This window comes from Streptomyces sp. NPDC046831 (assembly GCF_040645305.1).
In the GTDB taxonomy this organism is placed as follows: Bacteria; Actinomycetota; Actinomycetes; order Streptomycetales; family Streptomycetaceae; genus Streptomyces.
This window is the reverse complement of record NZ_JBEYXZ010000030.1, coordinates 1-56,822: the sequence shown is the minus strand read 5'-3', so window position 1 is coordinate 56,822 and position 56,822 is coordinate 1. Positions and strand designations below refer to the sequence as shown.

Genomic DNA, 56,822 nt, shown 5'->3' with positions numbered 1-56,822 from the left:
TGCGGTTGCGGAGGTCCCGGCTACCGGCCGCGGTCGACTGCAGAAGTCCGGGAGCGCCGCCGGGCGTCCAAGCGGCTCGGGCTACCAGAACAGACGGCCCTCAAGCGCTACGACCCCTGGGAGAACCCAGCACGGTGAGGATGTGCACCGGAGTCCGGGACGGGGGCTGTACCAGACGGCCGCTAGGTCGTGCAGGGGGCGACTCGCTGATGGAGACAGCACGAAACGTGCCCGGACCAGGGGGACCGTGAGCAGGAGACGCTACGTCGCCCGAGGCGTGCCTGGTGGATACCGGGTCTGGGACAACCGAGGACGTCGATGGTGGGGGGATCTCTACGAGTTGTGTCCTGACGATCTCGTGGCCGAGCTCAACGGCCAGGCGGATCACGCACGGATCACTGCGCTGATGAAGCGCTACAGGGCGCAGAAGCGGTAGGTGGCCCGGAGCGTGGCTGGCGAATGCACGCACCACAGCCGCACCTGGGCTCACTGAGCCAGACCGCCCAGGTGTGCCCGCATCTTCTAAGCGCCGGCTCGGCTGCTGTACAGCAGCGACCGCCCCGCCCGTAGTTCGCATCGAGGGGTGCCCTCGACACCCCCGCTCGGGCCGTCTCTGGGCCGTCCGAGGACGCTCAACAGTGGCCAACAACGACCAGCGACCACCACCAGGCGCACGGGACCACTGCCCCTGAGCAGGGAAAACGCAGGTCACCAAGATCCCCGGCAAGACCCAGGGCAAGAAGAAGTAAGCCCGCACGAACAGGCCGCCTGTCCGCAGTTTTTCCGCCGGTAGGGGACCTGTCGCTGTGCCGGACTCCCCGGGGCGCGGCCTGTCTACGTGTTGCCCCTGTGCTCGGCATACCCCTGGCTGGTTGGCACGGGTGCGACCGGGCGGACCGCGGTGAAGTTCTGGAACGCGTCGCGGGTGGCGGAGAGCAACAGCAGCCACTCGTCGCAGCCCTGCCACGGATAGAGGTCGCCGCCGCCTCCGCGCACCACCCGCGGTCCGTCCCCGGTGCGGGGGCGTGCGCCCACCGGCGCGTCCGTGAAGTGCGGGATCCACACGTCGGCGCAGATCTCGTTCGCCGATCCCATCGCCGCCAGCCCGAAGGCGTTCTCGGCGGCGGCGGTGCGCTCCTCGTCGGCGAAGTCGTCGAGCACCTGGCCCTCGTCCGGCCTCCCGTCCCCGCGGAAGGTCAGGGTAGTCGTGCCCGCCCGGGCCGCGTACTCCCACTCCGCCTCGCTGGGCAGCCGGAAGGGCAACGGCTCCAGCAGGTCGTCCAAGTCGTCCTCGAGCCGGGCCGTGCTCGAAGCCGAGTCGGCGAAGCTGTCCTCGTACTCGGGCAGCCAGTGCCGTACTTGCGCCACCGTGAGCGGATGCCGGGCGATCAGGAACGGCTCGACTCGCACTTCTCGTACCGGCCGGGCCCGGACAGCGCCGGCGAAGAACGCTTCGAGGTCGTCATCGGCGCCGTCGGCTCGCTCGATGGCACGAACCGCGTCCAGTTCCGCGTCGGACAAGCCCATCCGGAACGTCCCACCGGGAACAGCCCGGAAGACCACTCCGGAAGGGGTGTGCCGCCAAGCCGGTCGTCCGGCCACGATCTCTTGCGCCCACATGGTGCCGGACGCTACCAGCCGGGCATCCCGGACGGGGAGGAGGCCCAGGAAAGGAGGTGATCAGCTTGATCACCTCCTGGACGCCGCAGCTCCGCACCACTACCGCACCAGATCGAGCGGCGAACAGCGGGGAATCACGGTGAAAGCCGCCCTGCCCGACGACGCTACGCCCAGGCCGCTCGCCCAGGTCAGCGCGCAAACCGGCCGCAAATGCCCGCAGCTTCCCAAGCTGAGAGCCTTGCGAGTCAGGTACCACGGGCCGGCCGTCGCGGCTTTCTCTGGTCGACGGCACGAGCCGGTAGCTGACTGCAGCCGGTGGGCGTGGCTGGAGCGCCCGCGCGCCTGATCGGTCGGCGCACTCACCATCGTGGCTGACTGTCGTCGGCTGAGGTTCGTGCCCCAACCGTGCCAAGTACAGAGATCAGCCACGGTCAGCGAAGGAGCCTGCGGCCGAGTTTCGCCTCACCAAGTCTCGAAACCGCAGGTCAGTGGCATAACGCGGTTGCTCTCGTCCGGATCTGTGTCGACGGCCACAGCGAGCGGGATACACGTAGGCTCATACTGAGTCATGACAAAGCGTGCTGCACCGAAGCGTCACTTGCCTACCAGCCCCTTCAAGGCCCCGGTCACACCGGCTCCCAAGCACTTCGCCACGGGCGACCAGGTTACACATGACGTGCACGGTCTCGGCCGGGTAATCAGCATCGAGGACGGATTCGCGGCGCTGGTGGATTTCGGCTCGGCGCAAATGCGAATCTTGAGCCCGTACGCCAAGATGACCAAGCTGTAGGACCACTGTGCCCGGTCACGGCACTCCAGGCCCCATTAGGGACCTGTAACGAAAGAGAGACCTCTCATCGATCCAACGTCGCTGTTCTCCGCTCCGGAAAAGCAACCCCGCTGCTCCACTGCAGCGTCGCCGCCTCCGACGACAAACCCCTTCCAGGCCCCAGACTTCAGGGAAGACGAAATCTTCCTACTCGACGATGCACAGGAGCCCGCCTCAGGCATGCGTGCGGCGCGCCTCAAGGTGGCTTAGCTCCACGAATGACGGTGACTTCGGCAGCTGGCCGCGGGCCGTCTCCCGTGCTGCGGAGGAGCGCGGCCGTCTCAGTTTCCGTCTCATTCAGCCCCGTTCACGGTCATTCAGACGAAACCCGGAGCCGTCCCCACGCCAGTGGCCATCCGCCCATGAACCCAGGTGAACGGCTCCGAACGATGCCCAAGACCCCACCACCACAGTTGGAAAGCGTGCGCCCCCGAGCAACCTCCTTGGGCCGCCGTGCACCGCTGCGCGGAGCAGTGCGCCTTCCACAGAGGACATGTGCCGTACGCAGTCCAGGTGTGGAGCGCTCACGGAGAAGGGCACTCGGTGCCGGCGGCTGACGATGGTTGGTGCGTCGCGATGCAACCTGCACCGTGGCGAGTGGTCGTCGTACACCATCGAGAAGCGCAAGGAAGCCGAACGCAAGGCGAAGACACGCAAGCGGCGCAAGTCATCCCAGCTGGCGTGAGGTGACATCCATGCCTGACATCAACGACAGCGGACAGCGGCGGCGCGGTGCGGTCTGACACGGTCACGGCCGCCCCGCGCAACACGGGTGGACAGGCGGTCAGACCGAACTCCTGAAGCGGGTGTAGCAGGTTCGAATCCTGCCGGGGGCACCAGCGCAAAGGCCCCGGACCGATCATGGTCCGGGGCCTTTGACATCCACTTCTGACCTCAACGGGTGCGGTCACTGTCCCCCGCACCCTCATCTGCTACCGCAGACTCGCCAAGGCGGACGATCTTCAGGATGCGTCGACGTAGGCGAGGTGGACCCCACAGACGGTGCAACGGAAGAGCATGGCAGTCGCCCCCTCGCCCAGGTGGTTCAAGAAGTGCTCAAGCTGGTTTTCGTCGTGCCAGCCCTCCATGCGCATGTCGGCCCGCAATCGGTCGAGGGCTTCCGGATGCGCCGCCAACTCGGTGTACCCGACTTCGCCCACGAAGGCCGCCGCGTCGTGGCAGTGGACGAGCCAGTGTGGATCCTGCCAGGAGTGGAAGCCAGGTGTGCGGCGGGTGACCTCATGCAAGACGTCCTCACTGACGCCGTCGAGCCCGTAGGAGTCGGTGAATTTACCTGCGAAGCGTTCAGCCGCGCTCCCGTCCGCGATACACCATGGGCAGAAAGGTCCGCGGACCTCGTGGGCGGTGTAGAAGGTTGCTGTGTATATCCAACCCGTGCTGCGGCTGCAGCAGGCGCACCTCTCGGCGGACGCACGGATGGACCCGCTGGCGAGGGGGTCTGGGTGATAGCGGAAAAAGGGCAGGCCGTCGTTCATCGCCGCTTCTTGATCTGTGCCTCGGTGGCCATGCCTTCCGATCTCATGAAGGGCAGTCTGTCCGCAACGAGGTATGGGATCACGCGGCGACGTCGGACTCCTGCTGGCCCAGTCCCAAGGCCCCAGACCGATCATGGTCCGGGACCCTCGATACGTATGTGACTTCAACTCCGGTGGTCACTCACGACCGGGACGCCTCCGCAGCAGCCGGTCCATGTGACTCATGGCCTCGCGCAGCACGCGGCCGTCGAGGTCAACGTCCGACCAGCGCAGCCCGACGATCTCGCCCTGGCGGAGGCCCATGGCGATGGCGAGCACCAAGGCCGCGTAGAGCGGGTCCTTGCGGGAGGGCGCCGTCGCCGCCCGCAGGTCCGTAGTGGCGTGCGCGGGATGCTCCCATCCCGTCCGCCATCGAGCCAGGCAGAGCCGAGCAGACGCGGTCCGTGAGCAATCCTCACAGTCGTTCGTACAGTGGCGCGCTCCACCTGGACGCCATGAACCACGCCCGCTCCACGGTGTGTGGGTCGACGGCGTACGGGATGGGAGCTGGGGAGAGTGCTGGGTGCAGGTGAGACGGAGGCTGTGGATCCTCGGCCGGCGTGCCGGTTCCGGTGGCCGTCAAGCCCCCCGACGCGTACCGCCGTCGGGCCCGACCGCAACAATGGCCACCACATTTCTGAAACACCACGGTAGGGAGCACGACTCATGGTCAAATCCGCCGCTCAGCAAGACTCCGGGCAGACATCAGCCCCCCAGACGGCACCTCTGGGGACTGAAGGGCTCGGACAACTGCGTGAGACCTTCCTGCCCAAGCGGGTCGGCCCTGTGCGGATCGCTGCCCTTCTGCTCATGGGGACCGTTTCCCTGATCCTTCCTCCCCTGGGCGCTTACTTCCTCTGGCTCGCTGCCCAGACGCCCAATCTCTCGCGCAAGCAGGCTGCCCGCCGACTGCACCTCTTCGAACATGGCCTGGCCGAGGTGGGGAAGAGCGGCGAAGTGTCCGTTTTCCGCTGGGACACGATGACGGTGCTTCAGGAGATCACCGAGCGGTACGCAAACGGCATGTATGTCGGCACCACCTACGTCTACACGCTCTATCGCGCGGACGGTACGACGCTCAAGGTGACCGGCTTCTACGACCAGCCTGAGCGCTGGGGCCCGGCGTTGCAGCAGGAGATCACCCGGGCACAGCTCCCCGGACTGCTCGCCGGGCTGGAGCAGGGCGGGACCCTGACCTACGGGGAGCTCTCGGTCAACCTGGGCGGTGTGGCCACCTCAAAGGACAGCCTGACGTGGCCGCAGATCGAGAAGGTCGAGCTCTCACAGGGAGTGTTGGTGTTGCGCAAGGTCGGCAAGAAACTGCCCTGGGCAAGGATGCCGGTCAAGAAGATCCCGAATCTCTTCCTCTTCCTCGCCCTCGTGGAGCAGCTCCGATACGGCGGGCCGCGCCAGGACGCCTGACCACCGGAGCACGGTCAAGGGCAACGTATGGAGGGGCAGTCGCAGATGTGGAGCCCTCCCCAGCTGGCGTACTGCTGCTACTGAAGTTATTGGTACTGCTCCGCGCAAGTTCGTGGAGGGGGTCAGGCTGGCATGCCGTCGAGGTAGAGGCCGGAGGCACAGTCCAGGCATTCTTCGGGGCTTCCGGAGGGGAGTCCGTTAGGTAGGAAGTTGTCCTGGTAGCTGTCTCGACTGGCGAGGTAGAGGGCGAAGCCCCATGTGTGCAACACACCGGCGAAGCGCAATCGGCACAGGGGCAGTCGCTCGCCTTCCTTCAACTCGCCGTCCACGTAGGCGAAGCCCGCCCGGAAACGGACGTGGACCCGGGTCAGCTGCGGCCATCGCTCGGCAGCGTGGGTGTTCAGCCGCTGGCGCAGGTGGCGCTGCATGGACTCAGGCGGGTTCTTCGGCACGGCCCCATCCTGCCGAACCCGGCCGCCTCCCGCCATGATCCCTGGCTGTGGGGACGGGATCAGAGCGGGATGCGGCAGTGGCTGTGGAAGTGGACCGGGAGACGCGCGAGAGGCTGCAACGGGTCGCCTCCTCAGCGAAAGCGCAGGTGAGGCAAGTCCTCCGGGCCCGGATCGTACTGGCCGCAGCCGACGGGGCGGGCAACGCGGCGATCGCCCGCCAACTGACGGTGTGCGTGAACACGGTCCGCAAGTGGCGCGGACGGTTCGCCGAACGCGGGCTGGAGGGTCTCGATGACGCAGCCCACTCGGGCCGGCCGCGCCGCTATGACGACGACCGGTGAACACCGACGCGGCCCGGGCGCAATGGATGGCGCAGGTGCTTGCGCAAGGGAGCGTGGGGGCAGCGCGGCGTCCTCCGGGGCCGGAATCCGGGTCAGTGGTCGTCGGTGATGGTGGTGGCGATGCCGTTGACCACGACGACCTCCGCGGACACACCGCCTGCCTTGGCGGCCGCCTCCAGTTCGTCCTCGGTGCACGCGGTGCCGCCCTGCCCGCCCTCGCCGCCGTTGGCGTCGCCGCAGATGTCGCCCCAACCCCAGATCTCGGTGTCGGTGGCGACGAAGAATTGCTGCTCGGTGCCCTTCAGGTCCGACACCGTGTACTTTCCCGGCGCCAGGTAGGTCACGGTGCCGAACCAGGTGCCGGAAACGCCCTTGCCCTTGTTGATGCCGTCGAGGGCCGAGTCCCGGCCGTTGTCGTCCCCGCCCTCGGCCGGGGCACCCTCATCCGGTGCCGGGCGCTCGGTGACCGTGGTGGCGACGCCGTCCTTCATCACCACGTCCGCGGCGACGGATCCGCTCTTCAGCGCCTTGTCCAGGTCGTCGGCCGTGCAGGGCGTGTCGGCGGCGGGGTTGTACTCGCCGCAGATGGTGCCCGCGCCGTAGATCCTGGTGTCCTCCGCGACGAAGAACTGCTGTTCCTTGCCGGCTGCCTTGACGATGTGCTTGCCGGGGGCGAGGTATTCCACCGTGCCGCCCTTGAAGGTCCCGCTGACCCCCTTGGGCTTCTTCGCCCCGGACTTCGCTGCCGCCTCCGCCGACGCCGGGGGCGTATCGGTCTGCGACGAGGAGCCGGCGCCCGTGGCGTCGTCCTGGCAGGCGGTCAGCAGCGTGGTGCCGGCGAGGAACGCGGCGGCGACGAGTAAGGACCTGGTGCGGAGGGTGGAAGCCATGGTGGCGTATCCCCATTTCATGGAGTCCGTGGAAGGGTTCATGGAAAGGGTCCGGCGGCGGATGCCCCGTGCCCTGTGGTGCTCGGTTGTCGTGACCACGATGCGGGAGGGGCGCGGGCCAGGGGAAGGAGAGTCGTCGGCCCGCGACGGCGCTGTCACCGTCTCCGGACACTGCAACGCTTGTTCACACAGACGGCCTGCGGGCCGCTGCCGTCGCGTTTGCGCTGCGCCCGCAGCGACGATCTCGTGTGCCTTGACCACCTCGGCCAGCGGCAGCACCTGGTCGACGTGGACGGTGAGCCGTCCGGCCGCGACGAAAGCCGCCAGTCGGGCCAGGTCGGGCGCGGACGGGTGACGAAGGTGACCGCGTGCCGGATGCCGAGTTCGGTGATCAGTTCCGGCGTGACGCCGGTGTCCTGGGGACAGGCGCTGACCAGCAGGCCGCCGGGGGCGACGGTGCGGGCGCAGCGTGCGCCGTCCTCGCCTCCGACCAGGTCGAACACCACGTCGACCGGACCGGCCTCGGTGAAGTCCCGGGAACGGTAGTCGACCGGCTCGTCCGCCCCCAGGCGGCGCAGTAGGTCGTGCTTGCCCGCGCTCGCTGTGGCGATCACCCGGTCAGTATCCCGACCCCCGGCAGAGGCAGCCAGGGGACGCCAACCCCTGGCTGCGGAAAGCGGCCAGCACCCGCCCCGATCACGCGCATGCCTCATGGGCAGCGAGGCAGGGGCCCTTCGGGGCCAGAGTCCGCGGGCCGCCCTCGCTCCACGTCTTTCGCCCGCGCTGCACCGAGCGGACGGTGACGCGCAGGCCACGGGCGAGAACGGCCGTGTTGTCACCTCTGGCGGATCGCTCGGCCGCCTCCATGCGTAACTGTCCCGAAACGCCCGGCGCCCGGCGCTCGGTCCACCGCCCTGCGCGTACCTCGTGCAGACGGCACACCGCAGTGCGACCGAGCAGGCTGGTCGGCCCACTGTGAAGATCACAGTGGCCGACCCGACGAACCGCCCGAGTGAGGTCCGGCCCATGGCGGCGCGTGCGCGTGCTGCAGCCGTCAGGCGTCGAAGCGGCGACGGGCGGAGGCACACGCCGGCGACTACCGCCGGCCGTCGCGCCGGTTGACGCGGGTGGATCGGGGGATCAGCCGGGTCAGCCGTCGCAGAACCGGTCGCGGTCGGCCCCGCGTCAGCCCCGCTGGAAGAACTCCACCTCCGCCACGGCCAGTTGACGGCCCGAGGTCAGTCCCACGGGCGAGCGTAGGACCAGGCGTACCGTCTTCACGTCGCTGATGGCGGTGTTGATCGTCTGCGAGCCGGGTTTGTCGCTGAGGGTGAGCTGCTTGTGCTGCTGCTCGCCGTCCTGCGTCCTCACCTCCAGGTCCATCTGGAGTGCGCGTGCCTCGCCGGTGTAGGCCTCCGGGTCCTTGGACGGGCCGTTGGTGATGATCAGGTCGACCAGGCGGAACGGCTTGCGGAAGGTGTACGTCACCGAGGCGCCGGGCCCGGGTGCGCCCCAGTAGCTGTTGCTCAGTCCGTCGGTGCTGTTCTTCGCCGGGTGCCGGGGGGACTCGGCGCTCGCCTTGATGTCCACCGGGGTGATGGGCTTGGCCTTGCCCAGTTTGTCCCGGGTGTCCTCGAACAGGGCGCGTCCGGCGGGCAGCAGCAGGAGAGCGCCGGCGCACAGCGCCACCACCACGGCCAGGATCACCAGGAGCCGCACCGCCCTGCCCGAACTCGCCCGCACCCGACGGCGGAACGGCCACACGGTCCGCCACCACGGCAGCGGTTCGGGCATTGCGGCGGGGTTCAGCGCGGTCGCGCAACGCCGGCAGAACCGACGGCCGGGCGGATTGGGGGTGCCGCAGGAGGGGCAGGGCGCGCCTGCCACTTCGTCGGAGGCCTCTGCGGGGCGTACGACCGGGCGGGGGGCCACCGGCTTTGCGGGGCGTACGGGCTGGATGGGGGCGGGAGTCGGCGTGCCGGGGGTAGGGGCGGCCGGGGGCCGGGGGCCCGGCGCGTTCCGGGGGGCCGGAGCGGGTGGAGTGGCCGGAGCCGGGTGGAGGGTGGGGGCCGCGGCCGCCGCGCCCTTGGCGGCGGCTTCGTCGGCGCGGGAGGCCTCGCCGGTGGTCGGGCGAGAGGCGGGAGCGGAGGGCCCGGCCCCGGCGTCGTCGGGGCCGGGCCGGGGTGTGGGGCTTGGGGTCCCGTCCTGGCCGGAGACGGTCCCGGAGCCCTCGCTGTCGCCGTCGCCGGATCGTGAGCCCGCGGCAGGCGCCGTGCTCGCCCCCCGCGCCGCGCCACGGCCCCGGCCCGTCAGCCGGGTGCGCAACGACGGGCCGCGGGCGGGCGCGGCGGACGCCGGCTCCTCAGCCGCGGGTGGCGAGGGCGCCGACGGGGCGGCGTCGCGCCGTGCGGCACCCGGTGCGGCCGGAGGTTCGGCAGGGGGGCTCGGGGCCGACGGTGCCGAGGACGCGTCGGGGGCCGACGGATCCGCGGACGTACCGAGGGCCGGCGGATCCGCGGGCGTGCCCGAAGACGACGCACTCGAAGCCGCCGTGTCCGAAGCCGCCGTACTGTCCGACCACCCCAAATACGCCCCGCAGTTGCCGCAGAAGTCGTCCGTGGAGCCGTTGGACGCCCCGCACGCGGGACAGGCGCGCATGGCGTCACCTCCCTTCGTCGATGGGCGGGCCGGGCAGAAGTTCCACCCGGCAGACGGCGTGCACCGGGCACATGGCCCTGACGACCTCGTGGACCCTCGCCGGGTCCACCCGGGCCTCGCGGTCCGGCCACACCCGGACCAGGACCTCGGCGGGGGGCTCCGGCGGCAGGTCGGCGCCGGGGGTGCTCGACCACACCGCGCCGCCGTCCCCGGTGACCTCGGTGTGCACGCCGAGTGCGAGCCGCAGAGCCTCGGCCAGGCCGCGCCGGGTACCGCGCCACCGGTGCAGCTCCACCGCGCGGGCGACCGCCTCGCGGCGCCGTTCCACCGGCCACTGCGGGTCGTCGGCGGCGCCCACCCAGGACGCCAGCCAGGCCAGGAAGTCGGCCGGGGTCACCCGGGGGTCGAGATAGGCGGGCAGATTGTCGAGGGTCGCGAACACCGGGGCGAGGACGGTGTCGAGTCCGCCGGTGAAGCGCTGCGCGAAGTCGTCCTCGGCGTACAGCGCGGGCAGTTGCTCACCGATCGGGTGACGGCTCGGCAGACCCGGTACGGCCGCGCGGCTCACCCCCGGGCCTCCGGCTCCACGGCCGTGACGACCACCTGGTGCTGGTACGAGAAGACCAGCGCGCCCGCCGCCACGTCGACGCGGTCCGTCGGTGCGCCGCGTCGCCCGGTGATCGGGTCGGCGGGGAACAGCAGGATCTCCTCGACCAGCGCGTTGCCGGTGGCGCGTTGGAGGACACCGAAGACGTCGCCGTACTGGACCGGTCGCCCGAAGGGCCAGCCGGTGCCGTCCGGGCCGCCGACCAGCGGGTTGAGGTGGCGGAACAGCGCGGCCAGGGCCGCGTCGCGGACGCGGTCGGTGTCGGCGGGGGCCGCCGCGAGCCTGGCGACCACGGTGACGCCCTGGTAGGCCGGCGGCTCGACGACCAGGCGGGTGCCGATCAGGCGGCGTTCGTCGAGGCTCGTGGTGATCGCCCGGAGAACCTGGTCGGACGGGATCAGCTGCTCGAAGCGGAGGCGGTCGTCGCCCTCGTCCGCCACCGCGTCCGGCACCACCAGCACCCGGACCGCGCCCGCGCCCTCCGCGGCGGGCAGGCAGCGGACCCGGCGTACCGAGGGTGCCGCCTGGCCGGCGATGATCTCGTAGTCCTCGGCGGTGACGGCGCGTTCCTGCATGCGCAGTGCGTCCGGCGCCCGCAGTCTGGCGTTGGCGATCGTCTCGCCGGCGACGCCCCCGCTCGCCGCCTCCCGGTTGACGACGCGTGCGACGTAGGGGACGGAGCTGCGCAGTACGGAAATCGCGCCGCGGGCGACGTTCCCCGCCGGGCCGCCGCCGGTGCGATAGCGGGCCACCCGGATCTGGGCGCCCTTGGGCGGCACGGCGCCGCACTGCCGCAGTGTGCCGTCCGGTTCGCGCAGCGTCGGCGGAAAGGTGAACTCGCCGGTGGTGGCGTCGACTCGGACATGACGGTCGGCCGGGCCCGAGCGGCCGAAGTGCTCGACCACGTCCCAGCGCTGCCAGCCCTCGGCCGAGGACACCTCGACCACGGGGGGCTCCCTGTCGAGGAGGACGGGCGGGCGGCCGAGCCGGAACGTCTGCCCGCCGACGCCCTCCGATGTGCCGAGCGGCACGTCGGTCTCGCTCTCGGCGTGCTCGACGGTCATGGTGCCGCCCACGGTGAACACCGCCGCCTCCCGCACCGTCGGGGACTCCGAGTAGAACGGCTGGCCGGGCTCCGCCTCGGTGACCCTGCAGCGCAGCCAGCCGGCCCGGGTGCCGCCGATCACCGACGCCGTGTGCCCGGCCGGAACGTACAGGATGACCTCGCCGGGCCGGTTCAGGCCGCCGGTGGAGTCCTCGCCGGTCTCGCACACCTGCCAGCCGCCGCCGTCCCACGCCTCCCACACCAGCGGGGGCTGGCGCGGGTCGACTCCGATGCCCTCCACGCGGCTGTCCAGGCGTACCGCGACCACGCACCGCGGCACCGCCGTCGGCAGGCCGAACAGGAGCGCGTCGCCGGGCTGGGGTGCGGCCTGGAAGGCGGGTATGTCGCGGCCCTCGGCGAGCTCCCCGGTCCGGTCGGTCTGCCCACCGGTGCGGGGCGCGGTCACCAGGCGGATCAATTCGCTGGGCAGGATGCGCAGTTCGTCGGTCGTCGTGAAGACCACGGCCTCGTCGGCCTCGCCGCCCGCGGTGGTCACCTCGGTGCCCGGGGTCAGTGTCACCGTGTCGGACTGCGGCGCCGACAGCCAGAAGTCGACATCGGCCACGGCCGCGGCGGGCGGGAACAGACGGATGCCGAGCAGGTCCAGGAAGGCGGTGTAGTTCTTGTCCGGGACCCGGTTCAGCCGGTACAGCAGCTGGTCCACGAGGTAGGCGAACGTCTCGATCAGGGTGACGCCCGGGTCGGAGACGTTGTGGTCGGTCCACTCGGGGGCGCGCTGCTGCACGTACCGCTTCGCCTCGTCGACGAGCTGCTGGAACCGCCGGTCGTCCAGGTTGGGGGAGGGCAGGGCCATCAGGCGGCGCCCCATTCCTCGGCCCCCTCCTCGGAGGGGATCGTGTAGAAGGGAAAGACCAGGTTGCGCCGGTCGTTGGTGGAACGCAGGGTGTAGTGCACGTCGATGTAGAGGGTCCCGGCCTCGACGGCGTCGAAGGCGACCACCACGTCGTCGACCGCGATGCGCGGCTCCCACCGCTCCAGGGCCTCGCGCACCTGCTGGGCGATACGTCCGGCGGTGGCACCGTCGCCGGGCGCGAACACGTAGTCGTGGATGCCGCAGCCGAACTCGGGGCGCATGGGGCGCTCGCCGGGCGCGGTGCCGAGGACCAGACGGATGGCCTCCTCGATCTCCCGCTCCCGTTCGACCATGCCGATCCCGCCGGTCGGTCCGACCCGCAGCGGGAACCCCCAGCCGCGGCCGATGAACCGGTCGCTCATCACACGCCCCCGATCAGGACGTTCAGGGCGCCGGCCGAGATCATCGCGCCGCACGTGGTCTGGTCGCGCATCCGCGCGGCCGGCAGCCCGCCGATGAGGACCTCGCCCGAGGCGAGCACGGCCGGGTTGGGCATGACCACGTTGCCCGGCCCCAGGGCCGCGTGCGGCGGCATCACGCAGGTGTGCAGGCTGCCCGTGACGGCGGCGGGTCGGCCTCCGATCAGCACACGCGCCACCGCCGCGGCGGCGCCGGGCGGCGGGGTGGCGATCACACCGCCGTGGTTGGTGGGGTCACCGGTACGGGCTGCGGCCGGCATGGACGCTCCTTGGGAAGGTCGGGGAGACAGAGGTCAGTTGATCCGGATGAGCTTGGCCTTGAGGACGCCCAGCAGACCGCCGTCGACGGTGACGTTCGACGCGCCGTTGACGCTCACCGTACGGCCGCCGATCTTCACCCCGACCCTGCCCTGGATGTCCACGTTCCGGCCCGACACGCTCACGTTGCCGCGCCCCGCGTCCAGGGTGATGCCCTTCTTGTCGAGCAGGACGGAAGTGAGGGGTTGCCGGCGGCCCTTCCTGGCGTACACGGTCAGCTCGATGCGGCCCCTCCGGTTGTCCAGGAACACTTCGAGGCGTTCGTCAGCGCTCATCAGCCGCACCCCGGAGCGGCCGGGTGCCCTCGTGTCCAGCAGCTCCACCCGGTGCCCCGAACGCGACACGATGGAGCGTCGGTTGATCTTGCCGGTGGTCTTGTCTATCAGTGGGACGTCGTGCGGCGACGGCTTGTCCACGCCGTTGTAGAGCCCGCCGATGACGTACGGGCTGTCCAGCAGGCCCTGTTCGAAGCCGACCAGGACCTCGTCGTTGACCTCCGGGCTGACCACGCCGCCACCGCCCTTGCCGCCCCACTGCACGGTGCGCACCCAGTCGGTGACGTAAGTGTCGTCCAGCCAGGGGAATTTCAGCCGTACGCCGCCGGACTCGGCGCCCCCCGGCTCGCGTACGTCCGTCACCACACCGATCGCCAGACCGGGCATGCGCGGCCCGCGGCTCGGCGCGTTCGCCCCGGTCACCAGGCCCGTCAGGGAGCGGTCCGGGCTGGCGCTGACCCACACCGTCGTCCGGTATCCGCCGTGCGGTTCGAGGACGTGCTGCACCGCCGTCGCCGTGTACTTCCCGGTGAACGCCTGCCCGACGTTGCCGAGCGCCACGGGCTTGCCCGCCCGCAGCTTGGGGTTGCCCTCGACCAGGGCCTCCAACTCACCGAATCCGGCGCTGACCTGACCGGCGACCGCGTCCGCGACGGCCGTCGTCTCGGCCTGGGTGCGGTACGGGGTGTCCGTGACGGTCAGCTTCGACGACTTGCCGAACCGGGCGGCGAACGCCGGGCTCAGCCCCGGCACCACCGTGTCGCTGTTGACCGACGGCTTGCGGGCCACCAGCGGCCGCTTCGTGGTGACGTCCCAGCCGCGCACCTCCACCTGCTGCGCGCCGTCCGCGGCCGACAGCGAGGCCCGCAGCGCCAGCAGGTTGCGCCCGTACTCCAGCACCATCGGGCTGCGGGTGGCCGGGGTCGACGGAGCCGGCGCGCCGGACGCCTTCTGGGGCTTGGTGAACTGCAGCAGCCCCTTGTCGTCGACGTGCACCTGCGCGCCGCTCTCCTTGGCCAGGAACTGCAGGAAGTCCCAGTCGGACACGTTCGCCTGCGACAGCTGCCGGTAGGTGACCGGTGCGGCCTGCACGGTTCCGCAGGACAGCCCGGCCCCGGCGGCCACCTTGCGGACGATCGCCGCCGCCGTCATGTTCCGGTACGCCACCACCTTGCGGCCCCGCTGCAGGCGGTGCGCCTTGGAGTAGGCGCGGACCACCGTGAACGAGCCCGTGCGGTCCCGGTCCAGCTCCAGGGCGGTCACCTCGCCGCTGAACAGCCGCTCGCGTGCCTGCCCGGACACGGTCACCACCGACACCTTCAGCGGGGTGCCGATGGTGATGCCCGTCTTCTGCAGGAACTCGTGGTCGGGGTCGCGGAAGGTGAGGACGGCCGCGTCCGGCAGGCCCACGTTCTCGTCGACCACACAGTTCACCAGCTGGGCGGCCCAGATCTGCGGGAGTTCGGCGGGCGTCTCGATGACGGGGTCGGCCGCGAACGACCGGCCGCCCCGCGCCTCGGGTGTGGTCACTGATCCTCCTCAGCGCCCGTGTCGCGCAGCCCCGGCACCACCAGTTCGGTGCCGGGTACGAGAGCCATCGGGTCGTCGATGTCGTTGGCCTCCGCGATGACCCGCCAGGCCGTCGCGTCGCCGTACTCCCGCCAGGCCAGCAGGGCCAGGCTGTCGCCCGCCACCACGGTGTGTGTGCTGCGGGCGGTGCGCGCGCCGGACGTCGGGTTCTGGCCCGCCGGATCGACGCTCGCCTCCTCGATGGACAGCGCGCAGGTGGCCCGCAGCGGCTTTCCGTCCACGTCGAACAGCGTGTACGTCACCGACAGGCTGGAGAGCACCCCGTCGAATGACGTCGTCCGCGCCGTGCCCCACTCGAACCGCACCCACGGGCTGGCCGGCTTCTTGCGGCCCAGGCTGGCCGGGGTCGGCACGCACCCCTTCATCAGCTTCTCCACCGCCAGCTCCACCGAGTTGTCGTGGGTGGCGGTGGCATCCAGGAACACCTCCAGGCTCAGCGTGCGCGGGCCGCTGCCGACGAACTCCGGCAGCGCCGACTGCCCCGCCATCCGGGACGGGGTGCGCCGCCACTCGGTGGTCTTGCGCAACTCCAGGGTGGAGGGGTTGAACTGGAGGTTCAGCCGCGCGATGGTCCCGCCGGGTTTCGCGCCGACGGAGGTGGGGGGCTCCTTCAGGGTCAGCTGAGCCCTGGCCCGGCTGGAGCGGACCGCTGGGGACATGCCGGGACTTCCTTTCGGGGACGGCTGTTGAGGGCGGTTTTCGTGAGGGCGGGTCAGGACGGGCGCAGGCCCTGGTGGGCGATCTCCAATGTCTCCACCGCCGCCTGGGAGTCGGCGGGGTCGAAGGACGGACCCTGCCAGCGCACCGGGACGATCCCGAACACCTGCCAGCTGATGATCCGCGTCAGATCCGGTTTCAGCGCCACGATCTCGCCGTCCTTGGGCTCCACCCGCTTCAGCGTCTCGTCGAGCCAGCGGGCGATCTTCGCCGTGTCGGCGGTGACGGGCCGGGTGAGCGTGATGTTCGACCAGGTCACGCGGCCCGGCAGCTGCCAGGTGAAGCCGTTGTTGCCGCCCTCGGCGTACGTCTCCAGCTCGACCTCGGCGCCCATCCCGGAGCACGTGTGGAACGCGCCCAGGTCGTTGCCGCCGATCGCGAGCCGGAAGAACACGCTCGTCGCGAAGATGCTGTCGGTCATTCGTCCGTCACTCGCCCGTCAGTCGTTCATCGTCCATGGCGTGCCCTCAGCGGCGTCCGTCGTAGGGGCGGCCGGTACGTTCCCGGCCGCGCCGCAGTTCGGTGCGCAGCAGCCGCGAGACCGGGTCGAGCAGGCGGCGCGCGAGGTCGTCGAGGTCGAGGCCGGGGTCGTCCTGCGGGGGGCCGGGGCGGCGGACGGCGGCCTTGCCCGAGGCGGAGGGCGAGGCGGGGGATACGGGCGACGCGGATGAGCTCGATGACGCGGACGACGACCGCGACCGGCCTCGCGCCGGTACCTCCTTGACCGGTACGCCCTTGAGCAGGTCGGCACCGGCGGAGTCGGTGACCTCGCGCTGCACGGGGGTGGCCGAGCCCGCCGCCGGTCCGGCGCCCGGCGCGACCGTCCGCGGCCGGACCACGGGAACGGGTCCCACCGGTGCCGTGGCGGCCGACGGGCGGTCCGCGAGCGGCGGCACCTGCGGGGCGGTCACCGGCAGCGGCTTCGCCGGTACGGCGGAGGTCGCGTCGACGGTCACCGGGCGGGGCGGCGCGGGACGGACGACCGGGACGCGCTGGACCGGGGCCGGGGAGGCGGTCGTTCGTACGCCCGCGTCCTTACCCTGCGGTCCGGGGTGCGCGGTCGCGGCTGGCTGGAGCCGCGGTGTGGCCTGGGCGGGCGCGGACGGGCCGGGTACCGGGCGCATGGGGGCCCCGGAGCCGCCCGGGGAGGTGGCCGATGTGCCGAACCGGTGTGCGGGCGCCCCGGTGGGTGGCGCGGTGCCGCCCTGGGAGGCGGCCGGTGCACCGGGCCAGCGCGCCGCCACCACGGGACGGCCGCCGGAGCGGGCGGCGGCGGGCGGTGCCGCCCCTTCCGGGGTCCGGGTGCTCACGACGAGCGGGCGCGCGGCCAGCAGCGAGAGGGCGCGGGGTGCCGCCGCAGCGGAGTGTGCTGTGGAGCTGGTCGCCGTGACGGGGTGCGGGTCTGCCGAGAGGGCGGGCCGGGTGCCTGGGGCCACGGCCCTGGCTACGACGACCGGGCCCGGGGCGGCGGGGCGTCGGGGCCTTTGCCCGCCCAAGCCCGGGCTCTCCGCTCGGGGTCTGCCGGAGGTCGGTCCGTCAGCGCGCGATCCTCCCGAGCCCGGCCCGCCGGCGCTCGCCCCACCGGACGCCGTACGAGAAGCACCGGACGCCGTGCCGGGCGCCGTACGAGAAGCACCGGACGCCATGGCGGGCGCCGTACGAGAAGCACCGGACGCCGTGCCGGGGCGTCGCGCTTTTCCTGCCGCGCCTTCCGTGGCTGCGGCGTCTGCCGGTTCCGGGCGGTCGGGGGCGATGGCCGGGGAGGGCGTCACCACCGGCCCGGCGGGGCCGTTCCCGTGGTCCGCGGGAGTGGCCTTGGGGGTGCCCCCGGTGGTGGAGCGATCCGCGACGCTGCGCTGGTCGGCCGTCCCCAGCAGCGGGGCGTCCGCTCTCGGAGCGAGGGGCGCGGCCCCGGTGGGCGGCACCGGAGCGGTTGCGGAGCTCCGGCCCTGACGTACCGGAGCGCGCTGGACGTCCGGGCCGGGCGCCGTACGAGAAGCACCGGACGCGGCGGAACCGGGCAGTTCGGCGCTCGGCGGCAGCGCGGGCAGCGGAGCTCCCAGGCCACCGCGCGCGCGGGCGCCCGTGCTGCCGGGAGCCGGGGCCCGGCGCGGGGCGTCGGCCGGGGCTGCGGGTGCCGTTCCCTTCGTGGCGCCCGCACCGCTGTCGTACGGCCCCGGGGCGTCGGACTGGCGCTGGACGACGGGCAGGGCCGGTCCGGGCGCGGTTCCGGCGCCGGGCGCGAGGGTGCCCTGCGCCAACGGCGCCGCCGTGGACGGCAGTTCGCTCAGCGGGGCACCGAGGGGAGCGCGACTGTGCGGGGGTGTGGCGGCGCGCTGTACGGGGGCGGTGGAGCCCACGCCCGTACTGGCCGGTGTCGTGGTGCTGGAGGCGTCAGGCGTTGGGGCGGTGTCGGGCGCCGGAGGGTTGGCGGGCCGCACGGCGGCGACCCGGCGCACGGGTCCGGCCGGACGACGGGCGACGGTCAGGCGAGGCCCCGACGGGCTGAGGCGGACGGCCGGGTGGGACCCGTCGGCGCCGGAAGTGCGGGGTGCCCCCGGCTGCGGCCCGGTCGCCTCCGTCACGGCGGGCTGGACGGCCGGTCGTAATTCCTCGGCGCCGGAGCGGGCGGACCGGGTCCCCGACGTCTCGTTCGCGGCGCGCTGGACGGCCGGGCCCGGAGGTGTACGGCGGCCGGAACCGACCCAAGTTCCGGAACCGGACTCGGAGTTCGCCGCGGAAGCCGGCCGGGGCGCAGCCCCGTCGGCGGCTGCGGGCGGCACGACCGCCACACGCCGTACGAGCGGAGTCCTGGGAACGACCGGCTGGTGGTCGGTGTCGGCAGGGGCCACGACCGGGCTCGTGCCCGGCTCGGCGGCCCGTTGGACGGTGGCAGGTGACGAGGAGAGGACGGCGGGGGAATCCAGGGACGTGAGGCCACGGGACCGAGGAGCGACGTCGAACGCGCTCCCCTTTCCCGCAGAGTCGTTGTCACCATCGGCACCGGTGCCGGAGGGCCGTATGGCGGACGAGCCCGAACCGGATCCCGTCGAACCGGACGTCCCCTCCCCCGGATCCGGACGACGGGCGATCCCCGCTGTCCGCACGGTCGTCGTCCCGTCCGAGGCCACGTCTCCCGCACCGTCCACCCCCTCCAGCCGCACCGCCCTCAGCAGCAGCGGCCCCCCGGCGGCGTGCGTGGGCTGCGGGGCGGCAGGACGGGTGACACCGCGTACCAGGCCGGCCGGAGCGGCGGGCAGCAGCGCATGCCCGAGCCCGCTGTCGAACGACGGGTTCTGCCAGGCGGCCAGGCCCGCGCGGAAGGCGAGGCCGTCGCTGACGCCGAGCGGGGCGCGGGACACGGTGAGTTCCGGCGCGGCGGTGCGGCGCCAGCCCCCGTCCCAGTCGCCGGGCACGGAGGAACCCGGATCGCCGGGCGTGCCACGGTCCGGGCCCGCGCCGGACGGACCGTCTCCCAAGACCTCGGAGCGGTCCGCGGCGGCCCGGCGGCGCAGCGTGTCCCGCCATGCCATGTGCTCAACCGCCTTCGTTCACACGCGTGTTGATACGAGCTATCTCGGCCACCCACTGCTGCCGTTCGCCGTGGGTCAGGTCGAGGATCTCCTCGCGTTGCCAGTGGAAGTGATAGGCGATGTACGCGATCTCCTCCCGGAGCCGGGGAAGGGCGTACGTCACGATTCCCCCAGGCGCCCACCCGAGAGGTCGACCTCGAAGCCGCCCTCGCAGTGCGGGCAGGTCACCGCGGCGCGGGTGTGCCCCTCGCTGTTGACCCGGCGGTAGAAGTCCTGGAGGAAGGCGACGTCGGTGGCGTACATCCGCTCCACGACCCCGGCGTGCACATCGGTGACGGTGCCGATCCGGGTGATCACCTGGCTCAGCAGCACCACGCTCAGGTACGCCGGATTCTCCTTGACCCTGAGGTCGATCTGCGGACGCAGCTCGTCACGGGCGGTGGCCAGGCGCATCGCACCGTGCCGGTGCACCGTGCCCGCCTCGTCCACGTAGCCGCGCGGCAGCTCGAACTCGAACTCGGTGCGCAGCCCGTGGTCCTCCCGGGGCGCCGCAGCGGCGGGGGCGGGGGGTGCCGCCGACTGCTCCGGGGCCGGGGCGGGCGCCGTCACCTGGAGGAGCTCCTCCAGGTTGCCCGCCGTCACCGTACGGCGCCTCATTCGACGATGATCTCTTCGAACACGATCGTCACGGACTCGGTGGCCGCGGACGACTCGCCCGCCTTCAGGGAGGGGCCCTCCCACTTGGAGGCCCAGCCCTGCATCAGCTGGATGCGGCGCACCGTGTTGCCCTCGGTGTCCTTGATCTCGATGGTGAGGTTCTGCCGCGCGGAGTTCACGGCGCCGTTGTTCAGGGTCTCCTTGATCCAGCTGGTGAACTCACTGCTCTGGTCGAGTCCCCGGGTGATCGTGATCTCGCCGGCCTGCCGGGCGCCGGGCTGCTTGCGGATGATCTGTTTGCCCTCCGCGCTGACCTGGCGTACCTCGACGACCTCCTCCTCGACGGTCAGCCCGCTGATCTCCTGGATCGACTCGACCAGGTAGCCCCCGAGCTGCACGCCGAAGACGTGAGTGGAAAGAGCATCGCCCGTTGCCATGACTGTCTGTCACCTTCCCTTGTGTTCTGCCCGCAGGTCACTCGTCGATGAGGCTGGTGCTGTCGGAGAACTGGGCCAGCCGGAACACCACGAACTCCGCGGGCTTGACCGGTGAGACACCGATCTCGCAGATGACGCGGCCCTGGTCGATGGACTCCGGGGGGTTGTTGTCGCGGTCGCACTTGACGTAGAACGCCTCCTCGGCCGTACGGCCGAACAGCGCGCCCCGGCGCCATTCCTCGGTGAGGAACGCGGTGACATTGCGCCGGATGCTGGACCACAGCCGGTCGTCGTTCGGCTCGAAGACCACCCACTGGGTGCCCAGCAGGATGGACTCCTCGAGGTAGTTGAACAGGCGGCGCACGTTCAGGTAGCGCCAGGCCGGGTCGGAGGAGAGGGTGCGGGCACCCCAGATGCGGATGCCACGGCCGGGGAAGGCCCGTACGCAGTTGACGCCGATCGGGTTGAGCAGGTCCTGCTCGCCCTTGCTGAGGCGGAGTTCGAGGTCGACCGCGCCGCGGATCACCTCGTTGGCGGGCGCCTTGTGCACACCGCGCTCGCCGTCGCTGCGCGCCCAGACGCCGGCGACGTGGCCGCTCGGCGGGACGGTGGTGTTGCGTCCGGTGGCCGGGTCGAAGACGCGGACCCAGGGGTAGTAGAGGGTGGCGTACCGGGAGTCGTAGCCGGCCTCGTCGTTGCGCCAGGTGCGCACCTGCTGCGCGCCCAGGCCGGGCGGGGTGTCCAGGACGGCGACGCGGTCGCCCATCTGCTCGCAGTGCGAGATCACCGCGAGCTGCACGGTGCGCACCCCCTCGGCGTCGATGTCGCCGCGCTGGTAGGCGCTCATCAGGTCCGGCACGGCGACCATGGTGATCTCGTCAATGGTCTCCAGGCCGCCGAACCCGGTGCGGGCGTCGGCGTCGCCGACGTACTCCGCCGGGTGGAGGCGGGCCACCTCGCCGGAGCCGTTCGCGGCGGGCGCGGCGGGCGCGGCCGGGGCGTCGGGCACGGCCAGGATCTGGGCGGCGGGCCTGGTCTGGGCGGCGCCCTGCTGCTCGGTGACCTGGATCAGGTTGGAGGCGCGGGCCTGGTTGACCAGGTATCCCTTGACGTTCTTGCGGGTGGACGCCTCGTACGTCTCCGCGACCTGGTCGCCCTGGCGGACCAGGACCTTGAAGCGGTCCTCGGGCGGGTTCTCGCCGTCCGCGTCGGCGACCTCGAGCGACACCCCGGTGACGCCCGGCCTGGCCGCGACGAGGAAGCCGCCGAGGGCCACCGGCTCCGCCGCCTTGTTCGCGCGCCCACCGTCGTCGACCGCCTGGGCGGAGGCGTCCTCGGCCTGGCCGCCGATCCGCACGATGTACGCGGCGCCGCCGCCGTTGGCGAAGTAGCCGTGGACCGAGAGGGGCAGGTAGGTGCCCTCGGTGAAGCCGCCGAACGTCTGGGTGTACTGGTCCCAGCTGGTGACCAGCGTCGGCGTGTGGAACGGGCCGTTCTCGGCGAACCCCACGAACGCGGCGACGGCGGTGCCGACCCCTTCGATCGGTCGGGCACCGGACTGCACCTCCTCCACGTACACACCCGGGGTGAGGTACGTCGGCATACTCGCTCCTTCGCGTCCTACGGGTCAGCCACCTGTGTCCAGGTCGAGTCTGCGCGGGGGGCCGCCGGGGCGACAGGGACGCGGGGACCTGGCCCGGGGCAAGATCACTGCCTTCCGCTGCCCGCACCAACGGTCCGGCCGTCGGCCGGGGCTGCCCTCGTTCTGCCCGTACGGCCCTGGACGCTCCGTTCGCACGGGCGGTCCACTGGGGGCCGCAGCAGGGGTGCGCCGACGAGGAGGCAGCAGATGCGGATGTCCGGGACGCATGCCGAGCAGAACGAGGCACGGCAGCCGGCGCGAGTCCCCGCCGCAGCCCGCCAGGAGACCTCCGGCATCCCCGCCGTACCGCCGCCGCTCACCGCCGACGCCCTCCGGGCGGCGCAGCGCGGCGCGGGCAACGCCGCGGTGACCGCGATGATCGCCCGGCGCGCCCGGCCCACGCCCGCCCCGGAGCAGTCGGACCACGGCGTGGACGAGGTCCTGAACTCGGCCGGCACACCACTCGCCGCACCGGTGCGTCAGGACATGGAGGCCCGTTTCGGCACCGACTTCTCCGATGTGCGCCTGCACACCGGGGCCGCCGCCGCCCGCTCGGCCCGCGCCATCGGGGCCCGCGCGTACACCGCGGGCAGCCATGTCGTGATCGGCGCGGGCGGCGGCGACCGGCACACTCTGGCCCACGAGCTCACGCATGTGGTGCAGCAGCGCCAGGGGCCGGTCTCGGGCACCGACCACGGCAACGGGCTCAAGGTCTCCGACCCGTCGGACAAGTTCGAACAAGCCGCCGAGCAGAACGCCCGCCGGGTGCTCTCGGGCCCACGGCCCGCCGACGCGGAAACCTCGGCGCACGGCTCCGAGCCGGTGGCGGGCGCGGACCCGGACCACGTCCAGCGGAAGGTCGGCTTCGAGTTCGAGGTGCGGCACGGCGACGAGTGGAGGATCCACGAGGAGCACGAGGGCGGTGGCAGGTCCCTCAAGAAGGACTCGAAGGCGGCCCTGATCAACCTGGCGGGCAACCTCTCCTTCGTCTCCGCCGACAACGGGAACGTCGAGTTCGTCACCCGTCCGCTGCAGAGCCTCGCCGAGGTGCGACAGGCGCTCGCGGCGATCGTCGCGTTCCACAACCAGCTGTCCCGGGACAAGAGGTACAGCCAGCCGCCCTACTCGATCACCACGCGCGGCCCGGGTGTGGCCGTGCCCCAGGCCACCTTCGGCATCAGGATGGAGAACATCGCCGCACTCGCGGACACCCTGACCAGGCTGAGCCAACAGGCGAACCCGACGACCGGTGGACGCACCCGGCGCCGCGCCAACACCGCTGGACAGGCCGAGAGCGAGCTCAGCAACCGGGTGACCACAGGGCTGTTGAGTGTCGGCGAGGCGCGCGGGGAAGCCGACGGCATCGTCCAGGAGGCCGCCAAGGCCTCCGGCACCGACGCCGACACCACGGATCCCGCTCTGCGCGAGGTGTCCGGGTTCCTCGCGGTGATTGTCAAGATTCTCGACGACGCTGCCGGACGCAGCAGCAGGACGGACGATCCCAAGTACTTCTTCCCGATGATGCCGCGCACGGACTTCGTGAGCATGCGCAAGAGCCTGTCGTCCGAGGCCCAGGATTGGATGATCGACCGGCTTACGCACATCTACGCGGCTTTGAACCACGTCTTCTTGGTCGACTACCCGGTGTTCCCCGGCAACTACAAGGAGAAGCCGAAGGGCCCGGAGCTGACGCGGCGCGCGTGGCTGGACTCGGTCTTCGTGGGAGACCCGGCGACCGCCAAGGACCTGCTCTCGCCCCCGCCCGGTTATCCCCGCCACCACGAGACCGCGGCGCCCGAGGGGATGGGCGCCATGGAGACGGACGACGAGAATCTGTCCCTCTTCGAGATCCGCGATCTGGGCGGGCCCCTGGAAGTGGACCAGTGGACGGGGCTGGCCGTGTTCATCGCGAAGATGGTCGGCGAGGCGACGGACGACGACCGGCTCCGGAACGACTGACTCAGGCGTCGGTGGCCGCCGCCAGATACGGCCCGAACTCGCCCTCCAGCACCAGCCGCCCCAGCTTGCGGTACTCCTGCGCGACCGCCGTCACCAACTGCCGCATGGTGAGCGGACTGCCCGACTCCGCCGCGAGGTAGGCCGCGGTCACCGCGCAGGCGCGGATGGAGCCGCCGGCGAGTTCGAAGCGGTCGGCGCAGAAGGGGAGGTCCAGGTCGTCGGCGCGGGGCAGCCGGTCGCCCAGGCAGCGGTCCCACAGGGCGAGGCGGTGGCCGGAGTCGGGCACCGGGAAGTCGGCCACCACGTCGAGGCGGCGGGTGAACGCCCCGTCGAGGTTGGCCCGCAGGTTGGTGGTCAGCACCGCGATCCCGTCGAAGGACTCCATGCGCTGCAGCAGGTACGCCGACTCGATGTTGGCGTGCCGGTCGTGCGCGTCCTTCACCTCCGAGCGCTTGCCGAAGATCGCGTCCGCCTCGTCGAAGAGGAGTACGGCGTTGACCGCGGAGGCCTCGGTGAAGATCCGCTCCAGGTTCTTCTCGGTCTCCCCGATGTACTTGTCCACAACTGTGGACAGATCCACGACGTACAGGTCCATGCCCAGATCGGCGGCGACGACCTCGGCGGACATGGTCTTGCCGGTGCCCGACTCGCCGGCGAACAGCGCGATCACGCCGCGCCCCCGGCCGCCGCCGGGCCGCATCCCCCACCGCCCGAGCACCTGTTCGCGATGGCGGGCCCGCAGCGCCAGTTCGCGCAGCCGCCGGTGAGTGGCCGGCGGCAGCACCAGGTCGTCCCAGCCGACGCCCGGCTCCACCCGGCGGGCGAGCCGGTCCAGCCCCGCGCCGTTCTGGGCGCGTACGGCGGTGCGCAGGTCGTCGGCGCGGACCGGGCGGCCCGCGAGGGCAGCCGTGCGCACCGCCACGTCGGCGGCGCGGCGCAACTGCCCGGCGTCCAGCCGGTGCGCGGCGACCGCTTCGGCGAGCGCCTCGACGTCACCGGTCACAGAGCCGTCACCTGCGGCCTCGTCGAGGGCGTACCGCCAGCGCGCGGCCTGCCGCTCGGGCGAAGGTGCCGGCACGGTCAGGGCGACGGGCGTGTCGGCCGCCCACTCCGGAGCCCAGCCGACACTGCCGTGCGTGATCAGAGGGATGCCCCGCAGCGCCGCGCACAACGCCCCGAGCGTGCGGGCCCGTTCGGCGGGTTCGCCGGGGAGCGCCTCCAGGGGGCCGAGGACGACGCCGGCGCCGGTCAGGCGGGCTTCGAGGGCGGCGGTCCGGGCGAGCTCCGGTACGTCGCCCGCGCGCCGGGCGAGCGCCACCGCGTCCAGGACGAGCGGGCGCAGCCCGGCCGCGCGCAGGGCCGCGACGGCCAGCCCTGCCGCGTCGCCGCCCCGGCTTCGCAGATGGACGAGGCCGACGCCGGTGCCGGCCGCGGCCGCCGTCCGCTGGACCTCCGCCGACTCGGCGGTCGGGTCCTCGCGGGCCTCGCCGAGCACCCCGGCGAGCCGGCTGTCGGGGCGAGCGCTGCCCAGGAGATGCCCGGTGACCCGGTCGGGGACCGCCAACACCCGGGAGAGCGGAGGCCGTTCAGGCTCGGTGACCTCCACCAGACCACCCGCGATCAGCGGCGCACCGGGAGCGATCCGGAACCGGGCGGACGCCGCCTGGGCCAGCCCGCACAGCTCCAGGGCGAGCCCGACCGTGGGCCGACGACGCGTCAGGTCGTCGTTGAGATAGCCGTAGAGCCGCTCGAAGCGCGTGTCCAGGTCGGGCGCCACCGCGATTAGGAGCAGGTCCATGTCCAGCGACGACAGCCCGAACCGCCGTGCGAGTCCGTCGAGTACGGAACCGGCCGCCGGCTGCCACGGCTCGTGGACGGGTATGCCGAGTCCGCCCGGCTCGTCCAGGATGCGGGCGACCGCGTCGGGGGTGAGGTACTGGCCGCGGTACGGGTCGTCGGGGTCGGGGTCGGCGGCTCGGCGGACGGCGACGGCGCGGCGGACCCGATCCTCGACCAACCGCAGCCGTGCCCACAGGTGTTCCAGGTCGACGGAAACGGGCATGCCGTCGACGGACACGTGTTCGGCGACGACGTCGGGTTCGGCGGTGTGCGTCACGGCTGGCGGTCCCCCCGGCGGCGACGGGCGGGAGCGGGGCCCCGTTCGCGCGGGCCCGCGAAGCCGTTCGAGCCCGGGTCGGTCGCCTCCTTGTAGCGCAGCCGGCGGCCCGGCGTCGCCTCCCCGCCCTCGCTCCGGGCGGCGGAGCGCACGACGAGGCCTTCGGTGACCGGCGGCGCGGTCTGTGTGGTCACGCCGGCGAGCGGCGCGCTCACCCGTACCTGGAGCGATGCCTTCAGCTCCCCGCCGAGCGCCGACCACACGTCCGCGGCGGCCGGCGCGTTCGCCCCGGCACCGGTGGTGTCCAGTGCCACCGTCAGGCCGAGGTCGGCGAGGGTGCCGGTCAGCAGCCGGGCGGGCAGCGTGTCGCCGCTCACCAGCGTGGCCAGCACCTGCGACAGCAGCCGGTGTTCGTCCTGCGGGCGGCTCGCCCACGCGGTGACCAGATACGTCAGCTCGAACCAGCGGGGCGGGGTGCGCCGCGCCACGAGGTGGCCGTCCCCGTCGTACACCTCCCCGGCGCCGCTGCCGCGCCGGCTCGCGTCCTCACGGATGTCGTACAGGAAGACGCAGACCGTCGGGGCGCTGCGGCGCGCGGCCCAGTCCCGGGTCGGGGCGTCGAAGACCACCTCGACGCCCGATGCCTCCAGGCCGGACTCGCCGAGCAGCCGGCGCAGCCCCTCGTCGACCTCGTGGATCATCGGCGGGTCACCGTGTCGGGCGGCTGCACGGTGCCGCTGACCACCAGGAAGTCGGTCTTCACCGGTGAGAACCCGGGGCCCTTGGCGATGATGACGCGCGGCCCGGTCTGGTCCTTGGCGAGGATGAGCAGCTGGCCGATGAACGTGCCGTCCGGCCTGGGCACGGTCGGCGCCGCCGACGCGGTGATCCCCGGCTTCCAGGTGAACCGCACCGGCACCCCGGGCGGGAAGTCCTTGCCGCGCACGGAGGTGACGAAGCCGGGCTTGCCGATGTCCGGCACCGCGACGATGCGCGGCTGGAGGATGCGCAGCCGCTTCCGGGCGGTGTTGTCGCTCAGGTCGGCGTCCGTCCCGGTGGTGGTGAGGCGGCCGGTGACGCGGCCGGTCATCGCCTTCTTCGGGCTGAGGACGACCCGTACGACAGTGCTCGCGCCCGGCTCCAGGTCCGCCAGCGCGCACACCCAGGAGGCGTCACAGCCCGGCGGCGGCCCGTTGTCCGGGATGCCCTTGGGCAGGCCGATGCGCAGGCGCAGCCCGGTCGCGAGTGCGTTGCGGCCGTTGCGGACGGTGTAGGTCACCACGACTCGCCCGCCGACGTAGCCCGGATCGGGCTGGGCGGTGACCTTCACGCCGGGTCCGGCGTCGGGTGCGGGCGGCTCGGCGGGCACGGTGGGCGTCGGGGTCGGGGGCGGGGGCGGGGGCGGGGTCGGGGGCGGGGTCGGCGTCGGCGTCGGCATCGGGGTCGGCGTCGGGGGCGGGGGCGGGGTGGCCTCGCGCACCGGGACCACGGTCCGGCCGGCGTTGTCGCTGGGCTCGGGGTCCAGGACCGTGCCGGTCACCGACCAGTCGACGGGCTGGTCACCGGCGGTGAGGCCGGTGAGGGTGACGCTCACCGTGACGGTGGCGCCGGGCCGCACCACGCCTACGTTGCACTGGAGGGTGGCGGCGTCGCAGGTGCCGCCGGGGTGGGTCACCTCGGTGACCTGCACGCCGGCCGGCGGGGCGATCGTCAGGGTGGTGCCCGGGGAGGCGGCGGGGCCGTTGTTCACCAGGCCCACCTGGACCGTGCGGGACTTGCCGACCGTGACCTCGGGGGTGGTGCCGGGCGCGTTGACCGCGAGGTTCACGGACTGCTGGACGCTGGGCTCCTTCTGCCGGCCCGGGAGGGTGCCGGTGAGCGGGGTGAGGTCGCCGGAGTCGACGTCCAACAGGCTCAGCTTCTCGGGGCTGTTGACCGCTGCCTCGGCCCGTGAGCTGACCACCAGGCTCTCGCCGTCGGCCGTCCACGCGGCGTCGCGCGGCTGGAACGGTCCGGTTGCCGAGGTGTCCGGCAGCTGCCGGCCGCAGGCTCCGGGCAGGCCGACGGCGGCGGTGGGCGTCAGCACCCGGCAGTCGTCGCCGGTGAGGGAGGTGAGCAGGATGCCGCCGCCCTGGTCGACCCGGCCGCCGCCGCTCTTGCGGTTGAAGGCGATGGCGGTGCCGTCCGGCGAGAACGCCGGGCTGTCGTCGATGACCTCGCAGTCACCCGGGCAGATCGTGGCACTCAGGTCACGCTGCCGGCCCAGGTTGTCCACCGGCACGGTCCAGACGTGCTTGTTGCCGCCGTTGCCGTCGATGACCTCGTTGCGGGTGAAGGCCAGGGTCGTGCCGTCGGACGACCAGGTGGGCTGGGCGTCGCCGCCCGTCTGCTCCGCGGCCGGCGGGGTGATCTGCCCGGTGATCGCGCCGGTGGCCGCGTCCGCGACGAGGATACGGCTGGCGCCGCCGACGCCGCCCGGCGAAGTCCGGGTGAAGGCCAGGTACTTGCCGTCCGGGGAGAACGTCGGATCGGTGTCCCGGTCCGTCGCGCCGCGTCCCGCGAGCGGCATGGGCCGCGCATTCGATCCGTCGGCGTCCGCGATCCAGATCCGCTCGATCCGGCCCTGGGAGCCGTCCTCGAAACGGGTCAGCACGATCCGGCGGCCGTCGGGCGTGTAGTTCTGCCGCTCGGTCCACGGGTCGTACCCGGCCGCGGGCTGGAACAGCGGGTCCCTGGCAGGATCGGTGTTGGTGTCGGCCGCCGGGTCCTCGTTGAGGATCGTCAGGCCCAGGTCGCGCGGGTCGGACCCGTCCGACCGCGCGTCCTGCAGCGTCACGACGTGCGGGCCGGGAGCCGAGGTGCGCTCGACCACCGCACCGCCGCCGTCGAGCGAACCGGACCAGGTGACCGAGGAGATTTCCCGGTCCTCGTTCAGCACGAGCGAGGGGACCTGGTAGGCGTCGTGGGCGGTCGCCCTGAACACATGGTCCCAGTCGCCCTCGCACTCACACGTGATCTCGGGGCTCAGGAACAGCACATCGTCCCCGTTGGGCAGCCACGCTGCCCCGTGGGCACGCCACTGTGCCCGCGCGCCCCCGAGCAGCGGTTCGTCACCGGTCCCCTCCGCGTTCGTCACCCGCAGCCGGGGCACGCTCCGCCCGTCGACGGTGGTCGTGGCGGTGTACGCGATCCAGTTCCGGTTCTCGTCGTCGTTCACCGGGTTCCACACCGGTTCGGCGGCCGTCCCGTTCGAGGGGGAGGTGACGCGGGTCGCGGTGCCGCCGTTCAGGGGCCGTACGTAGATCTGCTCTCCGGCCGGCACGTCGCTGTCGCTGGCGTACGCCACCCGCTGCCCGTCGGGGGAGACGGTCGGGCACTCCTCGTTCGCGGGGCTGTCGGTGAGCCGGGTCAGACCGGTGCCGTCGGTGTGCACCAGCCACAGGTCGCGCTGCGTCCCGCCGTCCAGGCCACCGGACTCGGCCGCGTCGAACACCACGGACCTGCCGTCCGGGGTGAGCCGGGGGTGCGCCGCGTCCATGCCGCTGGTCAGACGCCGTACGGAGCCGTCGGCGGACCGGAGGTAGATCTGCGGGATCTTCTCGTCGCGCGGGCTCGCGAAGACCATCCGGTCGCCGAGGGCGGACGGCTGAACGTCGTGGTGGGCCGGGCCCGCGCCGAACAGCGGGGTGCTGGAGGTCGTGGTGGCCACCTGGCCGAGACTGCGGTGCCTGGTGCCGGCGTAGGCGATCCGGGTGTCCGTGGTGTCAGCGGCCGCGGGCCGCGTCGCGGACCCGGCGCCGCCCTGCCCGGAGGCCGCCGTCACCCCGAGCAGCGGGACGAGCAGCAGCAACGACAGGCCGAGTCTTCCCGGGCGGTACCGCCCGCCGGGGCCGGCGGTTCGCATGGAGGGTCCCCTTCGCGGTCTGGATGCGGCACGTGGATGTGCCCCCGCCACCCTGCGACGTCCGCGCACGACGCGGCAGGGCGGCGGGGCCGTACCCGGGGGAAGCGTGCGGTGTGCTTTCGGGCAGGACCGACGTACCCCTAGCGTCAGATGAGCCCGTTCCGCAGCGCATAACCCACCGCGTGGGCCCGGTTGCGCAGTTGGAGTCGGGTGATGATCTCGTGCAGGACGTTCTTGACGGTCCGTTCGGAATACGCGGTCTTGCGGGCTATCTCCGCGGTGTCCAGGCCCTCCGACACCAGGCGCAGCATGTCCGCCTCCCGTGTGGTCAGCGTGGACAGGGACAGGCCCTGCGGATCGAGCGTCGAGCGCTGCAGGCTGCCGACGTGGGAGAGCAGCTTGCCGAGCAGGTCGCCGGGAAGCACTCCCTCGCCGTTGGCCGTCGCGAGGACCAGGTGGACGAGCCGGTCCTGGTCGGCCTCGGCACGCCGCAGCACCGCCGGGACGCCGCACTCGATGACGCGTTGCAGCGCGCCGGAGCCGAGGGTGCCGACGACGAGGCCCACGCGGGTGGCGGAGTTGAGCCGCAGCCGGTGCAGCAGGGCGGCCACGTCGTCCTCGACGTGGTCCACGACCACCAGCGACACCTGGGCCCCCTCTGCGTCGGCGTCGGCGACAAGGTCGACCTCGGGGCGCTGGCGTAACTGCTGGCCGACGCCGACACGCAGGATCGGATCGGCGGCGTAGACGGCCACGGTCACCCGATCCGGCCGACCGGTGCCGGAGACCCGATGCCCGGAGCCGGCGGCGAACTCGTAGGACATGGAGGCAGACATGGCAGGTGTTCTCCTCTGCGCAGGACATGAGGGGTACGTCTTCATGAGTTCAGGGGGAGGATCCCCGGGGCGGGACGAACACCGGAAGGCGGCGCGCGGGAGCCGTCGAGTGACATCAACGACCCCGTAGGAGGGGCGGGTTGACGGTGACTTCGCGGGCACCACGACTGCCCGGGCGTTGCCCTCGCGCCGCTCGGCGCACTCCTGCGGACGCTTCTACCGTGGTGGCGTGACGCCTTCTGCAGCCTCTTCCGGTCCCGGTGCGCCCGGACTCGACATCCCGGTCGTGACAGTGGCCCCGGGCGGCAGTGCCACGACCAGTCTCACCGTCCGCAACGACAGTGACATCGTCGAGGCCTACAGCCTGGAGGTCGTCGGGGACTGTGCCTCCTGGACGACCGTGGAACCCGCGCGGGTCTCCCTCTACCCCGGCACCTCCGAGACGGTGACGATCCGTCTGGAGCCGCCACGTACTCCGGAGATCCGGGCCGGCGAGCTGCCCCTCGCGATACGGGTCCTGCCGATCGAGCATCCCGACGCGGTACGGGTTCCCGAAACCACCGTGCACGTCGAGGAGTTCCACGAGCTGCGCACCGAGCTGCAGCCGCGCCGCCGGCGCGGCTGGCTGCGCGGCCGCTATCGGCTGGCGGTGCGCAACGAGGGCAACACTCCGGTGCAGGTGGGATTCACCCCCGGCCAGGCGGGCGAGGAGCTGGCGTTCGCCGTCAACCCGGCCGAGCCGAAGCTGGAACCCGGCGAGTCGGTCGAGGCCGGGCTGCGGGTCCGTACGGGCAAGCCCGTGTGGTTCGGCTCCCCGGTGGCGTGGCCGTTCACCCTGGCCACCACCGAGACCGGTGTCCAGGACGGGACCCAGTCGGCCGAGACCGCCGGCCGGCCGCCGCTGGAAGCGGAGTTCGTCCAGATCCCCGTCTTCCCGAAGTGGCTGCTCGCCGTGCTCGCGGCGCTGCTCGCGCTGCTGCTCGCCTGGTTCGCGCTGGTCCGCCCGGCGGTGCGCAGCGCCGCGAAGGAGGCGGCCAACGAGGCAGTCCAGCCGCGCCCCACGCCCGCAGGAGAGCAGGCCGGAATCGGGCAGACACCCGGCAACGGTTCCGGCGGCGCGAGCGCCTCGCCCGACGGTCAGGGCAAGGGTTCCGGAGCGGGCGGCGACGGCACCTCGACCGGGGACGGCACCACGGTCGGCAGCGGTCAGCAGAGCTCGGCGACCATCGACCTGAAGACGTCCAGCGGAGAGACCAAGACGGGTACGTACAAGGTGCCCGAGACGAGCGTCTTCGGTGTGACGGACATCGTGGTCGCCAACTTCCAGGGTGATGAAGGGGTGATGACGATCAGCTTCGGCGACCGCAAGATCACCACGATCGCCCTGGAGACCTTCCGCAACCAGGACTACCACTGGGTCACCCCCATCAAGATCCCCGCGAACGACACCGTGACCATCGAGGTGACCTGTGCGAAGCCGGGCACTCCGGCCACCGGCCGCAGGGCGCAGGGATGTCACGAGGTCCTGAACGTGAGCGGTGTGCTCAGCCGCACCGCGCAATGAACCGGGCCCCAAGCCTTGGACCATTTTTGGTTAGTGCCGACTGCAGATGTAAAGAGTGGCAACTGATTCCGTCCAGAAATCGATAGCTCTGGCCAGAAAACTGGCATCCATCCGCAGACGGCCCACCTTGGACGGCATTCGGCCCACCCCCGCACGAGTCCGCGCGACCTGGTGATCGCCGCCACCGCGGCCCTCACGGTTTGGCCGTCCTCCACGACGACGCCGACGGACGCGATGACGCCCGTCGGCCGCGCCTGGTGGCTCAGGCCAACGGCGCCCTCGGCCCGGAGAGCACCGTCGACCGGGGGCCAGTTCTATGGAGCGGGCTCATAGGTCACGGTGGTGTCCGGGCACGCTTCCGCGAGTTGGACGAGTGCTTCGAGTTCGACGGCGTCGACGGTGAGTCCCCAGCGGAGCTTGGCGGCGATCCACTCCGAGGCGTACCGGCACGTCACGTCGACAGCCGGCGGCAGCCACTGGGCCGGGTCCTGGTCGGCCTTGCTGCGGTTCGAGGCCGCGGAGACGGCGACGAGGGAGGCCTGGGCGCCCAGGTCGTTCGCGTACGCCTCACGCCGCTGCGCGGTCCATTGCGATGCCCCGGAGTCCCACGCCTCCGCGAGCGGCACCATGTGGTCGATGTCCAGGGTGGACGCGGGGGTCATCCACCTGGCGTCGTAGTACGACCACCAGAGCCCTCCCGTCAGCTTGCAGCCCGGGAGGACCTCGGGCGGGACGATCGCCTCGGAGATGAGCACCTCCGCTCGGGTGTTGCAGCCGTCGGCAGGGTTCTCGCCCGCGTTCCAGTGCCTGAAGCTCGTGCGCTGGTAGCCGTCCCTCACCTCCGCCGCGAGCGGGAGGGAGTCAACCGCGGCCGTCATCGGGAGGGTGTTCGGCTCAGCGGAACGATTCTGCGCCTGCGCCGGGGTGGGTGCCGCGAGGGGCACGACGAGGAGTGCGGCCGCGATCGCGGCACGTCTGAGGTTTTTGATCACACATCGCAGACTCGGCTGCGTGAATCTAATATGACTGATTCGCCTCGAAAGAATGAGCCATATGGGCTCCTGGATTCACCGACAGACGTGTCATGAGACACCTGCGTTCACTGCTGGCCCTCTACGGCGCGCACCACAAGCGCACCAGCCGATGTGGCCGCCGCCCAGGGGTCCCTCCCGGGCTGGCCCTTCAGCGTTTCAGGGTCGCGCCAACGCGTGCCGCTACGGGCCCGCAGCGTCCTTCTCGAGGTCTTGGGGTCGCTCCCAGGCCGCCCCGGATCATTGCACCGAGCCATTCAAACCACGCCCGCTCCACGGTGTGCGGGTCGACGGCAGACGGGGTGGGAGCTTGGAGGAAGTGGTGGATAAGGGAAGCGGGCCTGGGGCGTTGCCGGCCCTCAGGATCGCGGTCGCGTGTCCGCAAGTGTTTAGGACACTGATAGGGCTACGAACCAGGAAGAGGCTGTTATGGGGAAAGTCGCCGCGTCACCAGGACGACGCCAAACGATAAGAACAGATCCCAAAAAGCCGCATACATCCTCCCTAATTGGAAGACGGAATATTTTGCAATTCCGACTCTTGCGGTGTGCCTATTCCGGCAGCTTATGGAGTGCTTGCCCGCAGACCGTACGGTCGGCACCGCCTAGGTGAGGTCATCGCGCCTTTGCTGCCCTGCCTCCAGGTCACTCCGGTGAACTGCTCCGCTCCCGCCTGCGCTGCGAGGACGGAGACGGGTGGGCCCTGGTACTTCCGGTGGTTCACCGTGCTGTTCCTGCTGGTCACGGTGGTCCGCGGGACCGCGTGGCGGCTCACGTGGGTCCGGCAGGCCGTGCCCGCCCCCGCTCCGCCCGTACCGCAGCCCGCCCCGTGGGCTTCGGCCCGGACTCGCCCAGGCAGGTCCACCCGGGCCGCACGGCTCGACCTGTCAGGCCGAGGCAGTCGCTCAGGGATGCGGCTACCGTCGTAGGGAGAGCGGATTGCCACCGGAGAGAGGAACGACGATGGCCGGCACCGAAACGCTCGACCGCAGCACGTGGGAGACCGCCCTCAACCAGATGAACGAGCAACACCAGGGGGAGTTCGTCACCATCGAGGTACTGGACCCCGAGGTCGGGCACCAGTACGCAGCCAACCGGCTGCCCTTCACCACCATCGCGTACGACCCGAAGGACGACGTAGTGGTCGTTTCCGTCGGCGGACGGTCGCCGGGCTACCCCGTCGTCCTGCGGCACCTGGTGTGGCACCCCAGGGAGATCGACGTCGCCACGCAGGACATTCCCGAGCCGGCGGTCCGGGCAGTCGACAAGGACGGCACCGCCACGCTGATCACCTTCTTCCCCGAGGAGTCCGGCACGGAGTCCTGACCCCTGAGGCGCGCCCGCCGCCGGCAGCCGTCACGGCACCTCGTATGACAAACCCATTGGTGATCACTGGCCTCGCGCTGTCACGCGGCGGGCTGTCCAGGGCTTGACCCCACACGCGAAGAAGCACTCCTGACCTGGAACGACAGGGCTTGTCCAAGATCCTGGTCGTGCGCCGCCTGCGAGCCACATCGCGTTGGGAGCTCGCAGCCGCTTGCTCGTGGACCATCCGTGACTGCGGGACAGTCGGTGAGCCACGTCCAAGCCTGTGAGCTGCTCAGACACGAAGGACCCAAGCGCCCTCCGGAGCCGTGCGCGCAGGTTCGAACCGCCCGACTCTGCAAGGGCGCCCAGTCTTCGAGAGCCGGCCTCGGTCCCGTCCGGTCCGGCTCTTTGCCGTGCTCCCGCACCGCTGCGGGATCCCAGTCCTTTACCCAATCGGGGCGGCGCAGACAGAAACCCCTCGGCCGGCTGGTTCAGGTTGGCTCAGGCGTTCGGGCGCTTGCCGTGATTCGCCTTTTTCTTCTTACGGCCACGTCGCTTGTTCCCTCGTTTAGCCACGGTGCACACCTCCCTGATTCGGAACTTCCTATGCGTTGGTCAGTCTAGATTCGGCCCGGAGTGTCCGCATCAGCGGTGCCGCGGGCGCACCGCACATAGCCCGGCCCCCCGTCCCGGAGCAATCACTGGCTTCCGTCGCGCTCGATCAGCGCGCCATCGGGTCCAGCGTGTAAACGGGCGGCGCCGGCATCGCTCCTCGCATCTCGAGGAAGCTCAAGGTGCTTCCCGGGCGGGACCAGGCAAGCGTCCGTCATGGTGCGGTGAACAATGCGGGGAAACCTGGCGCGAGCCAGGGCTTGCGCCCCCAGGCGAGGACCTTGCCGCGGGCGATGGCACCGGTGGCACTGCGCCTGCCCAGTGCGAGCAGGAAGAACGTGATCGGTTCGATCATGATCGTGCAGTCGGGACGGCGCGGGGGCTCGGCGTGCACGGCCACCGTGCCGTTGGTGAACGTCACTGCGAGCCGGGAGAGGCCGCGCACCCTTAGCTCGTAGCAGGCACTGTGCCCGTCAGCCGCTCGTACATCGACGACACGGGGCATCGCAGTGATCAGAAACGGCATCGCCAACTCGACCCTGTCACGGTCGATCATGTGTGGCCGGCCAAGTGCTGCTGCGATGTCATAGCCGTGCCCCAGCATGTGGGTCAGCAGGTAGGAGCCGAGGGTGGCCAAGTCCATGGGCCCCAGCGGTGTCACCGTCGGTGTGTCCGCCGACCGCAGGCCGGCCGCCTCGGTGAAGGCCCGCGCATGCCGGACGATGCCGCCCGCCAGAACGGAGGTGTCGCGTTCGGGGAAGGAACCCAGCGAGGCGGCGTTGGCCGCCGCAAGTCCCCCTGGTGTGCCGTCGCCATACACCTGCTCACGCCCTGCGGCAACGGCGGCCATCAGCTTGTTGGCCAGGACCAGATGCGCCGCAGACTCTCCAACCGTCCACTCAGCACCAGGAATGGGCACGGTGGCATCTGTACACGACCGGAGCAACCCGGCTGTCTCCTCGGCTACGGCACAAATGGCTTCAGGCAGCCGTGATCGCGTGGCAGCCTCACGATGAGGGGCGGTCATAGAAGTGAAGGGTGGACCAGCCCCTCACATCTGTCCATCTGTCCCGGTACACCGATCGACCTGCTGCCCGTGTGCCGAAGACCGTGGAAGTGCAGGGTGAGGGCAGGTCCGGCCGTCGTGGCGGCCGGACCCCGCGCGAGGCTGGCCGCTTACTGCGGCTGTGACGCGATCTGGATCAGGTTGCCGCAGGTGTCGTCGAAGACGGCGGTGGTGACGGGGCCCATCGCCAGGGGCTCCTGGAGGAAGCGAACGCCGAGGGCGTGCAGGCGTTCGTACTCCGCCTCTACGTCGTCCACGGCGAACTGGGCGAGCGGGATGCCGTCCCTGACGAGCGCGTCGCGGTAGTGCTTGACGGCCGGGTGGCCGGCGGGCTCCAGGAGGAGTTCGGTGCCGTCGGGCTCGTCGGGCGAGACGACGGTCAGCCACCGGGCCTCCTCACCCAATGGAACATCGTGCTTCTTCACAAAACCGAGGATCTCGGTGTAGAAGTGCTCGGCCTTGGCCTGGTCGTCGACGAAGACGCTGGTCAGGTGGATCCTCATGGAGTGCTCTTCTCTGGTTCGGACGGGTCGGGCAAGGGCCATCGCTCGGTTATCCGCCGCAGGGGGGCTGTGTTCAGATCGTGGAACTTGTAGCGGCCCTCCCGTCTGGTCTCGACGAGCCCGGCAGTCTCCAGCAGGGCGAGGTGCTGGGAGACCGCCTGACGCGAGATGCCCAGCTGGTGCTTCATGCTCAGCCGCGAGCAGATCTCGAACAGTGTCTGTCCGGACTTCTCCGTGAGCTCGTCGAGGATGGTGCGTCGGGTGGGGTCGGCGAGGGCTTTGAAAAGGTCGTCGGCCACGACCACAGGATAGGCAAGCGTTCACTTGCCTATCAAGTCGAAAGCGGCGGCCTGCGGGGGTTGCGTCCACCGGCGGGTGACTTGGACGTTCGTCGGTACGAGTGAAAGGGCGTTTGGTCCAGGTAGTTGGCGTTCCGGGAGGTTCTTTGCGGCGAGTGGCGTCGCTGGTCGCAGGGACGCAGCCGCACCACTGATCAGATGCCCTCGTCCCAGAGCTCTCCCAGGGCCAGCAGTTCCTCCCGGTACTCGATCCGGTCCGCCCACTGAGCGGGCCAGGCGTCCGCGCCCAGCCAGGCGCCCGCGAAGGCGCCGGTGAGGCAGGCGATCGAGTCCGAGTCGCCGGAGGAGCAGGCGGCTCGGCGCAGGGCGGTGACGGGCTCGCCGGGGAAGAGCAGGAAGCACAGCAGGCCGGCGGCGAGGGCCTCTTCGGCGACCCAGCCCGCGCCGGTGGCCAGGCAGGGGTCGGTCTCCGGTGAGACGGTCCGCACGGCCTCCTGGAGCCGGCCGAGGATCTCCAGGCACTCGTCCCAGCCGCGCGCGATGAAGTGCTCGGGGGTGGGGTCCTGGGAGCGGGTCCACAGGTCGCCGAGCCAGGTGTGGTGGTAGCGGGTGCGGTTGTCGCAGGCGTACGACCGCAGTCGGCCGACGAGTCCGGTGGGGTCGGTGCCCTGGGCGAGCAGGTGCACAGCGCGGACGGTGAGGTCCGAGGCTGCCAGGGCCGTGGGGTGGCCGTGGGTGAGCGCGGACTGCAGCTGGGCGGCGCCGGCGCGCTGTTCGTCGCTGAGCCCGGGGGCGAGCCCGATGGGGGCCACGCGCATGGTGGCGCCGCAGCCCTTGGAACCGATCTGGCTCGCCTCCTGCCAGACACGCCCGTCGGCCTTCAGCAGACAGCAGGCGGTCAGACAGGTGCTGCCCGGGGCCCGATTGTTCTCCGGCGACTCGTACCAGTCGACGAACTCTTCGCGCAGTGGCCGCTCCAGCCGTTTCGGGGCGAGCGCGCCCCGGCCCAGGGCGGTCCTGAGTGCGCGTCCGACGGCGAGGGTCATCTGCGTGTCGTCGGAGACGAAGGCGCGCTTCGGCAGCTCCATCTCCCGCCAGGGACCGCACTTGGCAAGGATCGAGGGCACGTCATCGAACTCGGTCGGGAAGCCGAGTGCGTCCCCGAGGGCGAGCCCGATCAGCGCTCCGGTCGCGGCGCGCTTGCCCACCGTCGTCCTGGTCATGCAGAACCCCACCCCCACTTATCGTCAAGGCGACCATAAATGGGGGAAGAGGGTTTCCACAACCGCTGGAGCCGGTTCCTGCTTCAGCACGGCACATCGGCTCGCCGGCTTTACGACGACTGGACGTGCGTGGCGTGCTACCGCGCTGTCGTCCATCAGTACCGCCGGGTCTGGCACGGCGAGGTGTCAGTGCTGCCGTTGTCCTGGCCACAGCTCAGCTCGACGTCACCACAGTCTCGGCCGCGATCAGCGGGAAGAAGCTCGGGTGCCAACGAGTGAATCCCCCGTTCCCCGAGTGGCTGCCGTCGCGACGGCGGGAAGGCCATCGCAGACCGGACACGCGACGGGCGGGAAGCATCCCTATGCCGAAGTTCCTCATCCAGGCCACCTACACACCCGAGGGCACCAAGGGGCTGCTCAAGGAAGGCGGCAGCGGCCGCCGTGCCGCCGTCGAGCAGGTCGTCACCGGTCTCGGCGGGCAGGTCGAGTCCATGTACTTCGCCTTCGGGGAGGACGACGTCGTGATCATCGTCGACTTCCCCGACCCGGTCTCGATGGCCGCCGTCAGCCTCACCGTCAAGGCCAGCGGAGCCCTCCAGACCCGGGCCACCCCTCTGCTCACCCTCGACGAGATCGATGAGGCCGCCCGCCGGCAGCTCACCTTCCGTGCTCCCGGCAGGTGAACTCCCGGCCGACCGGGGTGGGGGTACGCCCGGCAATGTCTGACCGGGCGCCTCGCGCTGCGCGTGGCCGACCGTGTGTCTGACCGCCGAACGGCCCGGCGACGCGCTCGGCCGTGGCGTGCGGCAGCAGGCGTACGCGCGAGCCGCCGTGGGAGCGGTGCAGCATAGGGCGGCCGAGGAGGGAACGGGCCGGGTTCTGCCGGCCGTCGAGCGGCTGACCTGTGGTTGATGCCGGCCGTGGCCCTGTGAGCGAGCGCGTGAACGGCCGCCGGTCCTGCGCGGCGAGATCACCGATGGGGCCCGGATCACCCCGATCCGGGCCCCATCGGTGATCGGACGACGCTGCCGTCAGTGGGTGGCGGCCTGGGCGGCCGTGCCCACCGCCACGCCCTCGTGCGTGACGACGGCCAGGACGTCGGCGGCGACGGCCGCGACCGGCGTCTCGACGCAGAGACCGGCGGAGCTGCCGACCGCGAGGCCGCCGGAGACGTCGTCCAGATCGGCGTCGGAGAGTTCGGCCGTCGAAACCTGGGGGGCGAGGTTCATCACGCGCGGTTCCCTTCGAATGAGCACTGTGGAGTGGCAGCTTTCACCCGCTCGGCTTCCGGTCACCGGAATTCGCTTGCGCGAGTTGGCGCTACGCGGAAGATCAAAGCAGGCCGGCCGGGGGGCGGCCAGTCGCCCGCGCCCCGGACGGAGCGCGGCCCCGGTCAGGCCTTCACCAGTGTGATCAGGCAATGACCGAACACGCCGACTCCTTCACACGGCCCACCGAGCAGGTGCAGACGTGACGGTTGCCACCGGCGCTCGGGGCGGTCACTTACGCGCCGAAGCCGGTGCCTCACAGCCGGTTCATGACGGTCACTCAGGTTCGGCGTGGCCTCGCGGTGAACGGTGTGAGGGTCCGTCGAAGGTTCGGCATCCCCTCGGGTGAGCGGGAGCCCGGACCTGGACGCGGGAGACGCAGTCCGGGCGGCGTGCTCCGGCGTGGTGTCGGAGCGCGCCGCCCGGGGGCCGGGGGGACGGGGTGCGGGTGAGGGTGCCGCGGGGGTGGAGGGGCGCTCGGCCGTCTACTTCGGGTCGCGGTCGAAGAGCGACGTGGACCAGAAGTAGCCGAGCAGGGCCAGGGCCAGGCACCAGGCGGCGGCCAGCCATCCGTTGTGGCCGATCTCCGTGCCGAGCAGCAGGCCGCGCAGGGTTTCGATGGCCGGGGTGAACGGCTGGTACTCGGCGATCGGCCTGAACCAGCCCGGCATCGCGTCGACCGGCACGAAGGCGCTGGACAGGAGCGGCAGGACCATCAGCGGCAGGGCGTTGTTGCCGGCGGCCTCGGCGTTCGGGCTGGACAGGCCCATGCCGACCGCGATCCAGGTGAGCGCCAGGGAGACGAGTGTCAGCAGCCCCACCGCCAGGATCCACTCCAGGGCGGTGGCGTCGGTGGCCCGGAATCCGATGGCGACCGCGACGGCGCCGACGAGGACCACGCTCATCACGCACTGCAGCACGCTGCCGACGACGTGGCCGATGAGCACCGAGCCGCGGTGGATCGCCATCGTGCGGAAGCGGGCGATGATGCCCTCGGACATGTCGGTGGAGACGGACACCGCGCTGCCGATCGTGGTGCCGCCGATGGTCAGCAGCAGGATGCCGGGGACGAGATAGGCGAGGTACTCGGAGCGGTCCGCGCCGCCGTCACCGATGCCGGCGCTCATCACGTCGCCGAAGATGTAGACGAAGAGCAGGAGCAGCATGACCGGCGTGAGCAGCAGGTTCAGCGTCAGGGACGGGTAGCGCCGGGCGTGCAGGAGGTTGCGGCGCAGCATCGTGGACGAGTCGCGCACGGCGAGGGCGAGGGGGCTCATCGGGCGTCCTCCTTGGGCTGGCCGGGCCGGCTCGGCTCGGTCGAGCCGGTCAGGGCGAAGAACACGTCGTCGAGGTCGGGGGTGTGCACGGTCAGCTCGTCGGCCTCGATGCCGGCGGAGTCCAGCCGGTCGAGGACGGCGCGCAGCTCGCGCTGGGTGCCGTCGTTGGGGATCTGCAGCGACAGCGCCTCGTCGTCCCGGGTGGCGTCGAGCAGCGCGAGAGCGGCCGCCTGGTAGGCGGACGGGTCGGTGAAGCGCAGGCGCACGTGTCCGCCGGGGATGAGCCGCTTCAGCTGCTGCGGGGTGCCTTCGGCGGCGATCCTGCCGTCGTCGAGCACCGCGATGCGGTCGGCGAGTTCGTCGGCCTCCTGGAGGTACTGGGTGGTGAGGAGGACGGTGACGCCGCCGGTGACGAGTTCGCGGATGATCTGCCACATGGTGTGGCGGGAGCGCGGGTCGAGGCCGGTGGTCGGCTCGTCGAGGAAGATGATGCGCGGGTCGCCGACGAGCGTCATGGCGATGTCGAGGCGGCGTTTCATGCCGCCGGAGTAGGTGGAGGCGGACTTCCTGGCGGCGTCGGTGAGGTCGAACCGCTCCAGCAGCTCGGCCGCGACCCGCCGGCCCTCGCGCTTGGGCAGGTGGTGCAGGTCCGCCATGAGGAGCATGTTCTCCTCGCCGGTGATCAGGCCGTCGACGGCGGAGAACTGCCCGGTGACACCGATCGCGGCGCGCACCCCGTCCGGTGAGGCGGCGATGTCGTGGCCCGCGACCTGGGCCTGCCCGCCGTCGGCGGTGACGAGGGTGGACAGGATCTTGACGGTGGTGGTCTTGCCGGCGCCGTTGGGCCCGAGGAGGGCGAAGACGGACCCGGCCGGGATGCGCAGGTCGATGCCGTCCAGGACGGTCCTGTCGCCGTAGGACTTGCGCAGGCCGACGGCGGAGACGGCGGCGGGCGACCGAGCACCGTCGGCCCGCCTGGACGTGAGCATGACAGACGAAGGCATGGAGCCCTCCCTTTGAAGGGTGAGGTGAGTGGGGTGAGGAGGCGGCCCGGCGGGGCCGGTGGTCAGGGCCGGGCCCGGCGGACGTCGATGTTGCCGTGCCGGGTGCGGGCGCGGACCTTGACGGTGTCCTCGGTGTCCTCGGGCGCCCCGGACGCGCTGAGGGTGTTGCGTACCTGGCCGGAGCCCGAGCTGACGTCGAGCCAGGCGGCGGTGCCCTCGCGGATGCCGACGTCGATGGCGCCGTAGGCGGTCTCCAACTGGACCGTGCCGCGGACGACTTCGCCGACGCGCAGGGTGCCGTGGGCGGTGGTGGCGGTGACCGAGTCCTCGGCTCGCGCGATGTCGATGTCGCCGTTGGCGCCGCTCACCCTCAGCTCGCCGGTTGCGGCGCCGACGGTCGTGGTGCCGTGCGAGTTCTTCAGGACGGCGGGACCGTCGACGACGCCGACGCGCAGGCTGCCGGAGCTGGTGGTGATCTCCGCCCCGCCCTCCACCCGGTCGACGGTGATCGAGCCGTGCGAGGCGGTCAGCTTCAGCGGGCCGGTCGTATCCAGCCGGACGTCACCGGACGAGGTCTTCACGCGCACCTCGCCGAGCCGGCCCTCGCCGAGCACCTGGGCCCAGGCGCCGGTCATGTCGACGTGCGAGCCGGCGGGCAGTTCGACCGTCACGTCGACGGCGCCGGTGCGGCCGAGGCCGAGCAGACCGGGCTTGGGCGTCCTGATGGTCAGCACGCCGCCCGCGCAGGTGACCTCCGTCTGGTCGGCCGCCCGTGCGTCCTGGTCCTTCTTCGGGTCGCGGGGCCGCACCTCGACGACGGTGTCGGGGCGGTCGCCCGCGGTGAACTGGATGGAGCCGGCCTCCACGCGCACGGTGGCCGAGATCGGTTCGGGGGTGTCGAAAGCAGGCATGGCTGTCCCGTCCTCTTGGGTCTTCAGGGCGTCCCCGCTGGTGGGACGTGATGTGGGTGAGTGAGGTGGTACGGGTTCCGCCGGCGCGGACGGCGGCGGGCCGGGCTAGCGCACCCAGCCCGTGAAGCTCTGTCCGACGGTGCGGGTCCTCTCCGCCGTACGCGGCCCGGTGCCGCCGTCGACCGCGGCCGACACGGCGCGCACCAGCCACGCGTTGACCGACAGGCCCTCACGGCTCGCGGCCTCCTCGGCGCGCGCCTTGAGGTGGGCCGGCAGGCGCAGGTTGACGCGGGCGGTGCCGCCCTCGTCGCCCTCGGCCGGAGCCGCGGGCGGCGCCGCGGGCGGTTCGACGGGCGGGCCCGGCTCCACGAGGCCGCCGCCGTCGGTGGGCGGCGGTGTCACCACGAAGTCGGGGTCCAGCCCGCGCAGCCGTACGTCGACCGAGCCGGGGGCGAGTTCACGGGTGATCTCGTCCATCGCGGCGGAGAGCACGTTGAGCAGGGTCAGCCGGGTCGCCGACTCCAGGGGAGCGGTGAGGCGCTCGGCCAGCTCGCGGGCTTCTTCGCCGCCGGCTTCGGCGGCCACCGCGAGTTCGCGGCGGATGGTGTCGACATACGGGGTGAGGTCCATGACGCCATAGTGACACCATCATGGTGCCACGGCAAGCCGAATGGCGGCACCTACGCTCGGGACGGGGCGAAACTGCCGCTGTAGTGGGCGTTACCGCAGGCACTCAGGGCGGCCGGTGGCGCCACGCTCTCGTCGGGCGCCTCCCGGGGAGGATGTCACCAGTGGCGCCAGTGGCGCCAAAAAGGCGTCGGAGTGGCGACAGGTGGCATCGCTGGACGTCACGGATGCCTAGCTGTGGTGCAGGCGCCGGGCCTCGGGGAACCCGCCGGGCTGAGCGGCCCCGGGGGGCCGAGCAGCCCGCGGGGTCGAGCGGCCCGCGGGGGCCGGCCAGGGCGGGTGCGCGGCGGTGATGTGCCTGCCGTGCCGAGAGCCGCATCGGCGTACGGTCGATGTTCCGCCGGCCCGTGCTAGAAGAGCTGGCCGAGGACGGTCTGCCAGGTGGTGACGGCCTGACCGAGCTGGGCCGACGTACCGGCGGCGGCAGTGATCGCGCCCATCGCCAGCCGGGCGCGGCTGAGTCGGCGGGGCTCGTCCGGGGCTGCCGCCGCGTCGGCGACGTCGGCGACGTGGTCGAGGAGTTCGGCGCGCAGGTCCTCGGCGAGCTGCGGGTCCTGTTGGACGGCCTCGGTCAGGGCCCGGATGGCGGACGAGACATCGGTCAGTCCGCGGTCGGCGACCGTCCGGATGCTCGCGTCGATGCCGGCGATCGTCTCGGCGACGGAGACGCTGCTGTTGTTCACCTGGCTGTTGATGAAGCCGACGTTGCCGTAGACGGTGACCGGGTCGCGGCGCAGTCCCTGTCCGGAGTCCTCCGCGTACTTCGGCATGAGTTCCCGTACCTCCGCGAGGTAGTTGACGGCGATCGCGACGTAGGCCGCGTAGATGCGCGGATGGACGTCCGCGGCGAGGTCCCGGTAGGTCGCCGACTCCTCGACCGGACGTCCGGTGGCGCCCGTCGTGCCACTGGCCAGGCCTTCCACATGCTCCATGCCCGTCGTCGCCAACCGGGAGCCGACGGGTGCGGAGGGCTGCAGTTCCCCGAGTGCGGCGCGGTAACGGGTGCGCACTTCCCTGGTGAGGAACCAGCCGAGGGGTTCCTCGAACGACTGGCTGACCGCGAAGTCGGGTGGCATTCCGGAACCGCTCCGCGTGCGGACCGAGCCGGGCCAACCGCTCCGCCGGGCCGCCTCGTACTGCTCGACGCCCTCGTCGACGAGGGCGGCGATCCCCTCGGCGACCGTCTCCGCCGCCACGTCGTCGCGCAGCCGGGCGAACGAGGGCGGATGCAGGACGGGGAGCAGCGGTGGGCGCGGGGCGGACTGTGTCAGGCGATCCGCCAGCGTGAGGAGACCGCGGTGCAACGCCTCGAGAATCGGCCGTACCTCGCGCTCGGTCGCCTCCCACAACGTCCTGTTGTGCCGTCTGCCGCCGCTGTGGCCCTTCCCCTTCATGAAGTTCGCCGAGTTGAAGCCGTCCACCAGGTCTCGGGCCGGACGGAGATCCTGCCGGAGATCGAGGTAGTCCCAGCGGTCGGCGAGGAAGAACGGTGTGAGGACGGCGTCGACGGTATTGACCCATGACGTGTAGGAGTGGCGGTCGGCACCGACGGCGCATATGAGGTCGGCCGCCTCCCGCGTCGATCGTCGCAAGCTGCCCGGTACCAACAGCCGGGACACTTTCTCCGCCTCTGCGCGCGCCTGCGCGGCGACCCTGGGGAAGAGTGCCGCCACGGCGTCCCTCAGGTCCCGGCGTGCGGCGTCAGGATCAGGTAACCGACCAAGAGTCATCTGTTCATGATGGCCCGCCCGCGGGCAACGCGAAACGCCCGCATCAGTTCGACTGCGCAGCGCTGGAGCCGTGGGCGTGGACGGCCGTCCTGGGCGGACTGCGGTTCACGGTCCCCTGCTGTCCAGCCCCGCGGATCAGGGTCCGAGTGGTACGGCAGCAGCAACTGGCTGGCTTGGAGCGGGTGTTCGTCGTGGCACCAGCGGTGGCCGGCAGCGGCGGTCCGCCGAAGGGCTGTCCCGCGGTCCCCGGCGGGCGGGACAGTGCTAGCCGGCCGAATCGACCAGGGGTGCCGCCTCGCGCCGAGCCGCATCGCTCGGCAGCGCCCGCTCGGCGACGCGGCGCGCCGGCTCAGCGGGCAGGGCCGCTCGTACGGCCGTTGCGACACCGGTCGGGTCGTAGCCCTCTGGGACGCCTTCGACCAGGATGATGTCGCCCTGGATGTGCCGGGAGCGCAGGGGTGCGATCTCCTGGTAGGCGGGTGAGTCCCACCAGGCCCGCGCCTCGGCGATCGAGGGGAAGCCGATCATCACGATCGCCCCGGGCCAGGTGCCCTCCTTCGTCTCGTGCCGCGTGCCGTGCACCAGGAAGCGGCCGCCGTACGGCTCGAAGGTGCCCGTGATCCGCTCGATGTACTCGGCGATCTCCGCGTGCGGAGCGGCATCCTGCAGATGAGCTATGGCGTAGGCGGTCATGGCTTCCTTCCGGTCGGCCGGGTCGGTCGGGCTCCGTACACCGGCCATCCTGGCCACGGGCCGCGCCGGGGTCGATGACGCGGGAGGTAATCGGGCCGCCGACGGCCTGCGGGGCCGGGTGGGCGGTGCCGTCAGGCTCTGCTCCGCCGGCCCTGTCGTCCCGCCGAGCTGATCACGGCGGAGACGGCGGCGGTCGCGGCGAGGCTCCCCGTCATGACCATCCCCACGCCGACCATGAAGAGGCCGCTGGCATCGTCCGACCAGTCGGCGTAGGCGGCCACGGTCAAGCCGGTCGTGGTGCCGAGCACGGCGGCCGCGAAGTGGCGCCGGGACGCCGCCCAGCACACCGGTACGAACAGGGTGAACACCAGCCCGATCACCTGCCACGCCTCGTACGGGCCGGTCGTCGAGCCGTCGGACCGCACGTCACGATGCTGGTCCCAGCCCAGCCAGGCGGCCCACAGCGCCAGTGACACGCCGGCCAGTACGAGGACCGGGACCGGACGGCGAACGGATGCGGGAAGTCGTTGTTCCATGGCCCGAGCGTCGCCGCCCGCGCGACGACCGACCAGAGCGCACGTACTCAGCTGGAGCCGAGTACATGAACCAGGGGCAGACCAGGAACGGGACCGTGGGCACGGCGGGATGTCGGCGGCCGGGTCGGTCCGCGGCGAGCGAGGAAACGCAGGTGAGCTGCGCGTCCTGGTGGCTGCCCTGGACGACGGGATTCTGTCGCGGGGACGGGCCTCCAGGTCGGCGATCCCGAGGGACCATGGTGGTGGGGCCAACTGCAGGGCGAGGTGTCCGGCGGGCCGCCGGCCCCGGGGCATCCGCCGGCACCCGGTCACGGTCGGGTGGTGGGCCGCCCGGCGTCCACGACGCGCGGGAGCGGCCGAAGGACGGTACAAGTGGGGTACGGGTCGGCGTGACCGGTTCGGGCGCCCATCGGCCGCCCGTGACGTCAGCCGCGTGACGCGAGGCCGGGCGTTCGCGGGCAGGATGGTTGATCATGGACATGCACGGTGCCGCACCCTTCGGCCCCGGCTCCGGCGTGCCCGCGGATCCCCCGCCGCCGGGCACCGCGGTCGTGGACGCGCAGGGCAACGTGGCCGCGTGGAGCACTGAGGCCGAACACCTGCTCGGCTACGCGTGGCACGAGGTCGCGGGGCGTCCCGTGCTGCGACTGCTCGGACTGGAGGCGGGCGTCGCCGACGCCCGGACGGCGGGGCTGCCGGCCCTCCTCGCCGAAGGCGGCACGACGGCGACACTCCTGCACCGGGACGGCCGGCCCGTGCACGTGCGGATGCGGACATGGCCGTCCCGTGACGCGGACGGCCGGGCGCGGTACATCCTCATGTTCGAGCCGTTCGAGCCGGAGGAGCGACAGCCGGGCCGACCGGATGAGCCCCGCCCCCAGGAGCCCCGACCCGAAGTGACCCGCCCCGAGGAGCCCCGGCAGGACGAGCCACAGCCGGGCCGACCGGATGAGCCCCGCCCCGAAGAGCCCCCGCCGGAGGCCGGACCGTCGACGACGGACGAGGCGTTCGCGCAGAGTCATCTGCCGATGGCCGTGTGGGACTCCGACCTGCGGATCGTGCGCATCAGCGCCGGGGCCGCGCGGGAGCTCGGGAGCGACGAGTCGCGGCTGCGCGGCCTGCGGGCCACCGACATCCTGCCGCCGCACATCGGCCCGGTCGTCGAGGACGGCCTGCGCCGGGCGCTCGAGACGGGCAGGCCGACGCAGCTGCAGGTGCGGGGCTCGGTCCGGCGCGGCGGTCCCGAGCGGGTCTGGTCCGTCACCGTCTCGCCGCTGAGGACCCCGGCGGGGCTGGTGCGGAACATGCAGGTCACCGCACTGGACATCACCGAGCAGCAGCTGGCCCGGGAGCGGCTCGCCCTGCTGAACGACGTCGGCAAGCAGGTCGGCAGCACCCTCGACGTGCTGCGCACGGCCCAGAAGATGGCCGATCTGGTGGTGGGGCGGCTCGCCGACTTCGTCACCGTCGACCTGCTGGACGCCCTGTTCCGGGGGGTCGAGCCGCAGCCCTCCACCACGGGCGCCGTGGCTCTGCGCCGGGCCGCGCAGCAGTCGGTGCTGCCCGGCGTGCCCGAGGCCCTGGTCAGGCCGGGGGACGTGGACGAGTACCCGCGGTCCACGCCGCCCGTCCGCTGCCTGGCCACCGGCCGGCCCTCGCTGCACCGCACCCCGGCCGACGGCATCCGGGCCTGGCAGGAGGCCGACCCCGAGCGCTCGGTGGTGGTCGGTGCCTTCGGGGTCCATTCGCTCATGGTCATCCCGCTGCGCGCCCGCGGCATCACCCTCGGCGTGGCGCTGCTGGGCCGGCACCGGCGGACGGAACCCTTCGAGGAGGACGACCTGCTCCTCGCCGAGGAGATCGGCGCCCGTGCGGCCCTGGCGATGGACAACGCCCGCCGCTACACGCACGAACGCGACACCGCGCTGGCCCTCCAGCGCAGCCTCCTCCCGCAGCGGCTCGCCGCGCAGGGGGCGGTCGAGGTCGCCTACCGGTATCTGCCGGCCCGCACGCGGGCCGGGCTGGGGGGCGACTGGTTCGACGTGATCCCGCTGTCGGGGGCACGGGTCGCGCTGGTCGTGGGGGACGTGGCGGGACACGGCCTGCGCGCCTCCGCCACCATGGGCCGCCTGCGGACCGTCGTCCGCACGCTGGCCGACGTCGACCTTCCCCCCGACGAGCTCCTCGTCCACCTGGACGACCTCGTCACCCACCTGATGGCGGAGGAGGACACCACGGAGCCGCAGCTGGAGAGCGCCGGCGACCTCATCGCGACCTGCCTGTACCTGGTGTACGACCCGGTCTCGCGCCGCTGCACGGCCGCCGCCGCGGGCCATCCGCCGCCCGCCGTCGTCCCGCCCGGCGAGCCGGCGAGCTTCGTCGACATCGCCCCAGGGCCGCCGCTGGGGGTGGGCGGCCTGCCCTTCGAACGGGCCGAGTGGGAGTTGCCCCCGGACAGCCTGCTCGCGCTGTACACGGACGGCCTGGTCGAGGGGACCAAGCAGGACCTGGGCCGGGGGCAGGAGGCGCTGCGCCAGTGCCTGACGCAGCCCCCGCGGTCGCTGGAGGAGACCTGCGACCTGCTCGTGCGGTCCCTGCTGCCCGCCCAGCCCCAGGACGACGTCGCCCTGCTGCTCGCCCGCAACCTCGCCCTCGACGCCGACCGGGTCGCCACCTGGGATCTGCCCTCGGAGCCGGCCGCGGTGGGCGACGCCCGTGCCGCCGTCCTCGGCCGGCTGGCGCAGTGGCGGATGGACGACGTGGCGTTCACCGCCGAACTGGTCGTCAGCGAACTCGTCACCAACGCCATCCGCTACGGGCAGCCGCCCGTCCAGCTCCGGCTGATCCGTGACACGGCCCTCATCTGCGAGGTGTCCGACAACAGCAGCAGCGCCCCGCACATGCGCCGCGCCCGCACCTTCGACGAGGGCGGCCGCGGCCTGCTCCTGGTCGCCCAGTTCGCCCAGCGCTGGGGCACCCGCCACCACCCCGTCGGAAAGACGATCTGGGCCGAGATCGACCTCCCCGGCGGTCAGCCGTGACGTGCCCGGGGGCCGGGTGCCGGGTGCCGGGGGCTCGGGTCCGCCCGGCTTTCGCCGTGATGGCCGGTACGCGGGGCGCAGAGACGCAGAGCCTCCGCGACCCGCGTCCTCGCCGTGTGGCCGGCGGGCGGCGTCCCGGTTCCGGGGGTGGCGCGGTTAGCATCCGGGGATGACCACTGCAGACAGCAACGGCGCCGCTCCCCTCGACGTGGAGATCGGTGCCCTCCAGGGCGGTTCCGCGGACCTCGCCCAGTACGCCGGCCGGGTCGTCCTCGTCGTGAACGTGGCGTCCAAGTGCGGGCTGACCCCGCAGTACGCGGGGCTGGAACGGCTGCACGAGCGGTACGCCGCGCAGGGCTTCACCGTGCTCGGCGTGCCCTGCAACCAGTTCCTCGGCCAGGAGCCGGGCAGCGCCGAGGAGATCGCCGAGTTCTGTTCGGCGAGGTACGGCGTCACCTTCCCGATGACCGAGAAGGTCGAGGTCAACGGGGAGGGGCGGCACGCGCTCTACGAGCGTCTCACCGGCTTCGCCGACGCCGAGGGGCACGCCGGCGACATCCGCTGGAACTTCGAGAAGTTCCTGATCGGGCGGGACGGCAAGGTCGCCGCCCGGTTCTCCCCGCAGACCGAGCCGGAGTCGGCCGAGGTCGTCGCGGCCGTCGAGAAGGAGCTGGCCGCCGGCTGAGCGGGCGGGGTGGCCCCGCTCGCGCCCGCCGTCGGCTGAGCGCGCGGGGCCGCCCGGCCCGCGCCCGCCGCCGGCCGAGCGGGCGTGCGGTGGCCCTGCCCGTCGCGTGGCAGGGTCACTTCAGCTCGTCGGGACACGGTGTGCCGCGCGGGAGCTGGTAGGGCGCGGCCAGCCGGTAGGTACCCGCCCGCGGCGCGACCAGCATCGTCCACTGGTCGCCCATCTCGTCCTGCTCGGTCTCCATCAGGCAGCCGTTGACGTTCTCGTACGTCTTCGGCTCGTCCTCGGCCCGGTGCTTGGACTCCTCGGTCTCCTGCGGGGCCTTCAGGCTCCGGCCCTGCTCGTCGACCAGGCTCAGCCACGGCGAGTACGGGATGCGGATGAGGATGCGGCCCGCCCTCCTCACCTCGAGGGTCATCTCGCCCTGCTCGGCCCGGTCGACGACGGCGTCGGGCTCGGCGAGCGGGGTCGGGTCGATCACCCGGAACAGCTGCCAGTTGGCGTCGCCCCAGACCTGCTCCAGGTAGGGCATGCCCCGCTGCACGAGCTCGCGTTCGCGTTCGCCGCCGTCGCCGTCCGGGACGTCCTTGGGCAGCACCACGTAGTGCACGGCCCACCGCCGCAGCCACTCGTGGTAGTTGGCGGAGTTGAGCGTGTCGTCGTAGAAGAGCGGATTGCGTTCCATGTCGGCCTGGCGGTTCCAGCCGCGGGCCAGGTTGACGTACGGCGCCAGCGCGGAGGCCTCGCGGTGCGAACGGGCGGGGACCACCTCGACGCGGCCCTTCTCCGCGCCGACCACCTGGAGCTCGTTGACGAGCGGCGCCAGTTCGCGCGCCCAGGACGCCCGGGGCGTGGTGTTGACGATGTCGTCGGCCGACTTGTAGCCGATCCACCCGACGAAGCCGGCGAAGGCCATCACGATCGCGTACCACTTGCGCGAGCGCGGCGCGGCGTACGGCAGCGCCGCGACCAGCGCCACCCCGCCGAACAGCATCGCCAGCCGGGTGATGTTCGAGCCGATCTGGCTGCTGATCAGCCACACCAGGACGACGGCCAGGCCGTAGACGGCGGCCGTCAGCCGGAGCGTCAACCACCGCTTCGGCACGAGCACGAAGGCGAGGACCGAGTACAGCAGGGGCAGGATCACCGAGGCGAAGGACATCGGCTGGGTGCCCGAGAAGGGGAAGAGCCAGGCGGCGACCGCCACCACCGCGGCGGGCGCCAGGCCCAGCGCCCAGGCGCCCGGACGGCGCCTCTGCAGGAACAGCGCCACCGCGACGAACCCGACGAACAGGCCCGCGACGGGCGACGCCATGGTGGCGAGCGCGGCCAGCGGGGCCGCCACGAGGGCCTTGGCCCACCGTCTGCGGCGCCAGCGGTGGGGCCAGCAGAAGACGGCCGCGACCGCGCCCAGCGCGAACATCGTGCCCAGGCCGAACGTGACACGGCCGGACAGCGCGTTGCACAGCAGTCCGAACACGCCCGCCAGCGCGGCCCACAGCGGGTTGCGCACCCCGGGGGCCTCCCCGTCCGGTCGCCGCCGGGGGTCGGGGAGGGTGCGGATGAGGAGCATCGTCAGCAGCCCGGCGGACGCCGTCCCGGCGACCATCATGGTCGTGCGGACGCCGAGGAGGGACATCAGGTACGGCGACACCACGCTGTACGACACCGGGTGCATGCCGCCGTACCAGGCGAGGTTGTACGCCGAGTCGGGGTGCCGGCCGACGAACTCCGCCCAGGCGTCCTGCGCCGCGAGGTCGCCGCCGCTGTTCGCGACCGTGAAGAACCAGATGAGGTGCAGGATGCCGGCGAGGGCGGTGACCGAGAGCACGGGGTGCCGCAGCATGCGCTCCCGCACGGCCATGACGGCGGCCCGGACGCCGCCGCGCCGCCGGCCGTGCCGGTCCTCCGGTCGGCCCTCGCGGTCCTCCGCCCGGCCGTTCCGGTCCTCCAGGCGGCCCTCGCGGTCCTCCGGTCGGCCCTCGCGGCCCTCCGCCCGGCCGTTCCGGTCCTCCAGGCGGCCCTCGCGGTTCTCCGGGGAGTCGGGCCGGACGGTGCCGCCGGACGGGTCGGCGCCCTCGGTGGTGCCGTCGGTGTCAGGGGCGGGCGGTCGTATTCGCGGCCCGGTGCCCGGGTCCGGATCGGCGTCGTCCGCGCGTGTCGGCTCCGCAGTGGCCACCTGAAGGCACTCCCCGTGTCCCGTCGGTCGTTCCCGGCCGCTTCGTGTGGTCTTCCCGGCCGCTTTCCCTGTCGTTCGCGGCCGCCCTCCGCGACCGGCGACATGCCCCGGTTCGGGACGCTAGCACGCACCCCGCCCGAGGACTCCCGGGTGGGGTCCCCCGACGGGGTGCGGGTGATGCGCAGGCGGCGCGGGTCAGGCGACGCGGGTCAGCTTGTCCGTCCAGGCCGGCTCGACGAGGTCCTTCGTCAGGGCCACGGGGACCTGGACGGCACCGCTCGTGCCGCCGTCGCCGACGGTGAGCGTGGCGACCCTGGTGCCGGCCTTCGCCACGTGCGGCACCTCGTCGGACGCGAACGACAGCTTCACCTCCAGTCCGGCCCAGCCGACGGCGGTGACGTCCTCGGTGACGGCGACCGGCGTCCGGCCGCCGAGCCCGTCGTCGACGTATCCGACGACGTCGCCCTTCTTGAGGATCGTGGCCGGCTTCAGCGCGTCCTGGGCGGCGCGGATCAGCTGGTCGGCCGCGTCCAGGGCGCCGCTGAGGATGGTGTTGTCCTCACCGCCCGGGCCCTGGCTCAGCACCGCGCCGACGATGGTCTTCGTGTCGTCGCCGACCTTCTTGGTGGCCGCGAAGACCAGGTTGCCGCCGGCGGCGGTGGTCGTGCCGGTCTTGATGCCGATGACGCCGTTGGAGCCCACCAGGCGGTTCCAGTTGGGGTGCTTGGTGCCCTTGTAGTCGGTGTACTCCATCATCCGGGCGATGTCGCGGAAGGCGGGGTCCTTCATCGCCGCCTTGGCCAGCTTCACCTGGTCCACGGCCGTGCTGACGGTCGTCTTCTCCAGGCCCGACGGGTCGGTGTACGTCGTGTTCGTCATCCCGAGCCGCTCGGCCGCGTCGTTCATCTTGCCGACGAACGCCTTCTCGGAACCGGCGTCCCAACGCGCCAGCAGCCGGGCCACGTTGTTCGCCGACGCGATCAGGACGCCCTCCAGGGCCTCCCTCTCCGTGATGGTGTCACCGGCGTGCACCTTGACCGTCGACTCGCCGTCGGCGGTCGCCTGCCGTTCGGCGAGCTCGTCCACCTTGATCTTCTCGCCGTCGCCGCTCTTCAGCGGGTGGTCGCGCAGGATCAGGTAGGCGGTCATCACCTTCGCGACGCTCGCGATGGGCGCCGGCTTCTCGCCGCCGGAGGAGCCGAACGTGCCGATGCCCTGGACGTCGAGGGCGCCCTGCCCGTCGGACGGCCAGGGGATGTCCGCCTTGCCCCCGTCGAACGTGTACGTCTCCTTGGCCGTGAGGTCCAGGGTGGGCGCCGGCAGCGGCCGCAGAGTCTGTACGACCGCGAAGACGATCAGCAGCAGGATGACCAGCGGCGTCCAGATCTTGACGCGGCGCGCGAAGGTGCGCAGCGGGGTGGGCGGGGGCGGCGGAGTGTTCGTCAGCTCGGCCAGCAGGTCGAGCGGCGGCTTCGGCGGCAGCGGCTGCTGGGTGGTGCGCTCGGGGCCGATCTGCGGGACGGGCCGGGTGGCGTCGGCGGGGACCGCGGGGGCCGGGGCCGGGGCCGACGGCGACGGCGACGAGGCCGGGGCGGCGGAGCCGGCGGGACCGGCGGTGCCGGCGGTGTCGGCGGTGCCGGGCTTCGGCTTGCGGGTCGCCGGGTCGTCGAGCGGCTTCAGCGCGACGAACCTGCTCGTGCGCTCGGCCTCGGACTCGCCGGCCTTCGCGGGTTCGCCGGCCTTCTTGGCGGGCTCGTCGGCCTTCTTGGCCGGCTCGTCGGCCTTCCTGGCGGGTTCGGCAGCCTTCTTGGCCGGCTCGTCGGCCTTCTTGGCGGGCTCGGGAGCCTTCTTGGCCGGCTCGGGAGCCTTCTTGGCCGGCTCGGGTGTCGGCTTCGGGGACCCCGGTTCCTGCTGCGGGGACGCCGGTGCCTTCTTCTGCGGGGACTTGGCCGCACCGCCCAGCTTCAGCATCGTGGTCGGCTGGTCCACCCGGGGCTTGGCGGCGGCGCCCAGCTTCAGCATCGTGGTGGGCTGGTCCACGGGACGCTCGGCGTCGGACCCGGTCCCGGCCGCGCCGGCGCTCTCACCGGCGCCTTCACCGTCGCGGTCCTCCCCGCGACCGCCCTGGTCGTCGTGCTGGTCCTCGTCCTGGCCGCGCTTCTCGTCGCGCTTGTCGTCGTGCTCGTCGTCGTGCTTCTGGTCGCCGCCCTCGCGGGCGCTGTCCCGGGCGCCGGTTCCGGCTCCGGGGCGCGGGCCGCCTTCGGCTTCCGGGCCGGCTGCGGTCGTGGCCGCGGCCGCATCGTTCCGGTCGGTGGCGTCCGTGCGGTTGCGCTTGTCGTCGCCGGAAGCGGCCTTGTCCCGGAGGGTGTCCGCGTCGTCGGCGTCCTTGAGCTCGCCGGACGCCTTCGGGTCGGCGGCGGTCTTGGAGGCGGCGGCGGTTACCGGCGCGGCGGTCGCCGGCGCGGCGGCCGAGATCTCCTCGGGTGCGGCCGCGTTCGTGCCGGAGTCCGCGGTGGTCCCGGCGGCGCCCTCGTCCCGCGCGTCCGCGGCCTTGGCCGTGCCGTCCGCCGCGCTCTTCGTACCGGCGCCGGTGGGCCCGTCGGCCCCACCCCGGGCCTCCGCGGTCTCCCCGGCGTCCTCGGCGCCCGCGGAGTCCTCCTCGGAACCCGCCGAGTCCTTGGCGTCCGCGGTGTCCGCGGAGTTCACCCAGGCGGCCACGGCGGCGCGCAGGCGGGCGTCCCCGAGGCCCTTGGCCTCCGGGCGGGCGCCGCCACCGTCGTGGTCGCCGTCGTCGGAGCCGGCCTCACCGGCGGCGTCCGGCGTGTCCTCGCCCTCGGACCCGGTTGCCGCGTCACGGGACTCGTCGCCGGCTGCGGTCCGCCCGGACGCGCCGCCCTGCCCGGAGGTGCCGGCCGCGTCCTCGGCGTCCTCCCCGCGCGCGGCGTCCGCGTCCTCGGCGTCCCTGGCGTTCTCAGCGTCCTTGCCGTTCCCGACGTCCTCGGCGGCCTTGGCCTCCTCGGCGCCCCGGGTGTCCTTCGCCGGTGCCGGCACCGACAGCACCTTCGTCGCCGTGTCGACGCCGGCGCGGCGCGCGTCCGCGCCGGACTTCCCCGTCATCGAGAGCCGAGGGTCGCGCGCGCCGCGCGTCTCGTCCCTGCTCTCGGGAACCGGAGCGGCGCTCCCGGACGCCGGTTCCGCCGACGACTCGCGCTGCTTCGACCTCTCGGGGGACTCGCCCGCCACCGATGCCTCCTCCTCGCGCCGCACGCCCCGCGTGCGGCTACCGAACCGTGAACCGCCGCCCGGACCACGGAGCCTCACCCCGAAGGCCGTACCGCTGTCCGAACCATGTACCAGTGTCCTGTGATGCGGGCCGACCCCAAGCGGTAGACGAGAACGACATACCTGCCGGTTCCCTTACGAACCGGTCACGCACCCTCGACAGACCAATGTGAGAGGGGTCACCCTGTCATTCATCCACGCGGGGAGGCATGGATGGGCAGGAGCCGCAGAACAATTCCGGAAGAGCTTCTGCTGCTGGCACTGGACCCGGCCACGGGTACCACTGCGCAGCCGCAGTCGCTCGACCTCGGTCTGGCCGGAGCACAGCTAGTGGAGCTGGCGCTGGCCGGACGGATAGCCCCAGACGGGGATCGTATCGCCGTGGTGGTGCCACGGCCGACAGGAGATCCAACTCTGGACTGCGCGTTGGAGTTGCTGCGAAGGCGTGGCGCTCCGGTACGGGCCGTCCACTGGATCGGCGGGCCGCGTCTGGGGTTGCGCCAGACCTACCTCTCGCATCTGGAGCGGTGCGGCATGGTCGCCGCCGTGCCCGGCCAGATGTGCGGGGTGCTGCCGACCACTCGCTACCAGGCCACGGACACCGCCATCAGCCGGGAGATCAGGTCCCGGCTGGACAACGCGATCCGCACCGGCGTGCCGCCGGACCCGCGCACCGCGGCGCTCGCCGCGCTGGCGCACGCGGTGGGTCTCGGCAAGCACCTGTATCCGGGCAACGAGGGACGCTCGTCCCGTTCCCGGCTGCGGGACCTGATCCGGCACGACCCCATGGGCGGTCTCGTGGCGCACGCCGTGATGGACGTCCAGAACGGCGCGGGGGCGCAGCCGCGCCGCAGCCCGGGGCCGGCCGCCCGCCAGACCGCCGGTGCCAGGCCGGCGGCGGAACCCGCGCGCGGTGTTCCGATGCAGGCGCGCCGGGGATCCATGGCGCGTGCCGTGGCCCACTGAGCCGGGGCACGACGGCCCGGCGCGGTGCCACGCCCGCGGCACGGCCCGCCCGGCAGGACAGCGCACGACCCAGCGCCGCGTCGTAGTCCCCAGACCCGGTACGGGAGCCGCTGGTCCGGGCGGGGTGGCGAGACCCCGGGGCGGCCTCGACGGCCTGCTGGTACGCGTTGTACGACGCCGGCTCGGGCGGCTGACCGGCGGGCGCGGCCTCGCGCAGGTGCC

47 protein-coding genes and 2 pseudogenes are annotated in these 56,822 nt (G+C 72.2%); 11 read left to right on the top strand and 38 right to left on the bottom strand.

The window, feature by feature from the left end; all coding sequences use genetic code 11:
- Positions 1-247: 247 nt before the first annotated feature.
- Positions 248-436 carry a hypothetical protein gene (locus tag ABZ920_RS23370; protein WP_361508212.1) on the top strand — a complete coding sequence of 63 codons (189 nt, stop codon included), beginning with the start codon at positions 248-250 and terminating at the stop codon, positions 434-436.
- Positions 437-834: 398 nt separating this feature from the next.
- Here the strand turns inward: ABZ920_RS23370 and ABZ920_RS23365 are convergent, their stop codons facing one another.
- Positions 835-1,527: an SUMF1/EgtB/PvdO family nonheme iron enzyme gene (locus tag ABZ920_RS23365; protein WP_361508209.1), complete on the bottom strand. Its 693-nt coding sequence runs from the start codon at positions 1,525-1,527 to the stop codon at positions 835-837.
- Positions 1,528-2,188: 661 nt separating this feature from the next.
- On the opposite strand from ABZ920_RS23365, the gene ABZ920_RS23360 reads away from it, so the two are divergent.
- On the top strand, positions 2,189-2,410 hold the full coding sequence (locus ABZ920_RS23360) for a hypothetical protein (protein ID WP_361508206.1): 222 nt from the start codon (positions 2,189-2,191) through the stop codon (positions 2,408-2,410).
- A gap of 1,001 nt (positions 2,411-3,411) precedes the next feature.
- Here the strand turns inward: ABZ920_RS23360 and ABZ920_RS23355 are convergent.
- Both ABZ920_RS23355 and ABZ920_RS23350 read right to left on the bottom strand, forming a co-directional pair.
- Positions 3,412-3,945, bottom strand: a complete 534-nt coding sequence (locus tag ABZ920_RS23355) for a CbrC family protein (protein ID WP_361508203.1) — start codon at positions 3,943-3,945, stop codon at positions 3,412-3,414.
- A gap of 177 nt (positions 3,946-4,122) precedes the next feature.
- The gene (locus tag ABZ920_RS23350) at positions 4,123-4,263 is read right to left on the bottom strand and encodes a hypothetical protein (protein WP_361508200.1); all 141 of its coding nucleotides are present in this window, start codon (positions 4,261-4,263) and stop codon (positions 4,123-4,125) included.
- A 387-nt stretch (positions 4,264-4,650) separates the two neighbouring features.
- Between ABZ920_RS23350 and ABZ920_RS23345 the strand changes: the two genes are divergently transcribed.
- A complete protein-coding gene (locus ABZ920_RS23345) occupies positions 4,651-5,406 on the top strand; it encodes a DUF6585 family protein (RefSeq protein WP_361508197.1) in 756 nt (251 codons plus the stop codon).
- 122 nt (positions 5,407-5,528) lie between these two features.
- Here the strand turns inward: ABZ920_RS23345 and ABZ920_RS23340 are convergent, their stop codons facing one another.
- Positions 5,529-5,858 (bottom strand): hypothetical protein, encoded by a 330-nt coding sequence (locus ABZ920_RS23340; protein ID WP_361508194.1) that lies wholly within the window; start codon positions 5,856-5,858, stop codon positions 5,529-5,531.
- A 152-nt stretch (positions 5,859-6,010) separates the two neighbouring features.
- On the opposite strand from ABZ920_RS23340, the pseudogene ABZ920_RS23335 reads away from it, so the two are divergent.
- Positions 6,011-6,190, top strand: a pseudogene (locus ABZ920_RS23335) (helix-turn-helix domain-containing protein); the annotation flags it as partial.
- 101 nt (positions 6,191-6,291) lie between these two features.
- Here the strand turns inward: ABZ920_RS23335 and ABZ920_RS23330 are convergent.
- The 15 genes and pseudogenes from ABZ920_RS23330 to ABZ920_RS23260 all read right to left on the bottom strand — a co-directional run bounded on the left by ABZ920_RS23330 (position 6,292) and on the right by ABZ920_RS23260 (position 21,882).
- On the bottom strand, positions 6,292-7,089 hold the full coding sequence (locus ABZ920_RS23330; RefSeq protein ID WP_361508293.1) for a hypothetical protein: 798 nt from the start codon (positions 7,087-7,089) through the stop codon (positions 6,292-6,294).
- A gap of 282 nt (positions 7,090-7,371) precedes the next feature.
- A pseudogene (locus ABZ920_RS23325) lies at positions 7,372-7,802 on the bottom strand (zinc-binding dehydrogenase); the annotation flags it as partial.
- A gap of 472 nt (positions 7,803-8,274) precedes the next feature.
- A complete protein-coding gene (locus ABZ920_RS23320) occupies positions 8,275-8,883 on the bottom strand; it encodes a zinc ribbon domain-containing protein (protein ID WP_361508191.1) in 609 nt (202 codons plus the stop codon).
- A gap of 868 nt (positions 8,884-9,751) precedes the next feature.
- Complete coding sequence (locus ABZ920_RS23315; RefSeq protein WP_361508189.1) at positions 9,752-10,315, bottom strand: phage tail protein; 564 nt, start codon at positions 10,313-10,315, stop codon at positions 9,752-9,754.
- Positions 10,312-12,273: a putative baseplate assembly protein gene (locus ABZ920_RS23310; RefSeq protein ID WP_361508290.1), complete on the bottom strand. Its 1,962-nt coding sequence runs from the start codon at positions 12,271-12,273 to the stop codon at positions 10,312-10,314. The genes ABZ920_RS23315 and ABZ920_RS23310 overlap by 4 nt, the downstream gene beginning before the upstream one ends.
- On the bottom strand, positions 12,273-12,695 hold the full coding sequence (locus tag ABZ920_RS23305) for a GPW/gp25 family protein (RefSeq protein ID WP_361508186.1): 423 nt from the start codon (positions 12,693-12,695) through the stop codon (positions 12,273-12,275). The genes ABZ920_RS23310 and ABZ920_RS23305 overlap by 1 nt, the downstream gene beginning before the upstream one ends.
- A complete protein-coding gene (locus tag ABZ920_RS23300) occupies positions 12,695-13,012 on the bottom strand; it encodes a PAAR domain-containing protein (RefSeq protein WP_361508183.1) in 318 nt (105 codons plus the stop codon). Before ABZ920_RS23300 ends, ABZ920_RS23305 begins: the two co-directional genes overlap by 1 nt.
- 33 nt (positions 13,013-13,045) lie before the next feature.
- The gene (locus tag ABZ920_RS23295; RefSeq protein ID WP_361508181.1) at positions 13,046-14,875 is read right to left on the bottom strand and encodes a VgrG-related protein; all 1,830 of its coding nucleotides are present in this window, start codon (positions 14,873-14,875) and stop codon (positions 13,046-13,048) included.
- Positions 14,872-15,594 (bottom strand): LysM peptidoglycan-binding domain-containing protein, encoded by a 723-nt coding sequence (locus ABZ920_RS23290; RefSeq protein ID WP_361508178.1) that lies wholly within the window; start codon positions 15,592-15,594, stop codon positions 14,872-14,874. Before ABZ920_RS23290 ends, ABZ920_RS23295 begins: the two co-directional genes overlap by 4 nt.
- Before the next feature lie 53 nt (positions 15,595-15,647).
- Entirely contained in the window at positions 15,648-16,073 is a 426-nt protein-coding gene (locus ABZ920_RS23285) for a phage tail protein (RefSeq protein ID WP_361508175.1), read from the bottom strand.
- A 46-nt stretch (positions 16,074-16,119) separates the two neighbouring features.
- On the bottom strand, positions 16,120-16,608 hold the full coding sequence (locus tag ABZ920_RS23280) for a hypothetical protein (RefSeq protein ID WP_361508172.1): 489 nt from the start codon (positions 16,606-16,608) through the stop codon (positions 16,120-16,122).
- Positions 16,609-19,189: 2,581 nt separating this feature from the next.
- Positions 19,190-19,348: a DUF6760 family protein gene (locus ABZ920_RS23275; RefSeq protein WP_164992666.1), complete on the bottom strand. Its 159-nt coding sequence runs from the start codon at positions 19,346-19,348 to the stop codon at positions 19,190-19,192.
- Positions 19,345-19,842, bottom strand: a complete 498-nt coding sequence (locus ABZ920_RS23270; RefSeq protein WP_361508169.1) for a hypothetical protein — start codon at positions 19,840-19,842, stop codon at positions 19,345-19,347. The genes ABZ920_RS23275 and ABZ920_RS23270 overlap by 4 nt, the downstream gene beginning before the upstream one ends.
- The gene (locus ABZ920_RS23265; RefSeq protein WP_361508166.1) at positions 19,839-20,279 is read right to left on the bottom strand and encodes a phage tail protein; all 441 of its coding nucleotides are present in this window, start codon (positions 20,277-20,279) and stop codon (positions 19,839-19,841) included. Before ABZ920_RS23265 ends, ABZ920_RS23270 begins: the two co-directional genes overlap by 4 nt.
- A gap of 37 nt (positions 20,280-20,316) precedes the next feature.
- Entirely contained in the window at positions 20,317-21,882 is a 1,566-nt protein-coding gene (locus tag ABZ920_RS23260; protein WP_361508163.1) for a phage tail sheath family protein, read from the bottom strand.
- Positions 21,883-22,134: 252 nt separating this feature from the next.
- On the opposite strand from ABZ920_RS23260, the gene ABZ920_RS23255 reads away from it, so the two are divergent.
- Complete coding sequence (locus ABZ920_RS23255; RefSeq protein ID WP_361508160.1) at positions 22,135-23,880, top strand: DUF4157 domain-containing protein; 1,746 nt, start codon at positions 22,135-22,137, stop codon at positions 23,878-23,880.
- 1 nt (position 23,881) lies between these two features.
- Here the strand turns inward: ABZ920_RS23255 and ABZ920_RS23250 are convergent, their stop codons facing one another.
- The 4 genes from ABZ920_RS23250 to ABZ920_RS23235 all read right to left on the bottom strand — a co-directional run bounded on the left by ABZ920_RS23250 (position 23,882) and on the right by ABZ920_RS23235 (position 30,724).
- On the bottom strand, positions 23,882-25,942 hold the full coding sequence (locus ABZ920_RS23250) for an ATP-binding protein (RefSeq protein ID WP_361508287.1): 2,061 nt from the start codon (positions 25,940-25,942) through the stop codon (positions 23,882-23,884).
- Positions 25,943-25,992: 50 nt separating this feature from the next.
- The gene (locus ABZ920_RS23245) at positions 25,993-26,697 is read right to left on the bottom strand and encodes a DUF4255 domain-containing protein (RefSeq protein WP_361508157.1); all 705 of its coding nucleotides are present in this window, start codon (positions 26,695-26,697) and stop codon (positions 25,993-25,995) included.
- Positions 26,694-29,900, bottom strand: a complete 3,207-nt coding sequence (locus tag ABZ920_RS23240; RefSeq protein WP_361508154.1) for a hypothetical protein — start codon at positions 29,898-29,900, stop codon at positions 26,694-26,696. The genes ABZ920_RS23245 and ABZ920_RS23240 overlap by 4 nt, the downstream gene beginning before the upstream one ends.
- Before the next feature lie 146 nt (positions 29,901-30,046).
- The gene (locus ABZ920_RS23235) at positions 30,047-30,724 is read right to left on the bottom strand and encodes a LuxR C-terminal-related transcriptional regulator (protein ID WP_361508284.1); all 678 of its coding nucleotides are present in this window, start codon (positions 30,722-30,724) and stop codon (positions 30,047-30,049) included.
- A 241-nt stretch (positions 30,725-30,965) separates the two neighbouring features.
- On the opposite strand from ABZ920_RS23235, the gene ABZ920_RS23230 reads away from it, so the two are divergent.
- On the top strand, positions 30,966-32,300 hold the full coding sequence (locus tag ABZ920_RS23230; protein WP_361508151.1) for a hydrolytic protein: 1,335 nt from the start codon (positions 30,966-30,968) through the stop codon (positions 32,298-32,300).
- Between the two features lie 314 nt (positions 32,301-32,614).
- Here the strand turns inward: ABZ920_RS23230 and ABZ920_RS23225 are convergent, their stop codons facing one another.
- On the bottom strand, positions 32,615-33,292 hold the full coding sequence (locus ABZ920_RS23225; RefSeq protein WP_361508148.1) for an HNH endonuclease family protein: 678 nt from the start codon (positions 33,290-33,292) through the stop codon (positions 32,615-32,617).
- A 1,001-nt stretch (positions 33,293-34,293) separates the two neighbouring features.
- On the opposite strand from ABZ920_RS23225, the gene ABZ920_RS23220 reads away from it, so the two are divergent.
- Entirely contained in the window at positions 34,294-34,656 is a 363-nt protein-coding gene (locus ABZ920_RS23220; protein WP_361508145.1) for a DUF5335 family protein, read from the top strand.
- An 808-nt stretch (positions 34,657-35,464) separates the two neighbouring features.
- Here the strand turns inward: ABZ920_RS23220 and ABZ920_RS23215 are convergent.
- From ABZ920_RS23215 to ABZ920_RS23200, 4 genes are all read right to left on the bottom strand, one after another.
- Positions 35,465-36,277 (bottom strand): maleylpyruvate isomerase family mycothiol-dependent enzyme, encoded by an 813-nt coding sequence (locus ABZ920_RS23215; RefSeq protein ID WP_361508142.1) that lies wholly within the window; start codon positions 36,275-36,277, stop codon positions 35,465-35,467.
- Between the two features lie 149 nt (positions 36,278-36,426).
- Positions 36,427-36,819 carry a VOC family protein gene (locus ABZ920_RS23210; protein ID WP_361508139.1) on the bottom strand — a complete coding sequence of 131 codons (393 nt, stop codon included), beginning with the start codon at positions 36,817-36,819 and terminating at the stop codon, positions 36,427-36,429.
- Entirely contained in the window at positions 36,816-37,118 is a 303-nt protein-coding gene (locus tag ABZ920_RS23205) for a metalloregulator ArsR/SmtB family transcription factor (protein ID WP_361508136.1), read from the bottom strand. Before ABZ920_RS23205 ends, ABZ920_RS23210 begins: the two co-directional genes overlap by 4 nt.
- Positions 37,119-37,312: 194 nt before the next feature.
- The gene (locus tag ABZ920_RS23200) at positions 37,313-38,341 is read right to left on the bottom strand and encodes an ADP-ribosylglycohydrolase family protein (protein WP_361508133.1); all 1,029 of its coding nucleotides are present in this window, start codon (positions 38,339-38,341) and stop codon (positions 37,313-37,315) included.
- Positions 38,342-38,703: 362 nt separating this feature from the next.
- Here ABZ920_RS23200 and ABZ920_RS23195 point away from each other — a divergent pair, with 362 nt between their 5' ends.
- Positions 38,704-39,024, top strand: a complete 321-nt coding sequence (locus ABZ920_RS23195; protein WP_361508130.1) for a GYD domain-containing protein — start codon at positions 38,704-38,706, stop codon at positions 39,022-39,024.
- Between the two features lie 348 nt (positions 39,025-39,372).
- On the opposite strand, the gene ABZ920_RS23190 is transcribed toward ABZ920_RS23195, so the two are convergent.
- The 8 genes from ABZ920_RS23190 to ABZ920_RS23155 form a co-directional block, all read right to left on the bottom strand.
- Positions 39,373-39,570, bottom strand: a complete 198-nt coding sequence (locus ABZ920_RS23190; protein ID WP_361508127.1) for a hypothetical protein — start codon at positions 39,568-39,570, stop codon at positions 39,373-39,375.
- Between the two features lie 524 nt (positions 39,571-40,094).
- Positions 40,095-40,886: an ABC transporter permease gene (locus ABZ920_RS23185; protein ID WP_361508124.1), complete on the bottom strand. Its 792-nt coding sequence runs from the start codon at positions 40,884-40,886 to the stop codon at positions 40,095-40,097.
- On the bottom strand, positions 40,883-41,890 hold the full coding sequence (locus ABZ920_RS23180; protein WP_361508121.1) for an ATP-binding cassette domain-containing protein: 1,008 nt from the start codon (positions 41,888-41,890) through the stop codon (positions 40,883-40,885). Before ABZ920_RS23180 ends, ABZ920_RS23185 begins: the two co-directional genes overlap by 4 nt.
- A gap of 62 nt (positions 41,891-41,952) precedes the next feature.
- On the bottom strand, positions 41,953-42,801 hold the full coding sequence (locus tag ABZ920_RS23175) for a DUF4097 family beta strand repeat-containing protein (protein WP_361508118.1): 849 nt from the start codon (positions 42,799-42,801) through the stop codon (positions 41,953-41,955).
- 105 nt (positions 42,802-42,906) lie between these two features.
- Positions 42,907-43,431: a hypothetical protein gene (locus ABZ920_RS23170; RefSeq protein WP_361508115.1), complete on the bottom strand. Its 525-nt coding sequence runs from the start codon at positions 43,429-43,431 to the stop codon at positions 42,907-42,909.
- A gap of 407 nt (positions 43,432-43,838) precedes the next feature.
- Complete coding sequence (locus ABZ920_RS23165; protein WP_361508112.1) at positions 43,839-45,080, bottom strand: hypothetical protein; 1,242 nt, start codon at positions 45,078-45,080, stop codon at positions 43,839-43,841.
- Between the two features lie 402 nt (positions 45,081-45,482).
- Positions 45,483-45,911, bottom strand: a complete 429-nt coding sequence (locus ABZ920_RS23160; RefSeq protein ID WP_361508109.1) for a DUF1330 domain-containing protein — start codon at positions 45,909-45,911, stop codon at positions 45,483-45,485.
- Between the two features lie 131 nt (positions 45,912-46,042).
- Positions 46,043-46,447 (bottom strand): hypothetical protein, encoded by a 405-nt coding sequence (locus ABZ920_RS23155; RefSeq protein ID WP_361508106.1) that lies wholly within the window; start codon positions 46,445-46,447, stop codon positions 46,043-46,045.
- 473 nt (positions 46,448-46,920) lie between these two features.
- Between ABZ920_RS23155 and ABZ920_RS23150 the strand changes: the two genes are divergently transcribed.
- Both ABZ920_RS23150 and ABZ920_RS23145 read left to right on the top strand, forming a co-directional pair.
- Positions 46,921-49,488 (top strand): SpoIIE family protein phosphatase, encoded by a 2,568-nt coding sequence (locus ABZ920_RS23150; RefSeq protein ID WP_361508103.1) that lies wholly within the window; start codon positions 46,921-46,923, stop codon positions 49,486-49,488.
- Between the two features lie 169 nt (positions 49,489-49,657).
- Positions 49,658-50,173 (top strand): glutathione peroxidase, encoded by a 516-nt coding sequence (locus ABZ920_RS23145; RefSeq protein ID WP_361508100.1) that lies wholly within the window; start codon positions 49,658-49,660, stop codon positions 50,171-50,173.
- Positions 50,174-50,288: 115 nt separating this feature from the next.
- Here the strand turns inward: ABZ920_RS23145 and ABZ920_RS23140 are convergent, their stop codons facing one another.
- Positions 50,289-52,352, bottom strand: a complete 2,064-nt coding sequence (locus ABZ920_RS23140) for an MFS transporter (RefSeq protein ID WP_361508097.1) — start codon at positions 52,350-52,352, stop codon at positions 50,289-50,291.
- Between the two features lie 195 nt (positions 52,353-52,547).
- A complete protein-coding gene (locus tag ABZ920_RS23135; protein WP_361508094.1) occupies positions 52,548-55,595 on the bottom strand; it encodes a D-alanyl-D-alanine carboxypeptidase in 3,048 nt (1,015 codons plus the stop codon).
- A 252-nt stretch (positions 55,596-55,847) separates the two neighbouring features.
- Here ABZ920_RS23135 and ABZ920_RS23130 point away from each other — a divergent pair, with 252 nt between their 5' ends.
- The gene (locus tag ABZ920_RS23130) at positions 55,848-56,600 is read left to right on the top strand and encodes a GPP34 family phosphoprotein (RefSeq protein WP_361508091.1); all 753 of its coding nucleotides are present in this window, start codon (positions 55,848-55,850) and stop codon (positions 56,598-56,600) included.
- Positions 56,601-56,822: the final 222 nt, after the last annotated feature.

Excerpts from the sequence above, each read along its gene's own strand:
- ABZ920_RS23290 (WP_361508178.1), bottom strand. The coding sequence starts at position 15,594 with ATGTCCCCAGCGGTCCGCTCCAGCCGGGCCAGGGCTCAGCTGACCCTG.
- ABZ920_RS23345 (WP_361508197.1), top strand. The coding sequence starts at position 4,651 with ATGGTCAAATCCGCCGCTCAGCAAGACTCCGGGCAGACATCAGCCCCC.
- ABZ920_RS23210 (WP_361508139.1), bottom strand. The coding sequence starts at position 36,819 with ATGAGGATCCACCTGACCAGCGTCTTCGTCGACGACCAGGCCAAGGCC.
- ABZ920_RS23240 (WP_361508154.1), bottom strand. The coding sequence starts at position 29,900 with ATGCGAACCGCCGGCCCCGGCGGGCGGTACCGCCCGGGAAGACTCGGC.
- ABZ920_RS23320 (WP_361508191.1), bottom strand. The coding sequence starts at position 8,883 with ATGCCCGAACCGCTGCCGTGGTGGCGGACCGTGTGGCCGTTCCGCCGT.
- ABZ920_RS23305 (WP_361508186.1), bottom strand. The coding sequence starts at position 12,695 with ATGAGCGACCGGTTCATCGGCCGCGGCTGGGGGTTCCCGCTGCGGGTC.
- ABZ920_RS23190 (WP_361508127.1), bottom strand. The coding sequence starts at position 39,570 with ATGAACCTCGCCCCCCAGGTTTCGACGGCCGAACTCTCCGACGCCGAT.
- ABZ920_RS23250 (WP_361508287.1), bottom strand. The coding sequence starts at position 25,942 with ATGCCCGTTTCCGTCGACCTGGAACACCTGTGGGCACGGCTGCGGTTG.
- ABZ920_RS23130 (WP_361508091.1), top strand. The coding sequence starts at position 55,848 with ATGGGCAGGAGCCGCAGAACAATTCCGGAAGAGCTTCTGCTGCTGGCA.
- ABZ920_RS23365 (WP_361508209.1), bottom strand. The coding sequence starts at position 1,527 with ATGGGCTTGTCCGACGCGGAACTGGACGCGGTTCGTGCCATCGAGCGA.
- ABZ920_RS23255 (WP_361508160.1), top strand. The coding sequence starts at position 22,135 with ATGTCCGGGACGCATGCCGAGCAGAACGAGGCACGGCAGCCGGCGCGA.
- ABZ920_RS23155 (WP_361508106.1), bottom strand. The coding sequence starts at position 46,447 with ATGGAACAACGACTTCCCGCATCCGTTCGCCGTCCGGTCCCGGTCCTC.
- ABZ920_RS23180 (WP_361508121.1), bottom strand. The coding sequence starts at position 41,890 with ATGCCTTCGTCTGTCATGCTCACGTCCAGGCGGGCCGACGGTGCTCGG.
- ABZ920_RS23175 (WP_361508118.1), bottom strand. The coding sequence starts at position 42,801 with ATGCCTGCTTTCGACACCCCCGAACCGATCTCGGCCACCGTGCGCGTG.
- ABZ920_RS23160 (WP_361508109.1), bottom strand. The coding sequence starts at position 45,911 with ATGACCGCCTACGCCATAGCTCATCTGCAGGATGCCGCTCCGCACGCG.
- ABZ920_RS23200 (WP_361508133.1), bottom strand. The coding sequence starts at position 38,341 with ATGACCAGGACGACGGTGGGCAAGCGCGCCGCGACCGGAGCGCTGATC.
- ABZ920_RS23145 (WP_361508100.1), top strand. The coding sequence starts at position 49,658 with ATGACCACTGCAGACAGCAACGGCGCCGCTCCCCTCGACGTGGAGATC.
- ABZ920_RS23170 (WP_361508115.1), bottom strand. The coding sequence starts at position 43,431 with ATGGACCTCACCCCGTATGTCGACACCATCCGCCGCGAACTCGCGGTG.
- ABZ920_RS23300 (WP_361508183.1), bottom strand. The coding sequence starts at position 13,012 with ATGCCGGCCGCAGCCCGTACCGGTGACCCCACCAACCACGGCGGTGTG.
- ABZ920_RS23330 (WP_361508293.1), bottom strand. The coding sequence starts at position 7,089 with ATGGCTTCCACCCTCCGCACCAGGTCCTTACTCGTCGCCGCCGCGTTC.
- ABZ920_RS23220 (WP_361508145.1), top strand. The coding sequence starts at position 34,294 with ATGGCCGGCACCGAAACGCTCGACCGCAGCACGTGGGAGACCGCCCTC.
- ABZ920_RS23260 (WP_361508163.1), bottom strand. The coding sequence starts at position 21,882 with ATGCCGACGTACCTCACCCCGGGTGTGTACGTGGAGGAGGTGCAGTCC.
- ABZ920_RS23270 (WP_361508169.1), bottom strand. The coding sequence starts at position 19,842 with ATGAGGCGCCGTACGGTGACGGCGGGCAACCTGGAGGAGCTCCTCCAG.
- ABZ920_RS23265 (WP_361508166.1), bottom strand. The coding sequence starts at position 20,279 with ATGGCAACGGGCGATGCTCTTTCCACTCACGTCTTCGGCGTGCAGCTC.
- ABZ920_RS23355 (WP_361508203.1), bottom strand. The coding sequence starts at position 3,945 with ATGAACGACGGCCTGCCCTTTTTCCGCTATCACCCAGACCCCCTCGCC.
- ABZ920_RS23235 (WP_361508284.1), bottom strand. The coding sequence starts at position 30,724 with ATGTCCTACGAGTTCGCCGCCGGCTCCGGGCATCGGGTCTCCGGCACC.
- ABZ920_RS23185 (WP_361508124.1), bottom strand. The coding sequence starts at position 40,886 with ATGAGCCCCCTCGCCCTCGCCGTGCGCGACTCGTCCACGATGCTGCGC.
- ABZ920_RS23310 (WP_361508290.1), bottom strand. The coding sequence starts at position 12,273 with ATGGCCCTGCCCTCCCCCAACCTGGACGACCGGCGGTTCCAGCAGCTC.
- ABZ920_RS23195 (WP_361508130.1), top strand. The coding sequence starts at position 38,704 with ATGCCGAAGTTCCTCATCCAGGCCACCTACACACCCGAGGGCACCAAG.
- ABZ920_RS23285 (WP_361508175.1), bottom strand. The coding sequence starts at position 16,073 with ATGACCGACAGCATCTTCGCGACGAGCGTGTTCTTCCGGCTCGCGATC.
- ABZ920_RS23215 (WP_361508142.1), bottom strand. The coding sequence starts at position 36,277 with ATGACCGCCCCTCATCGTGAGGCTGCCACGCGATCACGGCTGCCTGAA.
- ABZ920_RS23360 (WP_361508206.1), top strand. The coding sequence starts at position 2,189 with ATGACAAAGCGTGCTGCACCGAAGCGTCACTTGCCTACCAGCCCCTTC.
- ABZ920_RS23245 (WP_361508157.1), bottom strand. The coding sequence starts at position 26,697 with ATGATCCACGAGGTCGACGAGGGGCTGCGCCGGCTGCTCGGCGAGTCC.
- ABZ920_RS23150 (WP_361508103.1), top strand. The coding sequence starts at position 46,921 with ATGGACATGCACGGTGCCGCACCCTTCGGCCCCGGCTCCGGCGTGCCC.